General features: G+C 71.4%; 51 protein-coding genes (2 of these 51 cut by a window edge). 30 read left to right on the forward strand and 21 right to left on the reverse strand.

Translation table 11 applies throughout. The features are described 5' to 3' along the window. Nucleotides 1-698: the 5' portion of a maleylpyruvate isomerase N-terminal domain-containing protein gene (locus tag ACFXOA_RS04805; protein WP_385022505.1), read on the reverse strand. It extends 592 nt beyond the left edge of the window; only the first 698 of its 1,290 coding nucleotides appear in the window; it begins with the start codon at nt 696-698; its stop codon lies beyond the left edge, outside the window. Beyond that, on the reverse strand, nt 695-1,261 hold the full coding sequence (locus ACFXOA_RS04810; RefSeq protein ID WP_385022508.1) for an RNA polymerase sigma factor: 567 nt from the start codon (nt 1,259-1,261) through the stop codon (nt 695-697). Before ACFXOA_RS04810 ends, ACFXOA_RS04805 begins: the two co-directional genes overlap by 4 nt. Nucleotides 1,262-1,550: 289 nt before the next feature. On the opposite strand from ACFXOA_RS04810, the gene ACFXOA_RS04815 reads away from it, so the two are divergent. From ACFXOA_RS04815 to ACFXOA_RS04825, 3 genes are all read left to right on the forward strand, one after another. Then, on the forward strand, nt 1,551-1,925 hold the full coding sequence (locus ACFXOA_RS04815; RefSeq protein ID WP_385022511.1) for an STAS domain-containing protein: 375 nt from the start codon (nt 1,551-1,553) through the stop codon (nt 1,923-1,925). Nucleotides 1,926-2,007: 82 nt separating this feature from the next. Further along, the gene (locus ACFXOA_RS04820; RefSeq protein WP_385022514.1) at nt 2,008-2,544 is read left to right on the forward strand and encodes an EF-hand domain-containing protein; all 537 of its coding nucleotides are present in this window, start codon (nt 2,008-2,010) and stop codon (nt 2,542-2,544) included. 624 nt (nt 2,545-3,168) lie between these two features. Next, nucleotides 3,169-3,630, forward strand: coding sequence for an ATP-binding protein (locus ACFXOA_RS04825; protein ID WP_385022517.1), 462 nt, complete (start codon nt 3,169-3,171; stop codon nt 3,628-3,630). A 13-nt stretch (nt 3,631-3,643) separates the two neighbouring features. Here ACFXOA_RS04825 and ACFXOA_RS04830 read toward each other — a convergent pair whose 3' ends face one another. Further along, nucleotides 3,644-4,633, reverse strand: coding sequence for a GlxA family transcriptional regulator (locus tag ACFXOA_RS04830; protein WP_385022520.1), 990 nt, complete (start codon nt 4,631-4,633; stop codon nt 3,644-3,646). A gap of 59 nt (nt 4,634-4,692) precedes the next feature. Between ACFXOA_RS04830 and ACFXOA_RS04835 the strand changes: the two genes are divergently transcribed. Both ACFXOA_RS04835 and ACFXOA_RS04840 read left to right on the forward strand, forming a co-directional pair. Next, nucleotides 4,693-5,175, forward strand: coding sequence for a DUF2809 domain-containing protein (locus tag ACFXOA_RS04835; RefSeq protein WP_385022523.1), 483 nt, complete (start codon nt 4,693-4,695; stop codon nt 5,173-5,175). A 49-nt stretch (nt 5,176-5,224) separates the two neighbouring features. Continuing rightward, complete coding sequence (locus ACFXOA_RS04840) at nt 5,225-6,535, forward strand: MFS transporter (protein WP_385022526.1); 1,311 nt, start codon at nt 5,225-5,227, stop codon at nt 6,533-6,535. A gap of 54 nt (nt 6,536-6,589) precedes the next feature. Here ACFXOA_RS04840 and ACFXOA_RS04845 read toward each other — a convergent pair whose 3' ends face one another. The 5 genes from ACFXOA_RS04845 to ACFXOA_RS04865 all read right to left on the reverse strand — a co-directional run bounded on the left by ACFXOA_RS04845 (nt 6,590) and on the right by ACFXOA_RS04865 (nt 11,003). Further along, nucleotides 6,590-7,774, reverse strand: coding sequence for a flavin-containing monooxygenase (locus ACFXOA_RS04845; RefSeq protein ID WP_385022529.1), 1,185 nt, complete (start codon nt 7,772-7,774; stop codon nt 6,590-6,592). Between the two features lie 121 nt (nt 7,775-7,895). Further along, nucleotides 7,896-8,498 (reverse strand): hypothetical protein, encoded by a 603-nt coding sequence (locus ACFXOA_RS04850; RefSeq protein ID WP_385022532.1) that lies wholly within the window; start codon nt 8,496-8,498, stop codon nt 7,896-7,898. 9 nt (nt 8,499-8,507) lie between these two features. Then, complete coding sequence (gene htpX, locus ACFXOA_RS04855) at nt 8,508-9,419, reverse strand: zinc metalloprotease HtpX (protein ID WP_385022535.1); 912 nt, start codon at nt 9,417-9,419, stop codon at nt 8,508-8,510. 130 nt (nt 9,420-9,549) lie between these two features. After that, nucleotides 9,550-10,215 carry a pyridoxal 5'-phosphate synthase gene (locus tag ACFXOA_RS04860; protein WP_385022537.1) on the reverse strand — a complete coding sequence of 222 codons (666 nt, stop codon included), beginning with the start codon at nt 10,213-10,215 and terminating at the stop codon, nt 9,550-9,552. A 140-nt stretch (nt 10,216-10,355) separates the two neighbouring features. Continuing rightward, nucleotides 10,356-11,003, reverse strand: coding sequence for a TetR family transcriptional regulator (locus ACFXOA_RS04865; protein ID WP_385022540.1), 648 nt, complete (start codon nt 11,001-11,003; stop codon nt 10,356-10,358). A 388-nt stretch (nt 11,004-11,391) separates the two neighbouring features. On the opposite strand from ACFXOA_RS04865, the gene ACFXOA_RS04870 reads away from it, so the two are divergent. Continuing rightward, nucleotides 11,392-12,186 (forward strand): VOC family protein, encoded by a 795-nt coding sequence (locus ACFXOA_RS04870; RefSeq protein WP_385022543.1) that lies wholly within the window; start codon nt 11,392-11,394, stop codon nt 12,184-12,186. Between the two features lie 194 nt (nt 12,187-12,380). Then, complete coding sequence (locus tag ACFXOA_RS04875; RefSeq protein ID WP_385022546.1) at nt 12,381-14,738, forward strand: PQQ-binding-like beta-propeller repeat protein; 2,358 nt, start codon at nt 12,381-12,383, stop codon at nt 14,736-14,738. Nucleotides 14,739-14,756: 18 nt separating this feature from the next. On the opposite strand, the gene ACFXOA_RS04880 is transcribed toward ACFXOA_RS04875, so the two are convergent. After that, a complete protein-coding gene (locus ACFXOA_RS04880) occupies nt 14,757-15,425 on the reverse strand; it encodes a hypothetical protein (protein ID WP_385022549.1) in 669 nt (222 codons plus the stop codon). A 214-nt stretch (nt 15,426-15,639) separates the two neighbouring features. Between ACFXOA_RS04880 and ACFXOA_RS04885 the strand changes: the two genes are divergently transcribed. Continuing rightward, the gene (locus ACFXOA_RS04885; RefSeq protein ID WP_385022552.1) at nt 15,640-16,182 is read left to right on the forward strand and encodes a hypothetical protein; all 543 of its coding nucleotides are present in this window, start codon (nt 15,640-15,642) and stop codon (nt 16,180-16,182) included. Nucleotides 16,183-16,258: 76 nt separating this feature from the next. On the opposite strand, the gene ACFXOA_RS04890 is transcribed toward ACFXOA_RS04885, so the two are convergent. The 4 genes from ACFXOA_RS04890 to ACFXOA_RS04905 all read right to left on the reverse strand — a co-directional run bounded on the left by ACFXOA_RS04890 (nt 16,259) and on the right by ACFXOA_RS04905 (nt 20,552). Continuing rightward, nucleotides 16,259-16,435, reverse strand: a complete 177-nt coding sequence (locus ACFXOA_RS04890; RefSeq protein ID WP_385022555.1) for a hypothetical protein — start codon at nt 16,433-16,435, stop codon at nt 16,259-16,261. A gap of 192 nt (nt 16,436-16,627) precedes the next feature. Continuing rightward, nucleotides 16,628-16,801, reverse strand: coding sequence for a hypothetical protein (locus ACFXOA_RS04895; RefSeq protein WP_385022558.1), 174 nt, complete (start codon nt 16,799-16,801; stop codon nt 16,628-16,630). Nucleotides 16,802-16,995: 194 nt separating this feature from the next. Beyond that, nucleotides 16,996-19,968, reverse strand: a complete 2,973-nt coding sequence (locus ACFXOA_RS04900; RefSeq protein ID WP_385022561.1) for a BTAD domain-containing putative transcriptional regulator — start codon at nt 19,966-19,968, stop codon at nt 16,996-16,998. A gap of 380 nt (nt 19,969-20,348) precedes the next feature. Next, nucleotides 20,349-20,552 (reverse strand): cold-shock protein, encoded by a 204-nt coding sequence (locus tag ACFXOA_RS04905; RefSeq protein ID WP_003967102.1) that lies wholly within the window; start codon nt 20,550-20,552, stop codon nt 20,349-20,351. A 287-nt stretch (nt 20,553-20,839) separates the two neighbouring features. On the opposite strand from ACFXOA_RS04905, the gene ACFXOA_RS04910 reads away from it, so the two are divergent. The 4 genes from ACFXOA_RS04910 (at nt 20,840) to ACFXOA_RS04925 (ending at nt 25,781) form a co-directional block, all read left to right on the forward strand. Beyond that, on the forward strand, nt 20,840-21,718 hold the full coding sequence (locus tag ACFXOA_RS04910; protein WP_362540987.1) for a menaquinone biosynthesis protein: 879 nt from the start codon (nt 20,840-20,842) through the stop codon (nt 21,716-21,718). A gap of 465 nt (nt 21,719-22,183) precedes the next feature. Then, nucleotides 22,184-23,854, forward strand: coding sequence for a serine/threonine-protein kinase (locus ACFXOA_RS04915; protein WP_385022565.1), 1,671 nt, complete (start codon nt 22,184-22,186; stop codon nt 23,852-23,854). A 72-nt stretch (nt 23,855-23,926) separates the two neighbouring features. Next, nucleotides 23,927-25,126 carry a cyclic dehypoxanthinyl futalosine synthase gene (gene mqnC, locus ACFXOA_RS04920; RefSeq protein WP_385022568.1) on the forward strand — a complete coding sequence of 400 codons (1,200 nt, stop codon included), beginning with the start codon at nt 23,927-23,929 and terminating at the stop codon, nt 25,124-25,126. Nucleotides 25,127-25,133: 7 nt separating this feature from the next. Then, nucleotides 25,134-25,781 (forward strand): hypothetical protein, encoded by a 648-nt coding sequence (locus ACFXOA_RS04925; RefSeq protein ID WP_385022571.1) that lies wholly within the window; start codon nt 25,134-25,136, stop codon nt 25,779-25,781. 18 nt (nt 25,782-25,799) lie between these two features. Here ACFXOA_RS04925 and ACFXOA_RS04930 read toward each other — a convergent pair whose 3' ends face one another. Genes ACFXOA_RS04930 through ACFXOA_RS04940 form a run of 3 tightly spaced genes read right to left on the reverse strand, consistent with a single transcriptional unit; the run spans nt 25,800 to nt 28,117 of the window. Beyond that, complete coding sequence (locus tag ACFXOA_RS04930; RefSeq protein ID WP_385022574.1) at nt 25,800-26,723, reverse strand: DUF3152 domain-containing protein; 924 nt, start codon at nt 26,721-26,723, stop codon at nt 25,800-25,802. A gap of 41 nt (nt 26,724-26,764) precedes the next feature. After that, nucleotides 26,765-27,574, reverse strand: a complete 810-nt coding sequence (locus ACFXOA_RS04935; protein ID WP_385022577.1) for a hypothetical protein — start codon at nt 27,572-27,574, stop codon at nt 26,765-26,767. Between the two features lie 12 nt (nt 27,575-27,586). Then, nucleotides 27,587-28,117, reverse strand: coding sequence for a SigE family RNA polymerase sigma factor (locus tag ACFXOA_RS04940; protein WP_385022580.1), 531 nt, complete (start codon nt 28,115-28,117; stop codon nt 27,587-27,589). 122 nt (nt 28,118-28,239) lie between these two features. Here ACFXOA_RS04940 and ACFXOA_RS04945 point away from each other — a divergent pair, with 122 nt between their 5' ends. Then, nucleotides 28,240-28,932: a demethylmenaquinone methyltransferase gene (locus ACFXOA_RS04945; RefSeq protein ID WP_362540965.1), complete on the forward strand. Its 693-nt coding sequence runs from the start codon at nt 28,240-28,242 to the stop codon at nt 28,930-28,932. Nucleotides 28,933-28,953: 21 nt separating this feature from the next. Here ACFXOA_RS04945 and ACFXOA_RS04950 read toward each other — a convergent pair whose 3' ends face one another. Beyond that, nucleotides 28,954-29,481 carry a GNAT family N-acetyltransferase gene (locus ACFXOA_RS04950; RefSeq protein WP_385022584.1) on the reverse strand — a complete coding sequence of 176 codons (528 nt, stop codon included), beginning with the start codon at nt 29,479-29,481 and terminating at the stop codon, nt 28,954-28,956. Nucleotides 29,482-29,577: 96 nt separating this feature from the next. Here ACFXOA_RS04950 and ACFXOA_RS04955 point away from each other — a divergent pair, with 96 nt between their 5' ends. Both ACFXOA_RS04955 and mptB read left to right on the forward strand, forming a co-directional pair. Then, nucleotides 29,578-30,861 carry a geranylgeranyl reductase family protein gene (locus ACFXOA_RS04955; RefSeq protein WP_385022587.1) on the forward strand — a complete coding sequence of 428 codons (1,284 nt, stop codon included), beginning with the start codon at nt 29,578-29,580 and terminating at the stop codon, nt 30,859-30,861. Between the two features lie 77 nt (nt 30,862-30,938). Beyond that, complete coding sequence (mptB, locus tag ACFXOA_RS04960; protein WP_385022590.1) at nt 30,939-32,417, forward strand: polyprenol phosphomannose-dependent alpha 1,6 mannosyltransferase MptB; 1,479 nt, start codon at nt 30,939-30,941, stop codon at nt 32,415-32,417. 151 nt (nt 32,418-32,568) lie between these two features. Here the strand turns inward: mptB and ACFXOA_RS04965 are convergent, their stop codons facing one another. Further along, a complete protein-coding gene (locus tag ACFXOA_RS04965) occupies nt 32,569-33,384 on the reverse strand; it encodes a C40 family peptidase (RefSeq protein ID WP_385022593.1) in 816 nt (271 codons plus the stop codon). A gap of 903 nt (nt 33,385-34,287) precedes the next feature. On the opposite strand from ACFXOA_RS04965, the gene ACFXOA_RS04970 reads away from it, so the two are divergent. From ACFXOA_RS04970 to recQ, 15 genes are all read left to right on the forward strand, one after another. Beyond that, on the forward strand, nt 34,288-34,647 hold the full coding sequence (locus ACFXOA_RS04970; protein WP_385022596.1) for an NADH-quinone oxidoreductase subunit A: 360 nt from the start codon (nt 34,288-34,290) through the stop codon (nt 34,645-34,647). Between the two features lie 18 nt (nt 34,648-34,665). Next, nucleotides 34,666-35,220 carry an NADH-quinone oxidoreductase subunit B family protein gene (locus ACFXOA_RS04975; RefSeq protein WP_014154689.1) on the forward strand — a complete coding sequence of 185 codons (555 nt, stop codon included), beginning with the start codon at nt 34,666-34,668 and terminating at the stop codon, nt 35,218-35,220. Further along, entirely contained in the window at nt 35,217-35,933 is a 717-nt protein-coding gene (locus ACFXOA_RS04980; RefSeq protein WP_385022600.1) for an NADH-quinone oxidoreductase subunit C, read from the forward strand. The genes ACFXOA_RS04975 and ACFXOA_RS04980 overlap by 4 nt, the downstream gene beginning before the upstream one ends. Further along, on the forward strand, nt 35,933-37,291 hold the full coding sequence (locus tag ACFXOA_RS04985) for an NADH-quinone oxidoreductase subunit D (RefSeq protein ID WP_385022603.1): 1,359 nt from the start codon (nt 35,933-35,935) through the stop codon (nt 37,289-37,291). The genes ACFXOA_RS04980 and ACFXOA_RS04985 overlap by 1 nt, the downstream gene beginning before the upstream one ends. 29 nt (nt 37,292-37,320) lie before the next feature. Next, a complete protein-coding gene (gene nuoE, locus ACFXOA_RS04990; RefSeq protein WP_385022606.1) occupies nt 37,321-38,136 on the forward strand; it encodes an NADH-quinone oxidoreductase subunit NuoE in 816 nt (271 codons plus the stop codon). Then, nucleotides 38,136-39,509, forward strand: a complete 1,374-nt coding sequence (gene nuoF / locus ACFXOA_RS04995) for an NADH-quinone oxidoreductase subunit NuoF (RefSeq protein ID WP_385022609.1) — start codon at nt 38,136-38,138, stop codon at nt 39,507-39,509. Before nuoE ends, nuoF begins: the two co-directional genes overlap by 1 nt. Then, complete coding sequence (locus ACFXOA_RS05000) at nt 39,506-42,013, forward strand: NADH-quinone oxidoreductase subunit G (protein WP_385022611.1); 2,508 nt, start codon at nt 39,506-39,508, stop codon at nt 42,011-42,013. The genes nuoF and ACFXOA_RS05000 overlap by 4 nt, the downstream gene beginning before the upstream one ends. Then, nucleotides 42,010-43,428, forward strand: a complete 1,419-nt coding sequence (gene nuoH / locus ACFXOA_RS05005) for an NADH-quinone oxidoreductase subunit NuoH (RefSeq protein ID WP_385022614.1) — start codon at nt 42,010-42,012, stop codon at nt 43,426-43,428. The genes ACFXOA_RS05000 and nuoH overlap by 4 nt, the downstream gene beginning before the upstream one ends. Then, nucleotides 43,421-44,017, forward strand: coding sequence for an NADH-quinone oxidoreductase subunit NuoI (gene nuoI / locus ACFXOA_RS05010; protein ID WP_385022617.1), 597 nt, complete (start codon nt 43,421-43,423; stop codon nt 44,015-44,017). The genes nuoH and nuoI overlap by 8 nt, the downstream gene beginning before the upstream one ends. Next, the gene (locus ACFXOA_RS05015; protein ID WP_385022620.1) at nt 44,014-44,865 is read left to right on the forward strand and encodes an NADH-quinone oxidoreductase subunit J; all 852 of its coding nucleotides are present in this window, start codon (nt 44,014-44,016) and stop codon (nt 44,863-44,865) included. Before nuoI ends, ACFXOA_RS05015 begins: the two co-directional genes overlap by 4 nt. Beyond that, nucleotides 44,862-45,161 carry an NADH-quinone oxidoreductase subunit NuoK gene (gene nuoK / locus ACFXOA_RS05020; protein ID WP_099173920.1) on the forward strand — a complete coding sequence of 100 codons (300 nt, stop codon included), beginning with the start codon at nt 44,862-44,864 and terminating at the stop codon, nt 45,159-45,161. Before ACFXOA_RS05015 ends, nuoK begins: the two co-directional genes overlap by 4 nt. A gap of 12 nt (nt 45,162-45,173) precedes the next feature. Then, nucleotides 45,174-47,069, forward strand: coding sequence for an NADH-quinone oxidoreductase subunit L (gene nuoL, locus ACFXOA_RS05025; RefSeq protein WP_385022624.1), 1,896 nt, complete (start codon nt 45,174-45,176; stop codon nt 47,067-47,069). A 4-nt stretch (nt 47,070-47,073) separates the two neighbouring features. Beyond that, complete coding sequence (locus tag ACFXOA_RS05030) at nt 47,074-48,645, forward strand: NADH-quinone oxidoreductase subunit M (RefSeq protein WP_385022627.1); 1,572 nt, start codon at nt 47,074-47,076, stop codon at nt 48,643-48,645. Next, nucleotides 48,642-50,306 carry an NADH-quinone oxidoreductase subunit NuoN gene (gene nuoN / locus ACFXOA_RS05035; protein WP_385022630.1) on the forward strand — a complete coding sequence of 555 codons (1,665 nt, stop codon included), beginning with the start codon at nt 48,642-48,644 and terminating at the stop codon, nt 50,304-50,306. Before ACFXOA_RS05030 ends, nuoN begins: the two co-directional genes overlap by 4 nt. A 118-nt stretch (nt 50,307-50,424) precedes the next feature. Continuing rightward, nucleotides 50,425-52,389 (forward strand): DNA helicase RecQ, encoded by a 1,965-nt coding sequence (gene recQ, locus ACFXOA_RS05040; RefSeq protein ID WP_385022633.1) that lies wholly within the window; start codon nt 50,425-50,427, stop codon nt 52,387-52,389. A 9-nt stretch (nt 52,390-52,398) separates the two neighbouring features. Here the strand turns inward: recQ and ACFXOA_RS05045 are convergent, their stop codons facing one another. The 3 genes from ACFXOA_RS05045 to ACFXOA_RS05055 form a co-directional block, all read right to left on the reverse strand. Further along, the gene (locus tag ACFXOA_RS05045; protein ID WP_385022636.1) at nt 52,399-53,007 is read right to left on the reverse strand and encodes a Uma2 family endonuclease; all 609 of its coding nucleotides are present in this window, start codon (nt 53,005-53,007) and stop codon (nt 52,399-52,401) included. A gap of 163 nt (nt 53,008-53,170) precedes the next feature. After that, on the reverse strand, nt 53,171-54,400 hold the full coding sequence (fahA, locus tag ACFXOA_RS05050) for a fumarylacetoacetase (protein WP_385022639.1): 1,230 nt from the start codon (nt 54,398-54,400) through the stop codon (nt 53,171-53,173). Nucleotides 54,401-54,535: 135 nt separating this feature from the next. Next, nucleotides 54,536-56,330, reverse strand: partial view of a CocE/NonD family hydrolase gene (locus ACFXOA_RS05055; RefSeq protein ID WP_385022642.1) — the 3' portion only. It continues 200 nt past the right edge of the window; 1,795 of the gene's 1,995 nt are visible here — the last part of the coding sequence; its start codon lies off the right edge, out of view — the gene reads right to left on this strand; it ends in the stop codon at nt 54,536-54,538.

Consider the following 56,330-nt stretch of genomic DNA (forward strand, 5'->3'; position numbering starts at 1 on the left):
GACCAGTACGACTCGGTGCGCTCGGTGGGGGCCAGCGGCCTGTCACCCTGCCCCAGCGGGTCGTCCAGGCCGAGTGCCCGGGACACCAGGCCGTCGACGGCCATCAGATGCCCGATCACCCCGGCGACCGTCGTCTTCCGGTTCACCTGCTCATCGCCCTCGAACCACTTCAGGCGGACCGGCGCGTGCCACTCCGAGTCGCCGATGTCCCGCAGCAGCGCGTCGAGGCGCGCGGTCTCGGCGTCGTAGGGGGCGGCCCAGCCGGGGACGGGGATGCGCGCCGGACGACGGCCCAGGCAGTTCTCCAGCACGCGCGACCGGAGCAGCGGGTCCAGGTCCAGGGTGCCGTCCGAGTGCAGCAGCCCCACGGCGTCGCGGAGGCGCAGCGCCTCGTCGGCGCAGGGTGCGCACGCGGTGAGGTGGTCCTCGACGGCCGCCGTCTCCTCGGGCGAGCAGGCGGCCAGGGCCCAGGCGCCGAGGAGCGACTGGAGCACATCGTGGGGGAGAGGCGGGCCGGACACAGGCTCCTGGGGCTTCGGCGGCATGAGGGGTTCCGGGGAGCCGGACGGCCCGGTGATCTCGGGAGGTCCGGCCGGGGGCAGGCTCTCGCGGTCGTCCGGGGCCGCGCGCGGCCCCGGTATACGCCGCCCCACCGGCCGCTCCTCCTCGCGGCCGTCGCCGCCGTGGTCCCCGCTCACGGTGTGGGCCCGTATCCGGGAGCCGTGCGGTCCGCCGGCGACCGGGTGGCCGCGGTGGAGAGCAGCTGGAGTCCCAGTCGCAGCCGGCGCCGGGCCTCGTCCCCCGTGACGCCGAGGTCGGCCGCGGTCTGCCGGTAGTCCCGGCGCTGTGCGTACGCCAGCTCCAGGGCGGCGCGCAGCGGCGCGGGCATGGAGGCGACGATGTAGTCGGCCCGGGCGGCCGAGGTGGCCCTGCGGACCCGGTGCTCGAGTTCCTCGGGGTCCTGTCCGCCGTCCGCGCCCGTCGCCCGCAGCCGCTGCACGGCGTGGCGGTGGGTGAGCCGGGCCATCCAGGACCGCATCGAGCCGAGCTTCGGGTCGTAGGCGTCGGGGTTCTCCCAGACGTAGCCGAAGACCTCGCGGGTGACCTGGTCCGCGGCCTCCTCGTCGTCGAGCATGCGGTGGGCCTGGCTGTGCACGAGGGCGGCGAAGCGGTCGTAGAGCTCGCCGAGGGCCGCCGCCTCGCCGCGGGCCAGCCGCTGCTGCATGCGGCGGTCCCAGCGCGGTGGTGCGTCCTTCACCATCCAGCCCCCAGCCCTGTGCCTCTCGTCACGTCGAATGTAGTCGGCGCGATCGTCGGGGTACGTATGTTTCCGGCAAGTACGTCCCTCAAGTGGCGCCGAATGATAGGGAACACATCCCCCCTTGCCTTTTCCTGATCGGGTAAACGATCCTGAACTGATCATTTCTGCAAGGAAGCTGTGCCAGGTCGGTGAGCGGAAGGGCGTTTCGCGGGCGGGTACGCGGGCAGCCGCGAGGAGGAACGGAAACTTCCGGATCCTTCGGAAGCCCCGGAACGAGAGGCCGAGTCGCGTGACGCTGAAGGTGGACGAGACGGAGCAGGACGAGTGGACCGTGCTGCGGATCCACGGCGAACTCGATCTCGTGAGCTCGCCCGTCGTGCGCCAGTCCGTCCACGAGGCGGTGGCCGCGGGCCGGCACGACGTGGTCCTCGACCTCTCGGGCGTCCTCTTCTGCGACTCCAGCGGCGTCGGCGTGCTGATCGCCTCCCGGCGCCTGATGAAGTCCTGCGGAGGCCGGCTCAGGCTGATCCTCCCCGCGCGCGGAGCCGTCGACGGCTCGCACGTCAACAAGGTGCTCGGCGCGCTCGGGGTGCGCCGTCTCTTCGACGTCTACCCCGACGCCGACGCGGCCACCGACGAGGAATCCCGGCCGCTCACGGCGTGACACGCCGGTCCGGGGCGAGGTTGTCACCGTCCTGAAGGACGTTGGTGACACGTGGCGCCGCCCGGCGACGTACGCTCCCCGCATGGACAGCGCAGAGTACGAGCGCAAGATCGCGCACCGCTTCGCCGCCTTCGACCAGGACGGCAACGGCTACATCGATCGCGCCGATTTCAACGCCGCCGCGGCACGCCTGCTCGCCGAGTTCGGTACGACGGCCCGCTGCGACCGGGGACAGTCCCTCTACTCGGGCGCCGAGGCCTTCTGGCAGGGCATGGCGGGCATCGCGGACGTGGACGGCGACCAGCGGGTCAACCGTTCGGAGTTCGTCGGAGGCGCGGTGAAGCGGCTGCGGGACAGCCCCGAGCGCTTCGCCGAGATCGCCCGCCCCTTCCTGCGGTCGGCTCTCGCGGTCGCCGCCGGGACGGACCTCGAAGGCGCCTCGCCCGTCTCGGCTCCCGTCGCCGAGGTCGAGCGCGCCCTGCGGGTGCTGGGTGCCGCGGAGGACGTCGCGGGCATCGCGGCCCGGAGCCTCGACACCGACCAGGACGGCCGGATCGGCGAGGCGGAGGCGGTCGCCGCCTTCTCCGCCTACTTCACCGTGATCGCCCCCGACGCGTAACAGTCGTGATCCGATCCGTCGTCCGGCCGGGGCATCGGGCGCGCCCGGGCCGCCCGGCGGCGGCGGACGCCGGATCGGGCGCGTCAACACGCCCAACAGATTGAGCAGTTCGTGCCCTTCCGGAGCCCGTCCGGCGCAGCCGCCCGGCCGGGCTCCGGAAGGCCCCCGGCGCAGTCGTGGCTGACCGGAGGCGTACGGAGCGTGGTCCGCGGGTGACGCAGAGCGCCCGCGGGGGCGCCGGAACCGGCCGGTGGTCCGTCACCGGGCGGAGTCGGGGGCCCGCGCTCGGGTACGCTCCCTGAGATGCGAGTGGTACTGGAACCGAAGGATCCGGGCGCGCCCTACGCGGCCGCCCCGGGCGGTGCGCGGTGCCCTGCTCGCACCCCACGGAGCTGCGGCCGGACCGCCGGGGGCCCGCCCCGGGCGGCGCACGCACGCTTCTGTTCGACTCATCGCAGCACGCGTCGCACAGTATGGACCACGCGTACTCCTTCGCGCTGGAATATGCCCGAAGCGCTTGTTGCGGTGACTGTACGTCAACCATGCTGTCTCGCAGGGGAGTCACGTTCCGTGACCCTGAGGAGGCGCGAGGCGATGTGTCCGCCGGTTCGGATGGTGTGAGCGGTGCAGGTGCTTCAGGTTCAGCTTGAGGTCGGGCCGGATCCCGCGGAGGTGGGACGGGCCCGCAGATGGGCGCGGTCGCGCCTGATCGGATCCGGGATGGAGGACGACGAGCCGATCGCGGAGACGCTCATCCTGCTGATCTCGGAGCTCGTCACCAACGCGGTGGTCCACACGGGCTGTCCGGCCGTTCTGCGGATGCTCTTCGGATCCGCGAACCCGACGGGTTCGGCCGGCACGGTCCGCGTCGAGGTCGCGGACGCCAGCTGCCGCCCGCCCCAGCCCCGCCACGCCGCGGGCGAGGACACCGGGGGCCGTGGCCTGGAGCTGGTGGACGGCCTGGCCGACCGCTGGGGCTGGCAGCCCGAGGGTGCGGGGAAGCGGATCTGGTGCGAGGTCGACCGTCAGGGCCCGGTGATGGTCCCGGTGATCCAGGAGCAGCCGGGCGACCGCGCCTGCCTCTGAGCGGGCCGGCGGTTCAGCGCCCGGGGACCGCCGCACGGAACGTCCGCCGGTAGGCCGTGGGAGAGACCCCCAGCGCGGCCTGCAGGTGCTCCCGCAGGGAGGTGGCCGTCCCGAATCCGGCGTCCCGTGCCACCCGGTCCATCGGCAGGTCCGTCGACTCGAGCAGCTGCCGCGCCCGTTCCACCCTCTGCTGGGTGATCCACTGCCCCGGGCTCATCCCGACCTCCTCCCGGAACCGGCGCGTGAAGGTGCGTACGCTCATCGACTCCTCGCGGGCCATGTCGCGCAGCAGTATGGGCTGCTCCAGCCGCCCCAGCGCCCAGGCGCGCGCGCCCGTCGTCGTCGCGACCCCCGCCTCGGGAAGCGGACGCCGGACGAACTGCGCCTGTCCGCCCTCCCGGTGCGGGGACACGACGGTGCGACGGGCGACGTCGTTGGCGACGGCGCTGCCGTGGTCCCGGCGCACGATGTGGAGGCAGAGGTCGATGCCCGCGGCCACGCCCGCGGAGGTGAGTACGTCCCCGTCGTCGACGAACAGGACGTCGGGGTCGACGCGTACGCGCGGGAACAGCCGCTGGAAGTGGTCCGCCGAGGACCAGTGGGTGGTCGCCGGGCGCCCGTCGAGAAAACCGGCCGCGGCGAGGACGTAGCTCCCGGTGCAGATGGACACCAGGCGGGTGCCGGGTCTGATGTGCCCCAGCGCGGCCGCCAGTTCCTCGGTGAGCCGGCCCTCCTCGTGGACGGGACCCAGCTCGTACGAGGCCGGGACCACCACGGTGTCCGCCGTGGCGAGGGCCTCGGGCCCCCGCTCCACCATGATGCTGAAGTCGGCGTCCGTGAGGACCGGGCCGGGCGGACGGACGGAGCACGTCACGACGTCGTACAGCTTCTCCCCCCTGTTCATCGGCTCGCCGCTCAGGGAGCGGCCGAATATCCGCTGGGGGATGCCCAGTTCGAAGGGCAGGACTCCGTCGAGTGCGAGAACGACGACACGATGGCGCATCTGGATCCCTGCTCCCCGGGTTGGGTGCGATCGGCGGCGGACTGATAAACGTACCGGCCATGAGGAAGAAGCCGCCGATAGACGCCGTCGTTCCCCCCGCCGAAGCCGTCCGCCCGGCCGTCGGAGCTGTCCGCCCGGCCGCCGGAGCCGTCCGGATCGCCGCCGGGGCGGCGGCGATCGCGACCGTGGCCGCGGGGCTAGGTGTCCGTGCGGTGGCGGACGGGGACCTGGCCAAGTACGCGGGCGATGCCCTCTACACCGTCCTGGTGCACGCCCTCGTCGTCGTCCTCGCGCCCCGGCTGCGGCCCGGGACGGCCGCGGGGACCGCGCTGGCGGTGAGCTGGGCCGTGGAGCTGGCCCAGCTCACCGGCGTACCCGGGGAGCTCGCCCGTGCGAGCACGGCGGCGCGGCTGGTGCTCGGCTCCACGTTCAACGCGCCCGACCTGCTCTGGTACGCGGTGGGAGCGGCGGCTGCCTGGGCGCTGCACGCCGCCGCACGCCGGTTCCGGGGAAGGGTGTGGCCCGATCCCTGCGAAGGGTGACCTCCCGGCCACTCGTGCCGGGAGGGCCTGTGACCGGATGCTGGGCGACATGACCCGGACAATCGCCACGGTGGCGGAGGACGTCGCCCCCGGCCGCCCTCGCCGTCCCCTCGTGCACCGCGCCTGGATCGTCGCAGCCGTCACCTTCGTGACGATCATCGGCGGCGCCGCCTTCAACTCCCTTCCCGGCCTCCTCATCGACCCCCTCCACACGGAGTTCGGCTGGTCGCGCGGGGAGATCGGCCTGGCCGTCTCCATCGACATGGCGCTCTACGGGCTGACCGCGCCGTTCGCGGCCGCGCTCATGGACCGGTTCGGAATCCGGCGGGTGGTGGTCGTCGCGCTCAGCGCGGTCGCCGCCGGGGCGCTGGCGAGCGTCTGGATGACGGCGTCCTGGCAGCTGATGCTCTACTGGGGCCTGCTCGTCGGGCTCGGCACCGGATCGATGGCGATGGCCTTCTCGGCCACCGTCACCAACCGCTGGTTCACCGCCCGGCGCGGTCTGGTCACCGGGGTCCTCACCGCGGCCGGCGCCTCCGGTCAGCTCGTCTTCCTCCCGCTGTGCGCCTGGATCGTGGATCGCCACGGCTGGCGCCCCGCGTCCGTGACGGTCGCGCTCGCCGCCCTCGCCGTCGTCCCGCTGGTCTGGTTCCTGATGCGCGACCACCCGGCCGACGTGGGCCTCGCCCCGTACGGCGGGACGTACACCGAGAAGCCGGCGCCCGCGAGGGGCGCCGCGGCCCGCACCGTCCGCGTCCTGTTCGAGGCGGCCCGCACGGGCCCCTTCTGGCTGCTGGCCGGCTCGTTCGCGATCTGCGGGGCCTCCACCAACGGACTGATCCGCACCCATTTCGTGCCCTCGGCCCACGACCACGGGATGGCGATCACCGCGGCCGCCTCCCTGCTGGCCGTGATCGGCGTCTTCGACATCATCGGCACCGTGTTCAGCGGCTGGCTCACCGACCGGTACGACGCCCGCAGGCTGCTGGCCGTCTACTACGGGCTGCGCGGGGTGTCGCTGCTCTTCCTGCCGATGCTGATGGCGCCGGCCGTGCACCCGCCGATGGTCCTGTTCATCGTCTTCTACGGCCTCGACTGGGTCGCCACGGTGCCCCCGACGCTGGCCCTGTGCCGGGAGCGGTACGGCGAGGACAGTGCGATCGTCTTCGGCTGGGTCCTCGCCTCGCACCAGGTGGGGGCGGCCCTGGTGGCCTTCCTCGGCGGAGTCGCCCGTGACGTCTTCGGTTCGTACGACGTGGTCTGGTACGCCTCGGGCGCCCTGTGCGCCATGGCCGCGCTCATGGTGCTGGCCGTGCGGCGGATCCGGACGGGGCAGGCGGTGCCGGCAGGGGCGGGCTGAGCCCGCGCCGGGACCGTGCGCGCGGAGCCGTTCCGGGCACCGGCGCCGGAGCTCTCAGCCCCCGGCCACCTTCCCCGCGATCCGCCGAGCGTCCAGGGCGATCTCGCGGAGCATGCCGCTGATCGGGTTGGTGAACCCCGTGAAGTACAGGCCCGGGGCGCCGTCCGGGGTGCGGGCGCCGTGCGCCACCGGGCGCCCCCGCCCGTCCAGCACCCCGAGATGACCGACCAGGCCCTCCAGGGCGCGCTCGTAGCCCGTCGCCGCGATCACCGCGTCCGGGGTGATCCGGGTGCCGTCGGTGAGCACCACGGCGTCCCTGTCGAAGGACGCGACCGCGGCCACCGGAACCACCCGCCCGCGCCTGACCGCGTCGATCAGTCCGACGTCCTGGACCGGGATCGCACCCTCCCTGACCCGGGAGTACAGCCCGGTCTCCGGGCGGGGCAGGCCGTGTTCCGCCAGGTCGGGGACGGAGATCCGGCACATCAGGCGCGCCGCCCGGTCGACGAGCCGGACGGGCAGCCTGCGGACCAGGACCGCGGTCGCCTGGGCGGGCCAGCCGGCGGTTGAGCGGCGCACGATGTGCGGGACGGTGCGGACCGCGATCCGCACCCGGGACGCTCCGCCCTCGGCGAGGTCGACGGCGATCTCCGCCCCGGTGTTGCCGACGCCGACGACCAGTACGTCCTTACCCGCGTAGGGGGCCGGGTTCCGGTACCGGGAGGCATGCGTCAGCTCGCCCGTGAAGTCCTCGCGGCCGGGCAGGGCGGGCAGCCGCGGGGTGTGGTTGAAGCCGGTGGCCACCACGACCGCGCGCCCCGTGAGCACCCGGCCGCCGGTCGCGCTCAGCTGCCAGCCGGTACCGTCCGCGGTCCGGTCGACACGGGACACCTCGACACCCGTCACCACTTCCAGCTCGTGGTGCTCGGCGTACTTCTCCAGGTAGCGGACCATGTCGTCCCGGGACACCCAGCGCCCGAACCGGCGGGGCATCGCCAGCCCCGGCAGCGCCGACCAGCGCCGGATGGTGTGCAGGTGCAGCCGGTCGTAGTGGCCACGCCACGAGGACCCCACCTGTCCGGACCGTTCCAGGACCACCGCCCGCACGCCCCGCTCCCGCAGGGCCGCGGCGGCGGCGAGACCGCCTGGGCCGCCGCCGATCACGTAGACCGGGCGGCCGTCGGTGCGGTCGACGGCGGAACGGGCGGACTCATCGGTGCGGGCGGTGCGTTCGGGCATGCTTCGGAGCGTAATAGGACATGAACATGATGGGTTCCGGTACGGACGGGAATCGGTTGCGAAATGATCACGGGCCGGCGGTTCGCCCGCCGGGGCCGCGCCCGGAGCGGTCGCGGCTGCGTCAGGGCCCCGTACGCAGGCCCGGGGCCGCCCAGACCGGGAACCAGCGGGACAGGTCCTCCTCCACCCGGAGGTCGTCGCCGAGCACCGCCCGCACCTGGAGCTCCAGTTGGCTGTCGCGCCTCTCCCCGCCGCCCGGAGCCGGGGCGAACGGGTAGAAGGTGCCCCGCTTGTAGAGGTAGACCAGGGCCAGCGGCCGTCCCTCCGCGTCCCGGAACCCGATCAGCGAGCAGAGCAGGTGCGGCCCGAAACCGCCGTCCCGCAGCAGGGTGTTCACCGCGTGCAGGTCGTTCACCAGGGCGGCCGCACCCTCCGTGCCGGGCTCCTGGCGGGAGAGCAGCCAGGTGTAGCCGTAGTCGTCCCGGCTGAACTCGACGGGGACACCGCCCCGTCCGGTGTCGGCGTCGAGCAACTCCCGTACGTCCTCACGGATACGCGCGAAGGCGGAGCCCTCGACCCCCGCGAAGCAGACCGATCCGAGCCCGGTCGGCGAGAAGCCGGTCGCGGCCTCCAGGGTGAGGGAGGCGGACGGTACGGCGAAGAGCTGGTCCAGATCGGGCCGGACCGGTCTGCCGCGCCCCAGGATGCTGTCGAGCAGGCCCACGGTGACTCCTCACGGGCGGGACAGACCGGCCGAGATGCGGGCCAGTTGGTCCAGACGCTGTTCGAGGGTGGGGTGGGAGGAGAGCAGCCGGCCGAGGCTCTCCCTGGAGGAGAAGGCGGGCACGAAGTAGAAGGCGTTGTACGGCTCCGCCTTCCGCAGGTCCTCCGTGGGGATCCGGGCCATCTGCCCGCTGACCTTGGTCAGGGCGGAGGCGAGTGCCGAGGGCCGGCCGGTGAGCAGCGCCGCGGTGCGGTCGGCGGAGAGCTCGCGGTAGCGGGAGAGCAGCCGGGTCAGCAGGAAACTCACGGCGTACACTACCGCGCTGACCAGCGGGATCAGCATGATGATCACGCCCGCCGGGTCGTTGCCCCGGCTGCCGCGGGCGAAGCCGCCCCACAGGGCGACCCTGGTCACCACGCCCGCCAGGACCCCGAGGAACGACGCGATGGTCATCACGGCCACGTCCCGGTGTGCGACGTGGGACATCTCGTGCGCCAGGACCCCTTCGAGCTCCTCGGGTTCCAGTCTTCGCAGCAGTCCGGTCGTGGCGCAGACCAGGGCGGTCCTCTCGCTGCGCCCGGTGGCGAAGGCGTTCGGGACGTCGCTCCTGGCGATCGCGACCCGGGGCTTGGGCATGTCGGCCAGCGCGCAGATCCGGTCGACCGCGCCGTGCAGCTCAGGTGCCTCCTCCGGGGTGACCTCGCGCGCGCCCATGCCGTACGCGGCGATGCGGTCGCTGAACCAGAACTGGGCGACGAACATGCCGCCGGTGGCGATCAGGATGACGGGCCAGGCGCCGCGCAGTGCGGCCAACAGCACGCCCACCAGGACGACGTAGAGCAGCCCGATGAAGAACATGGTGCTCACCATGCGGGCGGTCAGGCCGCGGTCCGGGGCGTAGCGGGAACGGACTCGTGCCATGGGTGCCTCCAGCGGCTCACCTGACTCCCATAGTGCTCCTCCTCGGTAGATTCCGGATAAAGCGCTACGAGGTGGGGTGCGCGCTCCGCGGATGCCGGACGATCGGTGCGCGGTCCGCGGCGCGGTGCCGTCAGGGCCAGAGCAGCTCCCGGACCCAGCCGTCGCCGTCCCGGCGGTAGCGCAGCCGCACGTGGCGCCGCCGGGCGTCGCCCTGGAAGAACTCCACCTCCAGGGGGTCGACCGCGTAGCGGGTCCAGGTCGCGGCCTCGGCGTCCGGTTCGTCCCGCGCGCGCTCCCAGGCGGCCTCCGAGGCCCGCGCGAGGTCCTCGACCGAGGGCAGTGCCTCGCTCTGGGACCCGGTCAGGGCGGCTGCCAGCGCCCCCGTGGACCTTGCCCGCAGATCGGCACGGCTCTCCGCCCGGGCCGCGGGTGTGACGCTGCCGCGCACCCGGACCTGGCGGCCCTGCACGGGCCAGTAGAAGCCGAGCGCCGCGTACGGCCGGGCGGCGAGCTGGCGGCCCTTGGCGCTGGTGGCGTGCGTGGCGAAGTGCCAGCCCCGCTCGTCGGCGTCGTGCAGCATCAGGGTGCGCACGTCGGGACGGCCGTCGGCGTCCGCGGTCGCCAGGGTCATGGTGTGGGGCTCGGTCTGCCCGGCCGCCACCGCCTCGGCGAACCAGGCGTGGAAGAGCGGCAGGGGTGCCGGGGGAGCCGCCGACGGGTCGAAGGACGGAAGTGGGGCCTCCCACACGCGTTGCGCGTGGAGCAGTTCACGGAATTCCTGCTGTGCGTCGCTCATGGGTCCATTCCACCGCGTGGCGCGCCGGTGCGGAAACGCCGACGGCGGACCACCGGGGTGGTCCGCCGTGACGCGACAGGACGGGGAGCCGCGAGGGGGCGCGGTACCCGTGTATGCGGGGGTGGCAGCGCTGCCGGCGCCTACCTGGCCGGCTTCTTCCCGGTGATGCCGAGGTGGACCAGCAGGGCCAGGTTGGGGCGGAGTTCGGCCTGCTTGACCCCCCAGGTGGTGAAGCCCTTCTGGTGGGACGCGACCCCCGCCAGCATGACGACGAGGGAGCCGGCCACCGCGGCGGGGCTGACGTCCTTGTCGACCTTGCCCTTGGACTGGAGTTCCTTGACGGCGTCCGTCAGGGAGCCGGTGACCGAGTTGAGGACCTTCATGCGGATCTTGTAGAAGCGCTTGTCGCCCTCCGCGGCACCGAGGTCCACCACGCGGAGGATCGCGTCATGGCGCCGCCAGAAGTCGAGGAAACCTTCGACGAGTTCCTCGGAGGCCTGCCGGCCGGCCTTGCCGACCCAGGTGCGTCCGCCGACCAGTTCGGTCAGTCCGGCACCTTCCTTGGCCATTTCCTCGGCGAGTTCGAGAACGGCGCCCTCGACGTCGGGGAAATACTGGTAGAAAGTCGCGGGTGAAGTCCCCGCCTTCCGGGCGACGTCGATGACTTTGACGTCCCGGTACGGCGAGGAGCTGAGCATCTCGCTGAGGCAGTCGAGCAGCTTCTGCCGCGTCGCCTGACCTCGCCGACCAGCCACGCGGCCGTCGACGGTGCGTACTTGTCCTGTCATGCCCGTCAGCTTACCGAGGGGTGAACCGAGCGCGATTCGGCCGAGTGCAAATGGGGAACGGGCCAGTGCGGACAGGGTGTAGGGCGCAATTCCCGATGAAGTCGGGGTCATATTCCCGGCGGGCGTGAGGGTTTATGGAATTGCGCTTCCCATGGGGCCGGGTGCGAGCCGGTGGGATGGTGCTATCAACAGGCTGTGGATAACTTCGGTGGACAACGTGTGTCCACCGGTGGTGCCCGATCTTCACGATTCGGTCAAAGGTTCTAATTCGGCTCTCTCGGGGCGCGCCCGGGGTGGCGTGACGTTACGTTGAGTGTGACGGGTGTCACCCCGTCCGTTCCGGGTTGCTCCCGGCGACGCTCCCGCCGACACGGAAGGACCCCGGATCATGGCCGTATTCGCGCAGTCCGAGCCGTGCTGGGTGGATGTGCAGCTCTCCGACCTGGAGGCCGGCAAGCGCTTCTACGGCGGGCTCTTCGGCTGGACGTTCCACGCGGGTGACGGCATGCCCTTCGCCGACGCGTACAGCGACGGCGAGCTGGTCGCCGCACTCGCCGCCAAGCGGGACGGCCGTATGCCCACGACCTGGGGCGTCTACTTCTCCACGGAGGACATCCGGGCCACCGTTGCCCTGGTCCGCAGGGCCGGGGGGCAGGTGATCACCGACCCGGTCAGGGCCGGAGCCGCCGGGGTGACCGCCCAGGCCGCGGATCCCGGCGGTGCGGTGTTCGGCCTCTGGCAGACGGGGGAGCGCGCCGGTTTCGAGAAGCGGAACGCCCCCGGCTCCTTCTGCTGGACCGAGGTCCACACCCGTGCCCCGGAGCGGGTGGACGCCTTCTACGAGGAGGTCCTCCACTTCCGGGGGACCGACATCCGGATCCCGGACGCGACCGGAGCGCGGGAACCGTTCCGGATGTGGTCACCGGCAGGCACGGAACCGGGCGAGGACACCGCCGTCGGCGGCCGCGCGGTGATCGCCGGGACCCGCCCGGAGATGCTGCCCAGCCACTTCCTCACCTACTTCGCCGTCGCCGACTGCGACCGCGCCGCCGAGACCGCCGTCCGTCTGGGCGGCCGGGTCACGGACCCGCCCGAGACCACCCCGTACGGGCGGATCGCGGGTCTGCAGGACGATCAGGGTGCCGCCTTCGCCGTGCTCCAGCCGGCCGAACCGACGCCCTGACGGCTTCACCCGGTGTCCTGAAACGGCTGGAGTGCCACAAGACACCCCGATCCGCCCCCGGGTTCGCAACCAGGCGTCGAGCCAGGAAGAATCAGGGTGCGCACCGCCAAGTGGTGCCCACTGGTGAGACGCTGCACAGGGCGGGATTTCGCGGGCTTCTGTTCCTGAGGCCCGTACGGGGAGGTGGCAGGCAAGTGGAGCAGCTGACGCAGCATGACCCGAGGCGGATCGGCCCGTTCGAGGTGCTGGGACGGCTCGGGGCCGGCGGCATGGGGCTGGTCTATCTGGCGAGGTCGGCGTCGGGCCGGCGAGTGGCGATCAAGACGGTCCGCACGGAACTGGCCGAGGACCAGCTGTTCCGGGTCCGTTTCACGCGTGAGGTCGAGGCCGCCCGCGCGGTCAGCGGCTTCTACACCGCCGCCGTGGTCGACGCCGACCCCAGGGCGGCCGTGCCCTGGCTGGCCACCGCCTACGTCCCCGCCCCCTCGCTCGAGGAGATAGTGAACGAGTGCGGGCCGCTGCCGACGCAGGCCGTGCGCTGGCTGGCCGCGGGGATCGCCGAGGCCCTGCAGTCGATCCACGGGGCGGGCCTGGTCCACCGCGACCTGAAGCCGTCCAACGTCCTCGTCGTCGAGGACGGCCCACGCGTCATCGACTTCGGCATCGCCTCAGGCGTCTCCAACACCCGGCTCACCATGACGAACGTGGCCGTGGGCACACCGGCGTACATGTCCCCGGAGCAGGCACGCGACTCGCGCAGCGTGACCGGCGCCAGCGACATCTTCTCGCTCGGCTCGACGCTCGTCTTCGCCGCCACCGGCCACGCGCCGTACCACGGGGCGAATCCGGTCGAGACCGTCTTCATGCTGCTGCGGGAGAGCCCCGACACCGCGGGGCTGCCCGACGACCTGCGTCCCCTCATCGAGTCCTGCATGCAGATGGACCCGACGCGGCGGCCCAGCCCGGCGGACCTGCAGTCCCAGCTCGCCCCGCACCTGTTCGGGTCCGGGAACGACGACAGCGGCACCGCCTCGGCCTGGCTGCCCGGCGTCGCCACCGCCCTGATCGAGCGGTTCCGCGGCCGCGGCCGTGCCGTCACCGCCGCGCCCGCGCCCGCCGTCGTGCCCCCGCGCCCGCAGCAGCCCCCGCCCGGAGCCGCGGCGGACACGGCCTGGCAGGGCGGGGACCCGCAGACCGCTCCTGCCCCGGTGCCCGTGCCCGACGGGGGACCGGTGCGGCTTCCCGGGGCGAAGGTGCCGATCGGGCCCGGGCCGCGTCCCGCGGAGGTACGCGGGCCCGCCGCCGCGCACGCCGATCCGGCGACCGGCTGGGTACGCGCACCGGGCGGCGCCGTGACGCCCGGCGCCCCGGTTCCCGCCCCCGCGCAGGCCCCCGACAGCGCGCCCGCCGCACCGGAGCGCTGGCGGCCCTGGCGCTTCCGCATGTCCAACGACGTGTGGGGCACCCCCGTGGTGGTGGGCGACCTGCTCTACGTGACCTCCTTCGAGGTCCACGCACTCGACGTCGGCAACGGGCGCCGTCAGTTCAAGACCCGTGACGTGGCCTGGTCGATGGCCGTCGACGGCGGCCGCATCCACGCCTCCGACGGACCCTCGCTCTACGCGCTGGACGCGACGAGCGGCGCCGAGCGGTGGCGGCTGGCCACCGACGCCTGGGTGTACGCGCTCAAGGCGGACCGGGGCACCGTCCTGACCGCGACCCGCGGCGGCGGCGTCCAGGCATGGGAGGCGTCCACGGGCGAGAAGCTGTGGGAGACCTCCGGCGCGCAGACCGACTTCGAGACGGCCGAGGCCGGCCCCACCCTGCACGACGGCACGGTCTACCTCTGGCAGGACGCCCGGCTGCGCGCCGTGGACGCCCGCACCGGCGCGGAGCGGTGGTCGTACCCCGTCGGTGACGCCGCTTCGTGCGGCGGGGTACCGGTGCGTGTGACGCCCGCGCCCGACGGCTTCGTGTACGTCGCCGCGGGTACGAGGGTGCTGGCCGTGGACACGGCGTCGGGGCGGGTCCGCTGGCACTTCGAGGCACCGGCCGTCTTCCTCTCGCCGCCCGCCTTCGCGCCGGGTCCCGCGGTGACGGGCGGCGGCGTCTACCTCGCCGACTACCTGGGCACCGTGTACGCGCTCGACGCCTCGACCGGCAAGGACCGCTGGCGGATCGCGACGGAGGCAAGGCAGTCCGTCGAACCCGCCCTGGTAACGGCGGGCAACGTGCACGTCGGCAGCGGCAGCGCGCTCTACACCCTGGATGCCGTGACCGGGACGCCCAAGTGGCGGTTCGCGGCGGGCGGGGAGGTGGTCGGCGCACCGGTGGTCGCGGACGGACGGGTTCACTTCGGCTCGGCGGACCACGTGCTCTACACCCTGGACGCGGCCGGCGGTCAGCTCCGCTGGAAGCTGGCCACGGGCGGCGAGATCACGGGCTCCCCGGTGGCGCAGGGCGGGGTCGTGTACGCGTGCAGCAAGGACCGCTGCGTGTACGCCCTCGACGCGCTGAAGGGCACGGGGACGGGCAACAGGGCCCGCGCCTGACCGGGGCGCCCGGATGCCTCACGGGTGCGGCGGCCGGTACCGGCCGTCGCCCTCGGGGGGAGGCCCCTCCCCCTGGACCGGGTACTCGGCGGTGTCCTCGTCGCCGGACGTCGCCCGGTGCCGGCCCGGGCCGGTGTACGGATCCGCCTCGGGCTCCGGACCCTGGGACGTGTACACGGCGGGGCCCGGCTCCTGCGTCGGGGGCCAGGTGTCCGGGCGGTCGCCCGGCGGGACGGGATACGGCTCCGGGGCGTTCCGGCCGGGCCGCGCGCCCCGTCGCCGTCCGGACATCAGCAGCGAGCCCAGCAGGATGAGGACGCCGCCCGCCAGCGCCTGCGCCACACCCCAGCCGAGTCCGGACCCGTCGCCGTCGAGGGTCAGTCCGCTCTCCGCCTGGCCGATCCGCACCATCCAGAACACGGTGAAGCCGAGGACGACCAGACCGGCGAGGGCGACCGCCGAACGCGAGCGGAGCACCACCCCCACCAGGGTCAGCAGCGCGGCGAAGAGGAACGGAAGCAGGATCGAGGACATCACCGACGAGGAGACCGTGGTGATGCCGCCGAACAGGTCCTCGATGCGGTAGTCCCGCCCCAGGCGGGTGTCGTACCAACGGCGGAACGGGCTCTGCACGGCCGCCGCCGCTCCCACGAGGGCGACGACGGCGCCGAGGACATTGCGGATCATCGACAGCCTCCCGGGCCAGGGCGCACGCGGCTGTGCGCACGGCTCCCGCGCTCGACGCTACGCCGGGGAGATCCACCCTGCCATCGGAGACCATGACCGGACCGTGACAGGGCCATGACCGGCCCGTGGAAAGTGCCGGTAACGCTGTGCGTTACGGTGTCGCGCGGCCGCGCGGCGGTCCTGCAAGCCGACTACAGCAAGGGGGGCTGCATCGATGATGCGGCGACAGATGAGGTTCGCGGCCGTGCTGGTCGTGGTGGTGCTCGCCCTCACGGGGTTCTCCACCTCCAGTCACGGCGGCAGGAGCGGGAAGAGCGGGAAGAGCCGCAGCAGTTCGGGTGGCGGCGGGTGCTCGAACTCGAAGAAGAGCAACAACGGTTACCACGACTACGACCACGACGACGACTACGACAGCTCGTCGGGCTCCTCCGGCGGCTCCACCTACGAGTCCGCCACCCCTTCACCCACCGCGTCCGACGCACCCGCCGTCCGGGTCGTCCGCTGCGCCCAGCCAAGGAAGGGCAAGCGCAAGGCGGTGACCTACTCGACGGTCGAGGTCCGCTCGACGGCCGCCGTCGAGCACACCTACGAGGTCGACGTGACCTTCGTGGACGCCAAGGGCCTGACGGTGGACACGGGCGATGTGTCGGTCGACCTCGACAGCGGCGAGACCCGGATGGTGACGGTGAAGATGGACAGCCCCGGCCTGGTCTCACGGGTCAAGCGCTGCACGGCCTCGACGGAGGAGCGCTACTGACCTCGGCGCGGCGCGGGTCCTCACCCCGTACGAGGCGACCGCACCGGCCGTGGTCCGGGACCTGTGCCGGGTCGGCTCAGGTCGCGTGGATGTTCTGAGCGGTGACGGGGGTCCCGCCGGTCGCGTGGATGTTCTGCGTGGTCACCGGGGTTCCGCCGGTCGCGTGCGTGTCGGCCGCCGCGGGGACGGCCGAGCCCAGGCCGAGCGCTACCGCGAAGGCGGCGGCCACGAGCGTCTTCCGGGTGATGTTCACTACGACTCCTGTGGTGGGGTGGGTGCGTGGCCGGTCACGCGGGGCGTGGCATCGGCGGGAGAGGGACCATGGCGACGCGGCGACGTACGGGAAGCGAGCCGGGGCACGATCCCCGGAGCCGCCGCGGATGCGGAGCGGCCGCGACGGCTCCCCCTCCGCGCCGCCGCGGCCGCTCCCTGCGGGTGAATGAACCTAGTTGGCGGGTTCGCCGGTCGCGTGGGCGTCCTGCGTGGTGAGGTCCGCGCCGGTGGCGTGGGCGTCGGCCGGCTTGAGCGGCGAGCCGGTGGCGTGGGCGTCCAGCGTGGTGATCTCCTCGTCGGTCGCGTGCGCGTCCGCCGGCTTGAGGATGTCGCTCTTGTCGGCCATGAAGCTCAACTCCTGGAAATCTGGTGGCTGCGGATGAAGGGTCCACCCGGCGGTTCCCCCGTGGATCGCCGGGTGGGCCCTCCCAGGGCCGATCACCCTAACGGTGCGGCCACTCGCCGATCCGTGTGCCCCCCGACGCGACGGATCGATGAGTAGAGAGTGCCGCCAGGCGATAAACGAATGATGAACGGCGGTCAGGAGACCTCGGCGACCGGGGCGGGGGTCAGGAGTTCACGCACGGCGGCTGCCTCGGGTGAGTCCAGGTCGTCGTAGATCGAGAGTGCCTCGTTCCAGCAGACCTGGGCGCGGTCCGTCTGGCCTACGCCCGCGAGGCCGCGGCCCAGCGCGGTGAGTACGTTCGCGCGCCGCCACTCGCCGCCGATGCCACGGAGGATCACGAGCGCCTGCTCGGCGAGCGAGGCGGCGTGGGCGGGCTGACGGATGGCGAGGTGCAGCTCGGCCAGCCTGAACAGTGTCATCCCGTGCCAGAGTTGCTGCCGGCTGTCGCGGAAGATCGACATGGCCTCGGTGAGCACCTCCTGCGCGGAATCGGTCCGCCCCGTGCCGGTGAGTGCCAGTCCCAGGGCGTACTTCCCGTTGGCGAGGCGCAGGGCCAGACCTGAGACGTCCGCCTCGTAGATGCCGACGCCCTGCTGGGCGAGGTCCACGGCGCTCGCCGTCCTTCCCGTGGCCAGGTGGACACGGGAGAGGTTGCAGAGGGCCGAGGCCTCGCCGGGCTTGTTGCCGTCCGCGCGGAACGCGGCCAGCGCCTCGCTCAGGTGGTCCTCGGCGTCGCCGTGCCGGTTCTCGTACAGAGCGATGATCCCGCGCTGGTTCGGGACCTGCCCGAGTGAGACGGGGTCGTCGGCGATCTGTCCGAGCTCCAGCGCGCGCCGGGCCTCGGTCTCGGCCTCCGCGAACCGGCCGGAGACGCTGAGGGCATGCGTCAGCATCGTGCGGGCCCGGCCTTCGGCCTGCGCGTCGCCCGATGTCCTCGCCGCTTCGCTCACCGCCTTCGCCGCGGTCGCGAACTGGTGGGAGTTCGCCCCGGATTCACCGAGATCCACCACGGCCATGAGGAGGTCGGCGGCGCGCCGCGCACGGCCCGATCCGGCCGACTGGGCGGCACAGGCCAGCAGCCCGCTGGACTCGGAGAAGAGCCAGTCCAGTGCCGTCTCCCGGACCTGGAAGGTGAGTCCGGGGTACTCGGTGCGCGCGAAGTGGTCGAGTACCCGCTCCCCCGGCCGCTCCAGCGCGTAAACCCCCGCAGCCGTCGCCAGGTAGAAGTCCAGCAGCCGGGACAGGGCCGGCTCCCGTCCCGACGTGGGCTCCTCGTCGCGCTCCGCGCAGGCACGCGCGTAGAGCCGCACCAGGTCGTGGTAGCGGTAGCGGCCCGGGGCCGCCGACTCCAGAAGGCTGGTGTCGACCAGGGACTCCAGAAGGTCCTCCGCCGTGTGGGGGTCCACGTCCAGCAGGGCCGCCGCCGCGCCGAGGGAGATGTCCGGACCGTCCGCGAGGCCCAGCAGGCGGAAGGCGCGGGCCTGGGCAGGTTCCAGCTGGCCGTAGCCGAGTTCGAAGGTAGCCTTCACCGCCAGGTCGCCGGCCTGGAGCTCGTCGAGGCGGCGGCGCTCGTCGGCGAGCTTCGCCGCCAGTACGGAGACCGTCCAGGTGCGGCGTGAGGCCAGCCTGGAGGCCGCGATCCGGATGGCCAGCGGCAGGAACCCGCACGCCGCCACCACGTCGAGAGCCGCCTCGCGTTCGGCGCGGACACGCTCTTCGCCGACGATGCGGGTGAACAACTGAAGGGCTTCCTCCGGGGACATCACATCCAGGTCCACCAGGTGCGCGCCCGCCAGGTCGACCATCCGGACACGGCTGGTGACCAGCGCCGCGCAGCCCGCGGTGCCGGGGAGCAGAGGCCGGATCTGAGCCGCGTCGTGGGCGTTGTCGAGCAGGACCAGGACGCGGCGGCCGTCGAGGGTGGACCGGTAGAGCGCGGCCCGCTCGTCCAGGGAATCCGGGATCGCGGAGTCGGCGGTGCCCAGGGCGCGCAGGAACGCCCCGAGGACCGTCTCGGGCTCCGCCGCCCGGTTGCCCGCGCCCTGGAGGTCGACGTAGAGCTGGCCGTCCGGGAAGTGCGGGCGGGCCAGGTGGGCGACGTGCACGGCGAGGGTGGTCTTGCCGACGCCGCCGATGCCGGCCAGCGCGGAGACGGCCATGACGGACCCCTCGGCGGTGGCGAGCCGGTCGCTGAGCTCCCGTACGAACGCGGCGCGGCCCGTGAAGTCCTCGACGGTGGCGGGGAGCTGGGCCGGTCGCACCGGGGCGGACGCGGGGGCGGGCTCACCGGCCGGGCGCGCGAGCTCCTCGTCGGCCCGCAGGATCCGCTGCTGGAGCTGGGCGAGCTCGGGGCGTGGATCGACGCCGAGTTCCTCCGCGAGCAGTCGGCGGGTGTCGGCGTACACCGCGAGCGCCTCGGCCTGGCGGCCGCTGCGGTAGAGGGCGACCATCAGCAGTTCCCGCAGCCGTTCGCGCAGCGGGTGCGCCGCGGTGAGAGCGGTCAGTTCGGAGACGGCCTCCGCGTGGCAGCCGGCTTCCAGGTCGAGGTCGAGCCGGGTCTCGAGGAGCTGGAGGCGCCATTCCTCCAGCCTGGTGCGCTGGTTCTCCGCGTACGGGCCGGGGAGGGAGGCGAGCGGTTCGCCGTCGAACAGTCCGAGCAGTTCGTTGATCAACGCCCGGGACCGCGCACGGTCGCCGCCTGCGCGGGCCTTCTCCGCCTCGGCGGACAGAACCTGAGCGAGTGTCAGGTCGAGGGCCGGACGCCCGATGCGGACGGCGTACCCTCCGGACTCGCTGACCAGCGTGTCCTGGCCGAGGGTCTTGCGGAGCCGGGACGCGTACGTCCGTACGGTGGCCAGGGCCTGGGACGGAGGGTCGTCACCCCAGAGGGCGTCGATGAGCTCGGCTGCGGTCGCGGTGCGGCCGTCGCGCAGGAGCAGCGCGGCCAGGAGCGCACGCTGCTGGGGTGAACCCGCGGGCAGGGCCTCGCCGCCGCGCCAGGCGCGTACGGGGCCGAGGACGGTGAAGCGCAGAGGTCCGTCGGCCGCGTGTTCCTCAGGAGCGCGTTGCTCCGGAACGCGCTCACCCGGTCCCTTGTCGCGGCCCATGCTGCCCCCTGTCCTGCTCGGCCCACCGTTCCCGGCGATCCGGCTGTGCGGAGGCACGCCGGTGTCGGGTTCAACAGTCTGCACTGTTGCGGGCCGGCTCGTCAGCATCGGGTGACGCTCTGCACAGGGCCTGAACAAGAATGGAATCGCGGGGACGGCCCGGAGACCTCCGGAAGCGACGAATCCGGTAGGCGGCCGTCGAACGCGAGCTCCGGAACGGGCCCGTCCGCGGAAACGGGCTTCCGGAGACGGGGCTTGCGGAGACGGGCTTCCGGAAGCCCGTTCCCCGGAAAGGGCAGGAGCCCCGCTCCTCCGCCGGAACGGGGGAACGGGGCTCCTTGGGTGAAGCTCACTCGGCCGCGATCGGCCGACCCGGGCAACTAGGCCGGGGTGACGTTCTCAGCCTGCGGACCCTTGGGACCCTGAGTGACGTCGAAGTTCACGACCTGGTTCTCCTCGAGGGAGCGGAACCCGGACGCGTTGATCGCGGAGTAGTGGACGAAGACATCCGGGCCGCCGCCGTCCTGGGCGATGAAGCCGAAGCCCTTTTCAGCGTTGAACCACTTGACGGTTCCGGTAGCCATAAAGCCCTCCTTGGGCCAAAGGGTTGCCCTGCTCCAGAACCTGCAAACAAGTCTGAAAACTACAAAAGCCTGCGGGTTACATGCTCCGCAGGCTCTGTACTGCAAGGGAAACCAAACTGCAACTTGCGGGCGAGCCTAGCACGCAGTACGCGGGGAGCGGTAGAGGGAAAGATCACTTCACCCGGATGTTTGACGGGCCTGTCGGAGAGGTGACGGACAAGGTCTCCGGAAGGCGGCTCGGGTGACCCGATGCGCCGTGCCGGGGAGGGCAGGTCTAGCCTCGCGATGTGGACAATTCAACCGTCTCTCCCGTAGAAGGCGACGACCGTCGCAGCAGGCCGCGCGTCGGCCACATCCAGTTCCTGAACTGCCTCCCCCTCTACTGGGGGCTGGCGAGGACAGGGACCCTGCTCGATCTCGAGCTCTCGAAGGACACCCCGGAGAGACTCAGCGAGCAGCTGGTGGCAGGCGATCTCGACATCGGTCCCGTGACGCTGGTCGAGTTCCTGCGCAACGCCGACGACCTGGTGGCCCTTCCCGACATCGCCGTCGGCTGCGACGGCGACGTGATGTCGTGCGTGATCGTCTCCCAGGTACCGCTGGAGCAGCTGGACGGGGCCCGGGTGGCCCTCGGCTCGACCTCGCGCACGTCCGTACGCCTGGCCCAGCTGCTGCTGTCCGAGCGGTACGGCGTCGCCCCCGACTACTACACCTGCCCGCCGGACCTCGGCCTGATGATGCAGGAGGCCGACGCGGCCGTGCTGATCGGCGACGCGGCGCTGCGGGCCAACCTGCACGACGCGCCCCGGCTGGGGCTGCAGGTCCACGACCTGGGCGCGATGTGGAAGGAGTGGACCGGGCTGCCTTTCGTCTTCGCGGTCTGGGCGGCGCGCAAGGACTATCTGGCCTCGCATCCCGAGTACGTGGAGAAGGTCCACGAGGCGTTCCTGGCCTCGCGAGACCTGTCGCTGGAGGAGGTCACCAAGGTGGCCGAGCAGGCGGCGCGCTGGGAGGCGTTCGACGCGGAGGTGCTGGAGCGCTACTTCACCACCCTGGACTTCCGCTTCGGCCCCGACCAGCTGGCGGGGGTCCGTGAGTTCGCCCGGCGGACCGGCCCCACCACCGGTTACCCGGCGGACGTCCACGTCGAACTGCTCGGCGGCTGACACGGGCTGCGCGGGAAAGGCGGGGGGAGCGGTTTCCGCGCCCTTCCCGCCGCTTTCCCGCACCCTCCCGCGCTTTCCCGGGGGCCTCTCCGCCGGCTCTCCCCTCTCTCCCGCTTACCGCGCCTTCCGCCGGCCGGACCATGGCCGGGGCTCCTTTCCGCGAGGCGGCGGGGGGACGGGGATTCCGTCACCCCGTAAAGGGGAAATGGGGCGGAGTTCCACGACCGGTGAGATCGATACGGTGCGTCCGCGGGAGGAATGGCGGACGACTTACGGGCGCCCTTCCCGTTTCTCTCCGGTGAACCCCCGGCGGCGGCGTCGGCGGTGTATTCACGCCTTTCCGTGGGGCGAAATCCCTGTTTCATACCCATAGGGGCGGTATCGGATGAAGCGGTCTCCGTGACCCCGCGGGGCGGGCGCCCTTAGGCTGCCCTGCGGGGTCACGGGTCCACAGGGGGAGACCGTATGCAGCCGCTGGAAGCCGGCGAACCGCACACCATCGGCGCCTACCGGCTGCTCGGCCGGCTCGGCGCAGGCGGGATGGGCCGGGTCTATCTGGGCCGCAGCGCGGGCGGACGTACCGTCGCGGTCAAGGTCGTCCACCCCCACTACGCCCTCGACGAGCAGTTCCGCGCCCGGTTCCGGCGCGAGGTGGAGGCGGCCCGGCAGGTCGGCGCCCGTTGGACGGCGCCGGTCCTGGACGCCGACCCCGACGCCGCGGTGCCGTGGGTCGCCACGGGGTACGTCGCCGGGCCCGCTCTCTCCGACGCGGTGACCCGCCACGGGCCGCTGCCCGAGTACGCGGTGCGGGCCCTGGGCGCGGGACTGGGCGAGGCGCTCGACGCGGTGCACGCCCACGGACTGATCCACCGGGACGTGAAGCCGTCCAACGTCCTGCTCGCCCTCGACGGGCCCCGGCTGATCGACTTCGGCATCGCCAGGGCGCTGGGCGCCACCGTCTCGCTCACCTCCACCGGCGTCTCCGTCGGCTCGCCCGGCTACATGGCACCGGAGCAGATCAGAGGGCAGGACATCTCCGGAGCGGCCGACGTGTTCTCGCTCGGGGCGGTCCTCGCCTACGCCGCGACCGGAACCGCGCCCTTCCCGGGAGACTCCTCCGCCGTACTCCTCTACAAGGTGGTCCACGAGGAGCCCGAACTCGGCGACCTGGAAGGCGAGCTGAGGGACCTCGTGGCCGGGTGCCTCGCCAAGGACTCCGCGGCCCGCCCCGCACCCGCCGAGATCGCCCGCCGGCTCGCACCCGGCGGCGCCTCAGCTCTGGTCGCCCCTGGCTGGCTCCCGGGACCGCTGGTCCGTGAGGTCAGCAGCGCCGCGGTCGCCCTGCTGGACCTGGAACCGCAGGACGGACCGGTGCGGTCGGGGCCGGTGCCGTTCAGCAACGCCTCGCTGGGGGCCGCGCCGCTCGGCTCCTTCGGCCCCCCTGTGCCACCCGCACCGGCCGACCCGCCCGGGGGGCGCCCCCAGGGGCCGCGGATCGCCGTCTCCACGGACTCCGGCCCCCGGACGGGACAGCGCCGAGGCCGACGAGTCAGCTGCACCGTCGCGCTGGCCGTCGCCGGGGCGCTCGCGGCGGTGACCATCGGTGTGGCGACCATGAGCGACCTCTTCACCGGCGGCGGCGGTGACGACGGCCGTCGCAGTGACGCCGCCCGGGAGCCCTCCGCCACCCGGAGCACCGGCCCGGCCGGCGAGGCTCCGGGAGGCACCCCCGCCCCCTCCGAACCGGCATCCTCCGCGCCGGTGAGCGAGCTGCCCACGGCGTTCGCCGGCACCTGGAAGGGCTCCGCGACCGAACGCAGCGGTGCCCCGCACGGAACCGTCACCGCCGTCTTCGTCGAAGGGCCCAGGGGCGCGGAGGTGGTCAGGCTGTCCTACCGTTTCGACGCCCTCGGCACGACCGTCGTCTGCAAGGCCGTCGGCACCCTCGTCTCCGGTACGGCCACCGAGCTGAAGGTCCGCGAGCGCGCCGACCCCGATGCCAGGACCGGTGCCCTGTGCACAGGGGGCGAAGCCGACCTCGTCTTCACCCTGCTGTCCGGTGACAGCCTGCGCTACGAGTCCCACGAGGAGGCCGCCGGGACGCCGACGGGCACGCTCACCCGGTCCGACGGCTGAGCCGGGAAAGGGCTGGCGTAGGCTGGATCGGTCCGTGGAACCGTAGTAGAACCGCCGAAAGGTGACAGCCCGGTGACCGAGAAGGCCGACCTTCAGCCCGTCCTCGACCGCGCCGCCGCAGGCGGGCGGATCACCCCTGAGGAGGCGCTCGACCTGTACAGGTCGGCACCGCTGCACGCGCTGGGCGCCGCGGCCGACGCGGTGCGCCGCCGCAGGTACGCCGGTACGGAGCACATCGCGACGTACATCATCGAGCGCAACATCAACTACACCAACGTCTGCGTGACGGCCTGCAAGTTCTGCGCCTTCTACGCGCCGCCCAAGGACACGGACAAGGGCTGGTCCCGCGACCTCGACGACATCCTGCGCCGCTGCGCGGAGACCGTCGAACTCGGCGGCACGCAGATCATGTTCCAGGGCGGTCACCACCCGGACTACGGCGTCGAGTACTACGAGGAGCACTTCTCCGCGATCAAGAAGGCGTTCCCGCAGCTGGTCATCCACTCCCTCGGCGCCTCCGAGATCGAGCACATGGCCCGCATCTCCGGAGTCTCCGCGAAGGAGGCGATCGAGCGTATCCACGCCGCCGGTCTCGACTCCTTCGCGGGCGCCGGTGCCGAGTTGCTGCCCGAGCGCCCGCGCACGGCCATCGCCCCGCTCAAGGAGTCCGGTGAGCGCTGGCTGGAGATCATGGAGATCGCCCACGGCCTCGGTGTCGAGTCCACCTCCACCATGCTGATGGGCACCGGCGAGACCAACGCCGAGCGCATCGAGCACCTGCGGATGATCCGCGACGTGCAGGACCGCACCGGCGGCTTCCGGGCCTTCATCCCGTACACGTACCAGCCGGAGAACAACAAGCTGAAGGGCCGCACCCAGGCCACGCTCTTCGAGTACCTGCGGATGATCGCCATCGCCCGGCTCTTCCTCGACAACGTCGCCCACATCCAGGGCTCCTGGCTGACCACGGGCAAGGAGGTCGGCCAGCTGTCCCTGCACTACGGCGCGGACGACCTGGGCTCGATCATGCTGGAGGAGAACGTCGTCTCCTCGGCGGGCGCCAAGCACCGCTCGAACCGGCTCGAGATCATCGACCTGATCCGCAAGGCGGGGCGTGTCCCCGCCCAGCGGGCCACCACGTACGAGCACCTGGTCGTCCACGACGACCCGGCGAACGACCCGGTCGACGAGCGCGTCGTCTCGCACATCTCCTCCACGGCGATCGCCGGCGGCACCGCGCACCCGGAGCTGAAGCTCCTCGACGCCAACTGACCTGGCAGTGCTGACCGTTCACGCCGCGCCGCTGGTACTCCCGGTCGGCGCGGCAGCCGTTCCCGGGGGCGCGGTCGCCGTGGACGGCGACCGGATCGCCGCCGTCGGCCCGTACGACACGGTCGTGGCCGCACACCCGGCGGCCCGGGTGCGCCGCTGGCCCGGGGTCCTCACACCGGGGCTGCGGCAGTGGGACGGGGCGGAGCTGCTGACCCGCCGCTACCATCCGGACCCACGCGAGGCGGACGAGCTCGGCGAACTACCGCTGACCGACCACGACTTCGAGGGGCTGACCGGCGGTCTGCCGGACGAGCGCCGCCGGGCGGGCAGCGTACGGCGCGGACTCCAGCGCATGCTGCGCCACGGCACCACCCATGTCGCGGGTGTCCTCGGCTTCCCGGACGTGCTCACCGCCGCCCGGCGCGCGGGCCTGACGGCTCTCCCGGCCGGCGACGTCCCGGCGGGTGAGCCCTCCCTCGACCCGTTCGTACGCGGCGCTGACCTGGCGGGATCGGTGAACGGCCCGCTCGTCGTCGGCGGCCGCGCCGACCTCGCGGTCTTCGACGTGCCGGACGAAGCGGCGCTCCGCGCCGCCGGCGCCGCGGCCTGCGTGGCCACGGTGCTCGGCGGGCGGCTGGTGTACCGGGGGCGGTGAGGCCCGCCCGGTCGCGCCTCAGGGCACGGAGGGACCACCCAGGTAGCGGTTCCCGCGGCCGTAGGGCCAGGCGTTGGACCGGCAGCCCTTCAGCCCCTTGATCTGCTGCATCATCACCGGGGCCGGTTCGCCCGCCCCGGGACACGTCTCGTGGCCGTGCCCCAGCCAGTGGCCCACCTCATGATTGATGATCAGGGCCCGGTAGTCGGAGACAGGGCCGTCGAACGTCGGCGAACCGAGCAGCCAGCGGCGGAGGTTGACCATCACGTTCTCGCCGCCGCGGCAGTTCACCTCGCCATGGGTGTCCAACCCGTAGCGGCCGCACAGCCTGTCGGTCGTCCCCGGCGTGCCGATCTTGATCACCAGCCCGGCGGACGCGTCGTCGACCTGGCGGAAGGAGCGGCTGCCCCCCTTGCTCCAGCCCCGCGGGTCCGCGAGTATCCGCGCGATCTCCTCGGCCGCGTCGTCGGGTTCCACCCCGGAGCCCTTCTCGACCTCCACACGGTAGGGGCTGCCGCCGCGCGACGAGGCGTTCGCGCGTGCCACGGTGAAGGTGCCGGAACCCGAGGCCGGGACGGAGTCCGGGTCCACACGTTCCTCCTGTTGCGGTCCGTCCTCCTCCGTCGTGGCCGCCGACGACCCCGAAGCCTCGGGGCTCACCGATGCGGTCGGCGAGCCCGCGGCCTCCGGCGGGCCGGACGACGGAGGCGGTGCGGCGGGAGCCGAGGAGGTCCCGGCCGGCCCCCGGCTCGCGGCGACGGCCGCGCCGTCGTCCTGCCACGGCGGGGACAGATGGAGGAGGACCGCGGCGGCCGCCGCGGCCACCGACCCGGCGAGGAACGCGCGGCGTCGCCGCACCCGTCTTCGCCGTGCCGGCCCGGACCGCGTGTCCCCACGGCGTCCGCCGGCGGTCCGTATCCGATGGGTGTCTTCGCTCTGCATGGATGTCCGTCGTCTCGAAATGGCCGCCCGGGGAGAGCCGGTCACCCGCCCCGCACGCTGACCTGCTTGCCGAGCACCGGGTGCTCGTCCGCGTACCGCACCACCTCCAGCAGCCCGCTCTCCCGTACGCCTTCCAGGAGCCGCTGGGTGGTCAAGGGTGCGGAAACCCCCCTCTCCTCGTCCGGAGAGACGTTGATCAGCACCTGGCTGTTCCCGAAACCGAAGGAGATCGCGGCGGACGTCGTGTCCATGGAGCCCGTGGCCGCGCGCCGGAGCCTCGCTTCGACGTCTCGGGTCAGCTGCGCCTTCTCACATGTCAGCCCCTTGGCGGGCGCGTCCCGGCAGTCCTCGGCCCGCCTCCCGCCGTCGGGGCGGACCTCGAAGGTCACCAGGAATCGGCTGCCGTCCTTCTCCCCCTGGTAGAGAGCGACGGAGGAGTCGACGGGGCGGATCGTCCCGACGCTGTCCGGCAGGGCGTCGTCCAGAGCCACCGCCGCACGTTGCTGGAAGTCCTCCAGTCGTCGCCTCTCCTCGGCCGGCAGTCCGGCGAAACCGCCGTCCTCGGTCTGCCCGGGCGTGGACACCACGTGGACCGGCGTACGGTACGGCTCCGCCGCGACCCCCGTACCGGTCGCGGCGGTACTCGCCCCGGGGTCACCGCCGGACAGGGCGGACGCGCCGAGCGCCGCGACCGTCAACGTCCCGAAGACACCGGCGGTGAGCGCCAGCCGCACCGCCGCACGTCGCCGCCTGCCCCGGGAAACCGCCCCGGGCACCAGATCCGGAAGGGGGGCGAGCTCCTCCGCCGTACGCTCCATCGCTTCCCTGACCAGCAGGGCGTCGTCACTCATCACGCAAGCTCCTCAGTTCCGGGCGGTGTAGACATGAGCCGGCCCCAACTGCTCCCGCAGCCGGGCCAGCGACCGCGAGCACTGGCTCTTGACGGTGGACTCGCTGCACCGGAGCAACTCGGCCACCGACTCCACGCTCAGGTCCTCCCAGTAGCGGAGGACCACCATCGCCCGTGCCCGGGGCGGCAGTTCGGCGAGCGCGGCCAGCAGCGTCACGGTCAGTTCGGGGCCGACGGACGCCCTCGGTACGTCGACCGGGGTGTGCGCCAGGAGGTCACGCAGGCGCCGCCTGCGCTCCGCCAGATACGTGCGGGTCAGCACCGTGCGCGCGTACGCCTCGGGATGGTCCGCCGCGCTCACCCGGCGCCAGTGCTGGAAGATCTTGGCGAGAGCGGTCTGGGTCAGATCGCGAGCCCCCTCCTGCTCACCGCAGAGCAGATAGGCGGTGCGGTACAGGCGGGTCTGGTTCGCCCGGGCGAACTCCTCGAAGCCGTCGTCATGGGCCCCGGGGCCGGTCAGTCCCCGGCCGTGCAGGATGGACATCCGCCCTCCTTCTCCCGGTCTCAGGTGCGTCACACCCTTCTATGAGCGCCGCCGGCCCCGAAAGGTTGAAGCCGTTCCACGCCGCCGCACGGCAGTGGGAGGGGGGCTGCTTGAATGGAAGGGTGACCCGAGCATCCCTGGATAAGCAGCCGCACGAAGTCGCCTCGATGTTCGACGACGTGGCGGCGAACTACGACCTGACCAACGACGTGCTGTCGCTCGGACAGGCGCGGCTCTGGCGCAAGGAGGTCGCGCGGGCGGTCGACGCGCGGCCCGCCCAGAAGATCCTCGACCTGGCGGCCGGTACGGCGACCTCCTCGCAGCCCTTCGCCCGGGCCGGCGCCTACGTCGTGCCCTGCGACTTCTCGATCGGGATGCTCCGGGTCGGCAAGGAGCGCCACCCGTGGATGCCGTTCACCGCGGGCGACGGCACGAAGCTCCCGTTCAAGGACGAGACCTTCGACGCGGTCACGATCTCCTTCGGGCTCCGCAACATCCAGGACACCGACGCCGCGCTCGCCGAGCTGTACCGGGTCACCAAGCCCGGCGGCCGGGTCGTGATCTGCGAGTTCTCGCAGCCGACGTGGACCCCCTTCCGGACCGTCTACACCGAGTACCTGATGCGCGCGCTGCCGCCGGTCGCCCGGGCGGTCTCGTCCAACCCGGACGCCTACGTCTACCTCGCCGAGTCGATCCGCGCCTGGCCCGACCAGGCCGGCCTCGCGACGCTGCTGAAGAAGGCCGGCTGGTCGAAGGTGGCCTGGCGCAACCTCACCGGGGGAGTGGTTGCGCTCCACCGGGGCGTCCGCGACTGACGTCCCCGTGACGGCCGGGTCTCACAGCTCCAGCCGGAAGCAGACGGCCTCCTGGCCGCGCGGGGTGGGGTACGACTCGGCCCGCCGCATCCCGAGGCGTTCCGCCACCGCCATCGACCGGGTGTTGCGCGAGTGGACCATGGCGACCACCTCGCCCACCCCGGCCGCCCGCAGGCGCTCCAGAGTGGTGCGGGCGGCGGCCGTGGCGTACCCGCGGCCCCAGGCCGCACTCCCCAGCCGCCAGCCGATCTCGGTGGCGCCCACCGGGCCGTAGTGCGTGTGCGGCCACGGCTGCGCGCCGGTGAAGCCGAGGACGTTCTCCTCCTCGTCCGTCACGGTCCACAGGCAGTACCCCAGTTCCGCGTCGTGCCGCCGCTGCCGGGCGGTGAGCTCCTCGTACACGGAGAGTTCCGCGCTCCGTCCGCCGAAGAACTCCATCACCCGCGGGTCGTCGAAGACCCGGTACCAGACCAGGGCGTCCTCGTCCGTCGGAACGCGGAGGTGCACGGCGGGGGCCGAGGCGTGGGGTGTGACCGGTGATGTCGACATGAGGGAGCCCTTCGGAAGGTTGGTCTGCAGGCCCCATAGACTGCACACGACCTGTGCCGCGCGGCACGCGAATTCGAGTCTTCGGGAGATCCGACCGTGACCGAGCCCCTCTCCGAACACAGCGCGGACGTGATCGTCGTCGGAGCGGGCCCAGCCGGCTCGACGACCGCGTACCACCTCGCCAAGTCCGGACTCGATGTCCTCCTCCTGGAGAAGACCGCGTTCCCCCGCGAGAAGGTCTGCGGTGACGGGCTCACCCCGCGTGCCACCAAGCAGCTCGTCTCCATGGGCATCGACATCTCCGAAGAGGCCGGCTGGCTGCGCAACAAGGGGCTGCGCATCATCGGTGGCGGAGTCCGCCTCCAGCTCGACTGGCCGGAACTCGCCTCGTACCCGGACTACGGACTCGTCCGCAAGCGCGACGACTTCGACGAGCAGCTCGCCCGCCAGGCGCAGAAGGCCGGCGCCCGGCTGTACGAGCGCTGCAACGTGGGCGAGCCCGTCAAGGACGAGCGCACCGGCCGGATCACCGGCGTCCACGCCAAGCTCGGCGAGGAGAAGACCCCCGTCACCTTCCACGCCCCGCTCGTGGTCGCGGCCGACGGCAACTCCACCCGGCTCTCCCTCAACATGGGCCTGCACCGCCGCGAGGACCGCCCGATGGGCGTCGCGGTCCGCACGTACTTCACCTCGCCGCGCCACGACGACGACTACCTCGAGTCCTGGCTGGAGCTGTGGGACCGCCGCGGCGGCGAGGAGCGCCTGCTGCCCGGCTACGGCTGGATCTTCGGCATGGGCGACGGCACGTCCAACGTCGGTCTGGGCATCCTCAACTCCTCCAAGGCGTTCCGTGAGCTCGACTGGCGCGAGGTGCTGAAGGCGTGGTGCGCCTCGATGCCGGAGGACTGGGGCTACACCCCCGAGAACATGACGATGCCGATCCGGGGCGCCGCGCTCCCGATGGCCTTCAACCGCCAGCCGCACTACACCAAGGGCCTGCTGCTCGTCGGTGACGCGGGAGGGCTCGTCAACCCGTTCAACGGCGAAGGCATCGCGTACGCCATGGAGTCGGGCCAGATCGCCGCGGACGTCATCGTCCAGGCGCAGGCCCGGGCCACACCGGCCCAGCGGGAACTGGCGCTGCAGCACTACCCGAAGATCCTCAAGGACACCTACGGCGGCTACTACACGCTGGGCCGCGCCTTCGTGAAGATGATCGGCAACCCGCACGTCATGAAGATCGCCACCCAGCGCGGTCTGACGCACCCGCTGCTGATGAAGTTCACCCTGAAGATGCTCGCCAACCTCACCGACCCGACGGGCGGCGACGCCATGGACCGCATCATCAACGGCCTCTCGAAGGTCGCGCCGAAGGCCTGACCGTTCATCTGCCGGCCCGGTGGGCGTCTCCTCCGGGCCGGAGGGCCGCCCGCAGGCCTGCGATAGGTTTGCGGACCATGCGGGCAACCGGGGCGGGGAACGGCGGAAGGTACCGGCTGCTGGGCGCCGCTGGGGCGGCGGCGGTGGTCGCGGGCGGCTGGGGCGTCGGCACGCTGCCGGCCCACGACCCGTGGGGGCTTTGGGTCCCGCACGGCACCGCCGTCAGGGCCGTGGGCCACGCACTGGCCTACGGCGGGCTGACCGTGCTGGTCGCCGCCTGGTGGATGTACGGCAGGGCGGGAGCCGGCGTACGGGAGAGCCGGCGCACGCTGCTGTGGTGGACCGCGCCGTTCCTGCTGGCGCCGCCGCTGTACAGCGCCGACGTCTACAGCTACATCGCCCAGGGGGCGATGGTGCTCGAAGGCCATGACGTCTACGAGGCGGGCCCCTCGGTCCTCGACCCCGCCGGGCCCGGCGGCGACGCCGCCGCCAGTGTCGGCCACCACTGGACCGACACCCCGGCCCCGTACGGTCCCTTCTTCCTGCTGCTGGCGCGGGGCGTCGCCTGGGCGACGGGCGGCACCGTCGTGCCCGCCGTCCTCGCCATGCGGCTGCTCGCCCTGATCTCGCTGGCGCTGATCGCGTGGGCGCTGCCCCGTCTCGCACGGGCGCACGGCCGGAGTCCCGGCGCCGCGCTGTGGCTGGGTGCGCTGAACCCCCTGCTGCTGGTGCATGTGGCCGGCGGGCTCCACAACGACGGGCTGATGGCCGGTCTGATGCTGGCCGGCGTCCTGCTCGCGCTGCGGGGGAGATGGGTGGGCGGCTCGGCGCTCATCGGCCTCGCCATGATGGTGAAGTCACCGGCGGCGGTGGCCCTGTTGTTCCTCGCCGTCCTGGTGGGCCGGGCCGCCTCCGGAGGTCCCGTACGCCGTGTGGTGAAGGGGCTCGTGGCGCCGGGCGCGGTGGCCGGCGCGGTGGTGGTGCTGACGACTCTGGCCGCCGGGACCGGTTTCGGCTGGGTGGGTACGCAGAGCGTCGCCGGAAGGATCCACACCGCGCTCTCCGCGAGCAGCGACATCGGTCTAGGACTCGGCCGGCTCCTGCGGCTGATGGCGGGAACCGACCCGGAGCCGGTCAAGACCGCCGTGCAGAACCTGGGCCTCGCCGCCGCGGTCGTCCTGATCCTCCTGCTGGCGTGGCGGTCCGCCGCCGGGCGCCTGGAACCGGTGCACGGGCTGGGGCTCGGTCTGGTGGCTCTGGTGGCCCTGTCCCCGATGGTGCAGCCGTGGTACCTGCTCTGGGGCACGGCCGTGCTCGCCGCCACCGCAGCGGGCGGCCGGATGCGCGAGGTGCTCGCCGTGCTCTCCGCGGCGCTGGTCTACGAGACCCAGCCCTCGGGGTCGACCCCGGCGTTCGGGTTCGTGCTCGCCGCCCTCGTGTGCGTGGCGGGCGCCCTGTGGCTCCGCGGGGAGCGGGCCGGCGAGGTGCACGGGCGGCTGCCCGGTCAGCGGCTGCCGGTGGAGGAGCCCGCGGGAGCGGGCCTGCGCACGGGATGACGGCGGGCCGTCCCATGGGGGCGGGTCCACCCGAAGGCATGTACGCGGGCATGCCCGCGGCGGCGGGCGGCCCCGCGGCATGACGACGGGCCGTCACTCCGGCGGACGGAGGGACGGCCCGTGATCGCCCGGGGGGATCCGGGCTTGTGAATCAGAGAACGCGGACGGCGCCGGACGGCGGGTCGTAGTCCAGGGACTTCTGCACGACGCCGGTGCTGGAGTTCTGCGCGCCCACGAACTGGCCGCCGCCGACGTAGATCCCGACGTGGTACGCGCTGCCCGCACCGCCCCAGTACAGGATGTCGCCGGGCTGCAGGTTGTCGAGCGAGACCTGGGTGCCGGCCGTCGACTGGTCCTGGGAGACGCGCGGCAGGTCGATGCCGACCGAGCCGAAGGCGGCCTGGACCAGACCCGAGCAGTCCCACGAGTTCGGGCCGGTGCCGCCGGAGACGTACGCGTCGCCCACCTGGGACTGCGCGAACGCGATGACGGACGCCGCGGAGCCGGTGGCGCTGGAGGAGGACGAGGAGGAGGACGAGCCGGTGGAGGCGCTGAGCGTGGTGCGCTCGGCGCTGCGGGAGGCGCGCTCGGCTGCCTCCGCCTTCGCCTTCGCCTTGGCCGCCGCTTCGGCCTTCTTCTTGGCCTCCGCCTTGCGCACGGCCTCGGCGTGCGCCTTCTTGGCAGCCTTGACGGCCGTGGTGGCCGCGGCGTCCTCCTGGGCCTGCGTCTCCAGGTCGAGCGCGACCGCCTGGGTCGCCTGTGCCGACGCGGCGACGGAGGTGGAGAGGCCCGCGGTGATGGTGGGCATCTCGACCGTCTGGGTCACCGGCTCGGCCTGAGCCGGACCGGCGGCACCGGCGACCGCGATGGTGCTGAGGACGCCACCGGCAACTCCTGCCCGCAGCGCCGTCTTCGAGGCTCTCTGGCGGGGCTTCCGGTGGCTGGGTATGTGAGCGGTGTGGGACATGGGTACTAGCGCTATCAGGGCTGTAGGGGTCCCATCAAGAAACGTGTGTTGCGACACAGTTACGTTCGGAATCTCTGAATCCGCTTTTTTGGGGCCCTTATTGACGCCCTAACGGGCAAATCGGGCAGCCCGTTGCATCGCTGTGATCACGGCGTTCTTTCAATACGCCCGAATTGCCCGTCGCTTACCATCTGTTCACACGGTTGGCCAAGCCCGCTTCTCTTGAAGTGCGCGTGTGGTGATGCAGGTCACAGTATGAGCCTGCTGTGAGAGGCAACCGCGCGTACACGCGCCGCGTTCGGGGTGCGCGCGGGACTCCCCGTCGGTCCTCCCGTGGCCTGCGTGACCTATTGGTGAGTCATGTCCGTTTCGCGGAGGGCTCGCAGGAGGGCGGGGCCCACCGTCCGGGTCGGGCGCGGAAGGCGCTCCTCCGGCCGGCGCGAAGAACGGTCGCGGGGTCCGGTGGGGGTGGCCCGGAAGTTCGTGAATCCGTGCGCAATGTCCACATCGCTACCCGCGGGCCCCTCGTCCGGGTGGGAGCGCGAGAAGCGCGATCCCTTATCACGCCAAATGCGTCCACCGCCAATTTGCTTGTAGTGGCTGTCGATTGATAGGGCGAGGCGCCCTTGACCAGGGGTGACGCCGCGAGATGTCACGTCTCGTAACCGCACGGCCGCTTCGCGTACGAAGATCACCGCTCATCCGACTTCATGATCGTTCGTCAGGTGGTGGAGATCACAAAGACGTTGGTGTACCCCGTGTCGCAGATCACAGGACCGCAGGCATAGGATGCGGGGCAGTCGGGCTTGTGAACTGCCTCACATGTGCACGATCTTGCTGAGGTGGCGAGCCGGTCGCCCGATGCGGTCCAACGGTCAAGGACGACTGGAAGGAGCGAGGAGCGTGAATGCCTACGCGCCCATCCTCGTGCTCGGCGCCCTCGGGGCAGGGTTTGCGGTCTTCTCCGTGGTCATGGCCACGCTTGTCGGCCCGAAGCGGTACAACCGAGCAAAGCTCGAGGCGTACGAGTGCGGTATCGAACCCACTCCGACGCCGGCCGGAGGCGGCCGGTTCCCCATCAAGTACTACCTGACGGCGATGCTGTTCATCGTCTTCGACATCGAGATCGTCTTCCTCTATCCCTGGGCGGTCAGCTTCGACGCCCTGGGGATCTTCGGGCTCGTGGAGATGCTGCTCTTCGTGCTCACCGTCTTCGTCGCCTACGCGTATGTGTGGCGCCGGGGCGGCCTGGAATGGGACTGAGGGGCTGAGGGGCACACCATGGGACTCGAAGAGAAGCTGCCGAGCGGCTTTGTGCTGACCACTGTCGAGCAGGCCGCCGGCTGGGTGCGGAAATCGTCCGTCTTCCCCGCCACCTTCGGCCTCGCCTGCTGCGCCATCGAGATGATGACGACCGGCGCCGGGCGGTACGACCTGGCCCGTTTCGGGATGGAGGTCTTCCGCGGATCGCCGCGGCAGGCGGATCTGATGATCGTCGCAGGGCGGGTCAGCCAGAAGATGGCGCCCGTCCTGCGGCAGGTCTACGACCAGATGCCGAGCCCCAAGTGGGTCATCTCCATGGGGGTTTGCGCGTCATCGGGTGGAATGTTCAACAATTACGCCATTGTTCAGGGTGTTGATCATATTGTCCCGGTCGACATCTATCTGCCGGGATGCCCGCCGCGCCCCGAGATGCTGATCGACGCCATCCTCAAGCTCCACCAGAAGATCCAGGGCTCCAAGCTCGGGGTCAACGCGGAGGAGGCCGCCCGTGAGGCGGAGGAAGCGGCCCTCAAGGCACTGCCCCTGATCGAGATGAAGGGGCTGCTGCGATGAGCGACGAGATGAACACCAACAGCGGCCAGGTGCCCACCCCGCGCGACGACTCCGGTGAGGTCATCGGGGTCCGCAAGGGGATGTTCGGCGCCAACAACGGTGGCGACACCTCCGGATACGGCGGGCTCGTCCGCACGGTCACCCTGCCCGGACCCGCCTCCCGACCCTACGGCGGCTGGTTCGACGAGGTGGCCGACGAACTGGAGGGCGCCCTGGAGGAACAGGGACTCCTCCCGGACAACGCCGTCGAGAAGACGGTCGTCGACCGGGGTGAGATCACCTTCTTCGTCGCGCGCGAACACCTCGTCCAGGTCGCCCGCACCCTGCGCGACGACCCGGCGCTGCGCTTCGAGCTCTGCACGGGAGTCAGCGGGGTCCACTACCTGGGGGACAAGGGGCGCGAGCTGCACGCGGTCTACCACCTGCGTTCGCTCACCCACGGGCGGCTGATCCGCCTGGAGGTCTCGGCCCCCGACAGCGACCCGCACATCCCGTCGCTCGTCGAGGTCTACCCGACCAACGACTGGCACGAGCGCGAGACCTACGACTTCTTCGGCCTGATCTTCGACGGGCACCCCGCCCTCACCCGGATCATGATGCCGGACGACTGGCAGGGCTTCCCGCAGCGCAAGGACTACCCGCTCGGCGGCATCGCCGTCGAGTACAAGGGCGCCCAGATCCCGGCTCCGGACCAGCGGAGGTCGTACAGCTGATGACCACTCCCCACGCACACCCCACGTCGGGTCCCTCCGGGACTCCGCTCTCCGACGCCCGCACCACGACCGAGGGGACCGTATATACGGTCACCGGCGGCGACTGGGACGAGGTCGTCGAGTCCGCCGCGAAGTCGGACGACGAGCGCATCATCGTCAACATGGGTCCCCAGCACCCGTCCACGCACGGCGTGCTGCGGCTGATCCTGGAGATCGACGGCGAGACCGTCACCGAGGCCCGCTGCGGCATCGGCTACCTCCACACCGGCATCGAGAAGAACCTCGAATTCCGGAACTGGACCCAGGGCACCACCTTCGTCACGCGCATGGACTACCTGACCCCCTTCTTCAACGAGGCGGCGTACTGCCTCGGGGTCGAGAAGCTGCTCGGCATCGAGGACCAGATCCCCGACCGGGCCACGATCCTGCGTGTGCTGCTGATGGAGCTGAACCGGATCTCCTCGCACCTGGTGTGCATCGCCACCGGCGGCATGGAGCTCGGCGCCACCACGATCATGATCTACGGGTTCCGCGACCGTGAACTCGTCCTCGACCTCTTCGAGCTGATCACCGGCCTCCGTATGAACCACGCGTTCATCCGGCCCGGCGGACTGGCCCAGGACCTGCCCATGGGCGCGGTCGACCGGCTCCGCGAGTTCGTGAAGACCATGAAGAAGAACCTGCCGGAGTACGACAAGCTCGCCACCGGCAACCCCATCTTCAAGGCCCGTATGCAGGACGTCGGATACCTCGACCTCACCGGCTGCATGGCGCTCGGCGCCACCGGCCCGGTCCTCAGGTCCGCCGGACTCCCGCACGACCTGCGCAGGACCGACCCGTACTGCGGCTACGAGACGTACGACTTCGACGTGCCGACCGCGGACAGCTGCGACGCCTACGGACGCTTCCTCATCCGGCTGGAGGAGATGCGCCAGTCGCTGCGGATCGTCGAGCAGTGCCTGGAGCGGCTGGAGCCGGGCCCGGTCATGGTCGCCGACAAGAAGATCGCCTGGCCCGCGCAGCTCGCGCTGGGACCGGACGGACTCGGCAACTCGCTCGACCACATCAAGAAGATCATGGGCACCTCCATGGAGGCCCTGATCCACCACTTCAAGCTGGTGACCGAGGGCTTCCGGGTCCCGGCCGGGCAGGCGTACACCGCCCTGGAGTCCCCCAAGGGAGAGCTCGGCGTGCACGTCGTCTCCGACGGCGGGACGCGACCCTTCCGGGTGCACTTCCGCGACCCCTCCTTCACCAACCTCCAGGCCATGGCGGCGATGTGCGAGGGCGGCCAGGTCGCCGACGTCATCGTCGCCGTCGCGTCCATCGACCCCGTGATGGGAGGCGTCGACCGGTGACCGCGTCCAACCGAGAAGTCAGTCTGGGGATGCCGCAGCTCCCCGCCCCCGCCTACCCGGACGAGGTCCTCGCCCGGCTCGAGGCCGACGCGAAGGAGGTGATCGCCCGCTACCCGGGCAGCCGTTCCGCGCTGCTGCCGCTGCTGCACCTCGTGCAGGCGGAGGAGGGATACGTCTCGCGCACCGGCATGGCCTTCTGCGCGGACCAGCTCGGCCTCACCACCGCCGAGGTCACCGCGGTCGCCACCTTCTACTCCATGTACCGGCGCCGGCCGAGCGGTGACTACCAGGTCGGGGTCTGCACCAACACCCTCTGCGCGGTCATGGGCGGCGACGCCATCTTCGACCGTCTCAAGGAACACCTGGACGTCGGCAACGGCGAGACCACCGAGGACGGCAAGGTCACCCTCGAACACATCGAGTGCAACGCCGCCTGCGACTTCGCGCCCGTCGTGATGGTGAACTGGGAGTTCTTCGACAACCAGACCCCCGAGAGCGCCACCCGGCTCGTCGACGACCTCATCGCCGGCCGCACCGTCGAGCCCACCCGGGGCGCACCGCTGTGCGACTTCAAGGAGACCTCCCGGATCCTGGCCGGCTTCCCCGACGCCCGCCCCGGCGCCGTCGAGGCGAGCGGCGGGGCGGGCGCAGCCTCCCTGATCGGGCTGAAGCTCGCCAAGGGCGAGGCCGCGCCGCACGCCCGGGTGGTCGGACCGAGGGGCGAGGCCCCCGGAGACCGGCCGCAGAAGGGCGCCGAGCACCTCAGCTCCCATGACGCACCGCAGCAGACCGCCGCCTCCGACCCGGACAACCCGGCCGGACCCGCAGCCGAGGAGGGGGAGTGATGACCTTGGCGACCGAGATCGACCAGAACGGGACCAGCCCGGAGAAGCTCCTCTCACCGGTCCTCTCCTCCTTCTGGGACGAGCCCGAGTCCTGGACGCTGGACACCTACCGCCGCCACGACGGCTACGAAGGGCTGCGCAAGGCCCTGGCCATGGCGCCCGACGACCTCATCGCGTACGTCAAGGACTCCGGTCTGCGCGGGCGCGGGGGCGCGGGCTTCCCCACCGGGATGAAGTGGCAGTTCATCCCGCAGGGCGACGGCAAGCCGCACTACCTCGTCGTCAACGCCGACGAGTCCGAGCCCGGCACCTGCAAGGACATCCCGCTCCTCTTCGCCAACCCGCACAGCCTCATCGAGGGCATCGTGATCGCCTGCTACGCGATCCGCTCCTCGCACGCCTTCATCTACCTGCGCGGCGAGGTCGTCCCCGTACTGCGCAGGCTCCACGAAGCCGTGCGCGAGGCGTACGAGGCGGGCTACCTCGGGAAGGACGTCCTGGGCTCCGGGCTCGACCTGGAACTCACCGTCCACGCGGGCGCCGGCGCCTACATCTGCGGTGAGGAGACCGCGCTGCTCGACTCGCTCGAAGGACGGCGCGGCCAGCCCCGGCTGCGGCCCCCCTTCCCCGCGGTCGCCGGTCTGTACGCCTGCCCCACCGTGGTGAACAACGTCGAGTCCATCGCCTCGGTTCCCGCGATCCTGAACCGGGGCAAGGACTGGTTCAAGTCGATGGGCAGCGAGAAGTCCCCGGGCTTCACGCTGTACTCGCTCAGCGGCCATGTCACCAGCCCCGGCCAGTACGAGGCACCGCTCGGCATCACCCTGCGCCAGCTCCTCGACATGAGCGGCGGCATCCGCGAAGGACACCGCCTCAAGTTCTGGACGCCCGGGGGCTCCTCCACCCCGATGTTCACCGACGAGCACCTCGACGTCCCCCTGGACTACGAGGGTGTCGGCGCCGCCGGGTCGATGCTCGGCACCAAGGCGCTCCAGTGCTTCGACGAGACCACCTGCGTGGTCCGGGCGGTCACCCGCTGGACGGAGTTCTACGCCCACGAGTCCTGCGGCAAGTGCACCCCGTGCCGTGAGGGCACCTACTGGCTCGTCCAGCTGCTCCGCGACATCGAGGCGGGCAAGGGGCAGATGGCCGACCTGGACAAGCTGAACGACATCGCCGACAACATCAACGGCAAGTCGTTCTGCGCACTCGGAGACGGCGCCGCCTCACCGATCTTCTCCTCGCTGAAGTACTTCCGCGAGGAGTACGAACAGCACATCACCGGCAAGGGATGCCCCTTCGACCCCGCCAGGTCGACTCTCTGGGCCGACGACAAGGACGACAAGAACACTCACCGGGGGGTGAACGCATGACAGTCACCACGAGTGCGCCCTCCGGGGGCGGCGAGGCGGCCGTTCCGCCCGAGGACCTCGTCACGCTCACGATCGACGGCATCGAGATCAGCGTGCCCAAGGGCACCCTGGTCATCCGGGCCGCCGAACTCCTGGGCATCGAGATCCCGCGCTTCTGCGACCATCCGCTCCTCGACCCGGCCGGCGCCTGCCGGCAGTGCATCGTCGAGGTGGAGGGCCAGCGCAAGCCGATGGCCTCCTGCACCATCACCTGTACCGACGGCATGGTCGTGAAGTCGCAGCTCACCTCGCCGGTCGCGGAGAAGGCGCAGAAGGGGGTGATGGAGCTCCTGCTCATCAACCACCCGCTGGACTGCCCGGTCTGCGACAAGGGCGGCGAGTGCCCCCTGCAGAACCAGGCGATGTCGCACGGCGGCGCCGACTCCCGCTTCGACGGGAAGAAGCGCACCTTCGAGAAGCCCGTCCCCATCTCCACCCAGGTGCTGCTGGACCGCGAGCGCTGCGTGCTCTGCGCCCGCTGCACCCGGTTCTCCAACCAGGTGGCCGGCGACCCGATGATCGAGCTGATCGAGCGCGGCGCGCTCCAGCAGGTCGGCACCGGCGAGGGCGACCCCTTCGAGTCGTACTTCTCCGGGAACACCATCCAGATCTGCCCCGTCGGGGCGCTGACGTCGGCGGCGTACCGGTTCCGCTCCCGGCCCTTCGACCTGGTGTCGACGCCCTCGGTGTGCGAGCACTGCGCGGGCGGCTGCGCCACCAGGACCGACCACCGGCGCGGCAAGGTCATGCGGCGGCTCGCCGCCAACGACCCCGAGGTCAACGAGGAGTGGGTCTGCGACAAGGGCCGCTTCGGCTTCCGCTACGCCCAGCAGCGTGACCGGCTCACCACGCCGCTGGTACGCAACGCGGACGGCGTGCTGGAGGCGGCGAGCTGGCCCGAGGCGCTGGAGGCCGCGGCCGCCGGGCTCTCCGCCGCGCGCGGCAGGACCGGTGTCCTCACCGGCGGGCGGCTGACCGTCGAGGACGCCTACGCGTACAGCAAGTTCGCGCGGGTCGCCCTCGCCACCAACGACATCGACTTCCGGGCCCGGGTCCACAGCGCCGAGGAGGCCGACTTCCTCGCCGCGCGGGTGGCCGGGCGCGGACGCGACCTGGACTCCAGCGGGGTCACCTACACCGCGCTGGAGAAGGCCTCGGCCGTCCTGCTCGCCGGGTTCGAGTCGGAGGAGGAGGCGCCCGGCGTCTTCCTGAGGCTGCGCAAGGCCCACCGCAAGCACGGCCAGCGGACGTTCGCGCTCGCCTCGCACGCGACCCGCGGCCTGGAGAAGGCCGGTGGCACGCTGCTCCCCGCCGCGCCCGGCACGGAGACCGAGTGGCTGGACGCCCTCGCGGGCGGGGTCGGCCTGGAGGGTGACGGCGCCGTCGCGGCCGAGGCGCTGCGCGGCGAACACACCGTGATCGTGGTGGGCGAGCGGCTCGCCGCGGTGCCCGGCGGTCTCACCGCCGCCGTACGCACCGCCGCCGCGACCGGCGCCTCGCTCGTGTGGATCCCCCGCAGGGCGGGCGAACGCGGCGCGATCGAGGCGGGCGCGATCCCGTCGCTGCTGCCAGGCGGCCGCCCGGCGACCGACCCGCGGGCCCGCGAGGAGGTGGCGTCCCTGTGGGGCGTCGCCGAACTCCCCTCCCGCTTCGGCCGCGACACCGGCCAGATCGTGGAGGCCGCGGCCACCGGCGAACTGGGCGCGCTGCTCGTGGCCGGTGTCGACCCCGAGGACCTGCCCGACCCGGCGGCCGCGCTGCGGGCGCTGGACGAGGTCGGGTTCCTGGTCTCGCTGGAGCTGCGGCCCGGCGCGGTGACCGAGCGCGCCGACGTGGTGCTCCCGGTGGCGGCCGTCGCTGAGAAGGCCGGGACCTTCCTCAACTGGGAGGGCAGGGCGCGGATGTTCGAGGCCGCGCTCAAGCCCGAGCAGATGCCGAGGACGCTCTGCCCGACCGACGCGCGGGTGCTGCACATGCTGGCGGACGCCCTCGACGTCCACCTGGGGCTGCCGGACCTGCGCTCGGCCCGCCGCGAACTCGACCGCCTGGGCGGCTGGGAGGGCGGCCACGCCGAGGACCCGCGGGCCACGTCCCGTCCGGTGCCCCGGCCCGGCGACGGCGAGGCGGTCCTCGCGGGCCACCGGATGCTGCTCGACCGGGGCAGGCTCCAGGAGGGCGACGAGGCGCTGGCCGGCACCCGGCACGCCGCGGTCGCCCGCCTCTCCCCGGTGACCGCCGCCGAGTCCGGGGTGAAGGACGGCGACCTGCTCGCCGTCACCGGTCCCGCCGGCACCACCGAACTCCCGCTGGTCGTCACCGAGATGCCCGACCGGGTCGTGTGGGTGCCGCTCGACTCCGTCGGCCGTGGCGTCCACGCCGACACCGGGGCCCAGCCCGGCGGACTCGTCCGGATCGGTCCGGCCGCCCCCGGCTCGCACGTCGTGACTACGGAGGTAGGAGAGTGACCGGCCTCGCCCAACTCGCCGCCGCACCGAGGGAGACCGTCCTCGCAGCCGAGGACCTCTCGATGTTCGGCACGGACCCCTGGTGGCTCGTCGTCGTCAAGGCGGTGTTCTGCTTCGCGTTCCTGATGGTGACCGTGCTCTTCTCCATCGTGTGGGAGCGCAAGGTCGTCGCCTGGATGCAGTTGCGCATCGGGCCCAACCGGCACGGCCCCTGGGGGATGCTCCAGTCGCTCGCCGACGGCGTGAAGCTGATGCTCAAGGAAGACGTCGTCGTCAAGCGGGCCGACAAGGTCGTCTACATCCTGGCGCCGATCGTGGCCGCCGCGCCGGCCTTCATGGCCATCGCGGTGATCCCGTTCGGCCCGGCCGGCAACGAGGTCTCGATCTTCGGCCACCGGACGACGATGCAGCTGACCGACCTGCCGATCGCGATGCTGTACATCCTCGCGGTGGCGTCCGTCGGCATCTACGGCATCGTGCTGGCCGGCTGGTCCTCCGGGTCGACGTACCCCCTGCTCGGCGGCCTGCGCTCCTGCGCCCAGATGATCAGCTACGAGATCGCGATGGGTGCCGCCTTCGCCTCGGTGTTCCTCTTCTCCGGCTCGATGTCGACCTCGGAGATCGTGGCGGCCCAGGAGGACCGCTGGTTCGTGCTGCTGCTGCCGGTCTCCTTCATCATCTACATCGTCACGATGGTCGGTGAGACCAACCGCGCCCCGTTCGACATGCCGGAGTCCGAGGGCGACCTCGTCGGCGGCTTCAACACCGAGTACTCCTCGATCAAGTTCGCGATGTTCATGCTCGCGGAGTACGTCAACATGGTCACCGTCTCGGCGGTCTCCGTGACCCTGTTCCTGGGCGGCTGGCGGGCCCCGTACCCGATCAGCACCTTCTGGGAGGGCGCGAACCACGGCTGGTGGCCGATGCTCTGGTTCGTCGTCAAGGTGCAGCTGCTCCTCTTCTTCTTCATTTGGCTGCGCGGCACCCTGCCCCGTGTCCGCTACGACCAGCTGATGAAGCTCGGCTGGAAGGTCCTGATCCCGGTCTCGGTGGTCTGGCTGATGATGGTCGCCACCGTCCGGGCCATGAACAACGAGGGCTACGACTACTCCAGGATCCTGCTGTACGTCGCCGGGGCCGTGATCGCGGTCCTGCTGGTCTCGTTCGTCGCCGACGTCTTCCGGGACAGGAAGACCAAGGCGGCCGAGGAGGCCGCCGGACCCGAGCCCGCCTTCGACCCCATGGCCGGTGGATACCCGGTGCCGCCGCTGCCCGGCCAGACGCTGCCGCCGGTGCCGCGCCGTACCCCGCGCCGCGAGCGGGAGCTCGTTGTCAGTGGCGGACCGGACACTCGGAGTGACGACCTCGTGAGTGACGGAAGTTCGAGTGACGGAAGGGAGGCCGACGGTGTCTGAGTCATCGGAACCCTCTGGGGAGAAGTTCCAGAACCCCGTGGCCGGCTTCGGCGTGACCTTCAAGGCCATGTTCAGGAAGCGGCTCACCGAGCAGTACCCGGAGACGCAGAAGGTCACCGCGCCGCGCTTCCACGGCCGGCACCAGCTCAACCGCCACCCGGACGGGCTGGAGAAGTGCGTCGGCTGCGAACTCTGCGCGTGGGCCTGCCCGGCGGACGCCATCTACGTGGAGGGCGCGGACAACACCGACGAGGAGCGCTACTCCCCCGGGGAGCGCTACGGCCGCGTCTACCAGATCAACTACGCGCGCTGCATCCTGTGCGGACTCTGCATCGAGGCGTGCCCCACCCGGGCACTCACGATGACCAACGAGTTCGAGCTGGCCAACACCACCCGCGAGAGCCTCATCTACACCAAGGACGAGCTGCTCGCGGGGCTGGAGGAAGGCATGGTCGACAGCCCGCACGCGATCTTCCCCGGCATGGACGAGCAGGACTACTACCGGGGCCTGGTCACCGAGGCCGCCCCCGGCACCGAGCGCCAGACCGCCGTCTCCAAGGGAGAAGCGGACAAGGAGGTGGACGCGTGAGCACCACCCTGGCCGCGGCCACCGCCACCTCGACCGGCGAGGCCGTGCAGTTCTGGATCCTCGGCACCGTCGCCGTCATCGGGGCCCTCTCCACGGTCCTGATGAAGAAGGCCGTGCACAGCGCGCTGTCGCTCGCCGGCACCATGATCGTGCTGGCGGTCTTCTACCTCGCCAACGGCGCCTACTTCCTCGGCATCGTCCAGGTCGTCGTCTACACCGGCGCGATCATGATGCTGTTCCTCTTCGTGGTCATGCTCGTCGGCGTCACCGCGGCGGACTCCCTGAAGGAGACGCTCAAGGGCCAGCGCTGGCTGGCCGCCGCCTGCGGACTCGGCTTCGGCATCCTGCTGATCGCCGGGATCGGGCAGGCGTCGATCAGCTCCTTCAACGGCCTCGGCGCCGCCAACGCCCAGCACGGCGGCAACGTCGAAGGGCTCGCCAACCTCATCTTCACCAAGTACGTCTTCGCCTTCGAGATCACCGGCGCCCTGCTGATCACGGCGACCGTCGGGGCGATGCTGCTCACCCACCGCGAGCGCACCGAGCGGGCCCGCACGCAGCGCGAGCTCTCCACCGAGCGGGTGCGCAGCAGCCACGTCCCGCCGCTCCCCGCACCCGGTGTGTATGCCCGGCACAACGCCGTGGACATCGCGGGACTGCTGCCCGACGGCAGCCCGTCCGAGCTCACCGTCATGGGGACGCTGCGCCGGCGCGGCCAGATCCGCGACGTGTCCAGCGAGTCGCTCGCCGACCTCAAGGCGCTCGAACAGCGCTCGGCGGAGCGGCTCGGCCGGGACCGCGGAACAGAACGTGACCACGCGGAAGAAGAGGAGGAGGTCGCCAAGTGAATCCGGTCAACTACCTCTACCTCGCGGCCCTTTTGTTCACGATCGGCGCCTCCGGCGTCCTGATCAGGCGGAACGCGATCGTGGTGTTCATGTGCATCGAGCTGATGCTCAACGCCTGCAACCTCACGCTCGTCGCCTTCTCCCGGATGCACGGCAACCTCGACGGCCAGATCATCGCGTTCTTCACGATGGTCGTCGCCGCCGCCGAGGTCGTCATCGGGCTCGCGATCATCGTGTCGCTGTTCCGCTCCCGCCACTCGGCCTCGGTCGACGACGCCAGCCTGATGAAGCTGTAAGGGGTCGGAATCGTGGAAAACCTGATTGCGCTGCTGGTCGCGGCGCCCCTGCTCGGAGCGGCGGTCCTGCTCTGCGGTGGCCGCCGGCTGGACCGGAGCGGACACTGGATCGGCACACTGCTCGCCGCCGCCTCGTTCGCCGTCGGCGTGGTGCTCTTCACCGACATGCTGGGCAAGGGCGCCGAGGACCGCGCCCTGCACCAGACGCTGTTCAGCTGGATCCCCGTCGAGGGGTTCCAGGCCGATGTGGCCTTCCAGCTGGACCAGTTGTCGATGACGTTCGTCCTGCTGATCACGGGTGTGGGCACGCTGATCCACATCTACTCCATCGGTTACATGGAGCACGACGAGCGCCGCCGCCGCTTCTTCGGCTATCTGAACCTCTTCCTCGCGGCGATGCTGATCCTCGTCATCGCCGACAACTACCTGCTGCTGTACGTCGGGTGGGAGGGCGTGGGCCTGGCCTCGTACCTGCTCATCGGCTTCTGGCAGCACAAGCCCAGCGCGGCCACCGCCGCGAAGAAGGCCTTCCTGGTCAACCGGGTCGGCGACATGGGCCTGTCCATCGCCATCATGCTGATGTTCACCACCTTCGGCACGTTCGCCTTCGGGCCGGTGCTGGAGGCGACGGGGGACACGAGCGAGGGCAAGCTCACCGCGATCGGCCTGATGCTGCTGCTCGCCGCCTGCGGCAAGTCGGCCCAGGTGCCCCTGCAGTCCTGGCTCGGTGACGCGATGGAGGGCCCGACCCCGGTCTCCGCCCTCATCCACGCCGCCACCATGGTCACCGCCGGTGTCTACCTCATCGTCCGGTCCGGCGCGATCTTCAACGCCGCCCCCGACGCCCAGCTGGTCGTCGCGATCGTGGGTGCGGTCACGCTGATCTTCGGTGCGATCGTCGGTTGCGCCAAGGACGACATCAAGAAGGCCCTCGCCGGTTCGACGATGTCGCAGATCGGCTACATGGTCCTGGCCGCCGGGCTCGGCCCCATCGGATACGTCTTCGCGATCATGCACCTGGTGACGCACGGCTTCTTCAAGGCCGGGCTCTTCCTCGGGGCCGGTTCGGTCATGCACGGCATGAACGACGAGGTCGACATGCGGAGGTACGGCGGGCTGCGGAAGTACATGCCCGTCACCTTCGTGACCTTCGGCCTCGGGTACCTCGCGATCATCGGCTTTCCCGGTCTGTCCGGCTTCTTCTCCAAGGACAAGATCATCGAGGCGGCCTTCGCCAAGGGCGGCACCGAGGGCTGGATCCTCGGTTCGGTCGCCCTGCTGGGCGCCGCGATCACCGCGTTCTACATGACGCGCGTGATGCTGATGACCTTCTTCGGCGAGAAGCGCTGGCAGCCCGACGCGCAGGGCCACGAGCCGCACCCGCACGAGTCACCGAAGTCCATGACGATCCCGATGATCGTGCTGGCCTTCGGATCGGTCTTCGCGGGAGGGTTCTTCTCCGTCGGCGACCGCTTCCTGCACTGGCTGGAGCCCGTCACCGGACACGACCACGGACACGCCCCGGTCAGCGCCACCACCGTCACCGCCGCCACCATGGTGGTGCTGGTGATCGGCGTCGCCATCGCCTGGGCGATGTACGGGCGCAGGCCCGTCCCGGCCGTCGCCCCGCGCGGTTCACTGCTCACCAGGGCGGCCCGCCGCGACCTCCTCCAGGACGACTTCAACCACGTGGTCCTGGTCCGCGGCGGCGAGCACCTCACCCGCTCCCTGGTCTACGTCGACCACTCCCTGGTCGACGGTGTCGTCAACGGCACGGCCGCCTCGATGGGCGGGCTCTCCGGCCGGCTGCGCAGGCTGCAGAACGGCTACGCCCGCTCCTACGCGGTCTCGATGTTCGGCGGTGCGGCGGTCCTCATCGCCGCGACCCTGCTGATGAGGGCGGTCTGATCACATGTCCTTTCCCCTCCTGACAGCGACCGCGGTCCTCCCGGCGGTCGGCGCGATCGCCACGGCCGCCGTCCCGGCGGCCCGGCGCACCGCGGCCAAGTGGCTCGCGCTGGTGGTGTCACTGGCCACGCTCGTCCTGGCCGGAATCGTCTTCGCCCGCTTCGAACCGGGCGGCGACCGCTACCAGCTCACCGAATCGCACGCCTGGATCAAGGACTTCGGCGTCCGCTACGAACTGGGCGTCGACGGCATCGGGGTGGCGCTCCTCGCGCTGACCGCGCTGCTGATCCCCTTCGTGATCCTGGCCGGCTGGCACGACGCCGACCCCCTGGAGACCAACTCCAGCCGCTGGCGCCCCACCCAGGGCTTCTTCGCCCTGATCCTCATGGTCGAGGCCATGGTGATCATGTCGTTCGTCGCCACCGACGTGTTCCTCTTCTACATCCTCTTCGAAGCCATGCTCATCCCGATGTACTTCCTCATCGGCGGCTTCGGGGACCGGGCGCACTCCGGCAGCGACGAGAACGCCGCGGCGCAGCGCAGCTACGCCGCGGTGAAGTTCCTGCTCTACAACCTGGTCGGCGGCCTGATCATGCTGGCCGCCGTCATCGGGCTGTACGTCGTCGCGGGGAGCTTCTCCCTCTCCGAGATCGCCGAGGCCCGGGCCAACGGCTCGCTGGACATGGCGACCTCCACCGAGCGGTGGCTCTTCCTCGGGTTCTTCTTCGCCTTCGCGGTGAAGGCCCCGCTCTGGCCGCTGCACACCTGGCTGCCCAACGCCATGGGCGAGGCGACCACCCCGGTCGCCGTGCTCATCACCGCGGTCGTCGACAAGGTCGGCACCTTCGCGATGCTCCGCTTCTGCCTCCAGCTCTTCCCGGAGGCCAGCAAGTGGGCCACGCCGGTGATCATCGTCCTGGCGCTGGTCTCCATCGTCTACGGCGCGCTGCTCGCGGTGGGCCAGCGGGACATCAAGCGGCTCATCGCCTACGCGTCGATCTCGCACTTCGGCTTCATCATCCTCGGGATCTTCGCGATGACGAGCCAGGGCCAGTCGGGCGCCACGCTCTACATGGTCAACCACGGGATCTCGACGGCCGCCCTGATGCTGGTCGCGGGATTCCTGATCACCCGGCGCGGCTCCCGGCTCATCGCCGACTACGGCGGGGTACAGAAGGTGGCGCCCGTCCTGGCGGGCACCTTCCTCATCGGCGGTCTCGCCACCCTGTCGCTGCCCGGTCTCGCCCCGTTCGTCAGCGAGTTCCTGGTCCTGGTCGGCGCGTTCAGCGCGTATCCGGTGGCGGGCATCATCGCGACCACCGGCATCGTGCTGGCCGCGCTCTACGTCCTCGTCCTCTACCAGCGGACGATGACGGGCCCGGTCAAGGAGGGCGTCGGGAGCATGCCCGACCTCCGCGTCCGTGAGCTGGCGGTGGCCATCCCGCTGATCGCCGTGCTGATCTTCCTGGGCGTCTTCCCGAAGCCGCTCACCGACGTCGTCAACCCGGCGGTGCAGCACACCATGCAGGACGTACAGAAGAAGGACCCCCAGCCCGAGGTGGAGGCCGCCAAGTGAGCGCAACAGCTGTCCACAGCCTGTGGACGACGGCGGGCGGGGTGGTGACGGCCGCCCCGGGCGACAGGTTCACCGCCCCGACCATCGAGTACGCCCAGCTGGCCCCGGTCCTCATCGTGGTCGGCGCCGCCGTCCTCGGAATCCTGGTGGAGGCCTTCGTCCCGCGACGGGCCCGCTACACCACCCAGGTGTTCCTGACCGTCGTCGCGATCGCGGCCGCCTTCGCCGCCGTGATCGGGCTCGCCGCGGACGGGTACGCCACGAAGAACGCGCACATCGCCGCGATGGGCGCGGTGGCCGTCGACGGACCCGCCCTGTTCCTGCAGGGCACCATCCTGCTGGTCTCGATGGTCTCCGTCTTCACCTTCGCGGAACGCCGGCTCGACCCGGCCGCGCACGGCAACAGGGTGGACTCCTTCGCCGCCCAGGCCGGGTCCGTCCCCGGCAGCGACAGCGAGAAGGCCGCGGTCAAGGCCGGGTTCACCACGACAGAGGTCTTCCCGCTGGCCCTCTTCTCCGTGGCGGGCATGCTGGTCTTCCCCGCCGCCAACGACCTGCTGACGCTGTTCGTGGCGCTGGAGGTCTTCTCCCTGCCGCTCTACCTCCTGTGCGCCGTCGCCCGCCGCAAGCGGCTGATGTCGCAGGAGGCCGCGGTGAAGTACTTCCTGCTCGGCGCGTTCTCCTCGGCCTTCCTGCTCTTCGGGATCGCCCTGCTCTACGGCTACGCGGGCACCGTCTCGTACGCCGGCATCGCGAACGTCGTCGACGGCACGGTCCAGCAGATCGACCCCGCCCTCGCCGACACCATGGGCAACGACGCACTGCTGCTCATCGGTGGCGCGATGATCCTCATGGGCCTGCTCTTCAAGGTCGGCGCCGTCCCCTTCCACATGTGGACCCCGGACGTCTACCAGGGCGCCCCGACCCCGGTCACCGGCTTCATGGCAGCCGCCACCAAGGTCGCCGCCTTCGGCGCCCTGCTGCGCCTGCTGTACGTGGTGCTGCCGGGGCTCACCTGGGACCTGCGGCCCGTCATGTGGGGTGTCGCGATCGTCACGATGCTGGGCGGGGCGGTCGTCGCGATCACCCAGACCGACATCAAGCGGCTCCTGGCCTACTCCTCGATCGCGCACGCCGGCTTCATCCTGGCCGGTGTGATCGCGGCCAGCCCCGAGGGCATCTCGTCCGTCCTCTTCTACCTGGCCGTCTACTCCTTCGTGACCGTCGGCGCCTTCGCCGTGGTCACGCTGGTGCGCGACGCGGGCGGGGAGGCGACGCACCTGTCGAAGTGGGCGGGGCTGGGCCGTCGCTCGCCGCTGACCGCGGCGGTCTTCGCGGTGTTCCTGCTCTCCTTCGCCGGCATCCCGCTCACCTCCGGCTTCTCCGGGAAGTTCGCCGTGTTCAAGGCGGCCGCGGACGGCGGCGCGAGCGGGCTGGTGATCGTCGGTGTGATCTCGTCGGCGATCGCCGCGTTCTTCTACATCCGGGTCATCGTCCTGATGTTCTTCAGCGAGCCGAAGGCGGACGGCCCCACGGTCGCCGTCCCCTCCCCGCTGACGATGACCACCATCGCCGTGGGGGTCGCCGCGACCCTGGTGCTGGGCCTCGCGCCGCAGTACTTCCTCGACCTGGCGAGCCAGGCGGGGGTCTTCGTGCGGTAGCCCGCACACCCAGTGGTGCGCACGCCGGACGGGCCTGGAAAGTCAAGCCCGTCCGGCGTTGTCGTACCCGGCGCCTATGGTTGCGGTGACGGGTGAAGTCGGACGGACGGGCGCGACCATGAGTGTGACCACCGAGAGCGCTGCGCAGCAGACGCTCCACCGGGTGTTCGGGTACGAGGCGTTCCGCGGCGAGCAGGGCGCGGTCATCGAGCACGTCGTCGGCGGCGGCGACGCGGTCGTCCTCATGCCCACCGGCGGCGGAAAGTCCCTCTGCTACCAGATCCCCGCCCTGGTCAGGCCGGGTACGGGCGTCGTGGTCTCCCCGCTGATCGCCCTCATGCAGGACCAGGTGGACGCGCTGCGCGCGCTCGGTGTCCGCGCCGGCTTCATGAACTCCACGCAGGACTTCGACGAGCGCCGCTCGATGGAGGCCCAGTTCCTCGCGGGCGAGCTCGACATCCTCTATCTGGCGCCCGAGCGGCTGCGCCTGGACTCGACACTCTCCCTGCTGGCCAGGGGCGAGATCTCCGTCTTCGCCATCGATGAGGCGCACTGCGTGGCCCAGTGGGGCCATGACTTCCGCCCCGACTACCTGGCCCTGTCGGTGCTGGGGGAGCGCTGGCCCGGCGTCCCCCGCATCGCGCTGACGGCGACGGCCACCGACGCCACGCACCGGGAGATCACCCAGCGCCTCGCCATGCCCGAGGCCAGGCACTTCGTGGCCAGCTTCGACCGGCCGAACATCCAGTACCGCATCGTGCCGAAGGCCGACCCGAAGAAGCAGCTGCTCACCTTCCTCCAGGAGGAACACGCGGGGGACGCCGGCATCGTCTACTGCCTCTCGCGCAACTCCACGGAGAAGACCGCCGAGTACCTCAGCCGCCACGGCATCGAGGCCGTCCCGTACCACGCGGGTCTCGACGCCTCGACGCGCGCCGCGCACCAGGCCCGCTTCCTGCGCGAGGAGGGCCTGGTCGTCGTCGCGACCATCGCGTTCGGCATGGGCATCGACAAGCCCGACGTACGCTTCGTCGCCCACCTCGACCTGCCGAAGTCCGTCGAGGGGTACTACCAGGAGACCGGCCGCGCCGGCCGCGACGGGGCGCCGTCCACCGCCTGGATGGCGTACGGACTCCAGGACGTCGTGCAGCAGCGCAAGCTGATCCAGGGCGGTGAGGGCGACGAGGCCTTCCGGCGCCGTGCGGCCTCGCACCTCGACTCGATGCTGGCGCTCTGCGAGACGGTCCGCTGCCGCCGCGCCCAGCTGCTGACGTACTTCGGACAGGAGCCCGGCGAGCAGGCCTGCGGCAATTGCGACACCTGCCTCACCCCGCCCGAGACCTGGGACGGCACGGTCGTCTCCCAGAAGCTGCTGTCGACGGTGGTCCGGCTGAAGCGCGAGCGGAACCAGAAGTTCGGGGCCGGTCAGATCATCGACATCCTGCTGGGCCGGAAGACCGCGAAGACCATCCAGTTCGACCACGACCAGCTCTCGGTCTTCGGCATCGGCGAGGAGCTGGCCGAGGCGGAGTGGCGGGGTGTGGTGCGTCAGCTGCTGGCCCAGGGGCTGCTGGCGGTCGAGGGCGAGTACGGCACGCTCGTGCTGACCGAGGAGAGCGGCTCCGTGCTCGGGCGGGAGCGCGAGGTGCTGCTGCGCAAGGAGCCGAAGCGGCCGACGTCCCGGTCCGGGTTCTCCGCCAAGGGCGGCAAGGGCAAGGCGGCCGTGGCCGACCTGCCGGAATCCGCGGTCCCGGTCTTCGAGGCGCTGCGGGCGTGGCGCGGGGCGACCGCGAAGGAGCAGGGCGTCCCGGCGTATGTGATCTTCCATGACGCGACCCTGCGGGAGATCGCCACCCTGCATCCGGCCACCCTGGGAGAGCTGGGCGGGGTCAGCGGCCTCGGCGAGAAGAAGCTCGCGACCTACGGCGAGGGGGTGCTGGAGGTGCTGGCCGGGCTGGGCGCGGCCGCCGGCCCGGGCGCCGGACAGGAGACCGCTGTCGTGCGGGAGGCGGCGCCCGCCTCCGAGAGCGCGGGCGGCGACACTGAGTTCGGCTGGGACGAGGAACCGCCCGAGTTCGAGTGAGTCAGGAGCTCACGGGGTCTCGGCGCCCCGGCGCCGTGCCGTGACGGCGGTGAGGTCCAGATCGATGTCGAACGGCACGGACACCTTCATGCGGTCGTGGAAGATGCCGGTGGAGGTGTACGCCCCGGTGGCGGGTTCCAGTTCGAAGACGTAGACCACGGCGCGGCCGTCGTGGTTCTCCACCCGCCAGAAGTGCGGGATCTTCGCGCGGGCGTACTTCACCGGCTTGGTCTCCCGGTCCCTCGACCGGGACTCCGGGGAGACGACCTCGATGGCCAGCCGCACCGACTCGGCGGGGAAGCGGGTCTGCTCCGGGTCCTGGATGACCTCGCCGTTCACGATGATCACATCCGGCTCGGGCCGGTTGTAACGGTCGATGTCGATGGTGAACTCGCGCACCACCTCCAGCTCGGTAGGCGCGAGTGACTGCAACTGCCAGTTGAAGAAGTCGACCGCCCGTGAATGGAACAGCGTCTGCGGACCCACGAAAACCAGGCTCCCGTCGATCAGCTCCGTGTGCGGAGGCAGATTCGGGAGTGTGTCCAGGTCATCGGCGGTCCAGCCGCCCACGGGCGGAACCGCCCACCTCGGCTCGGGGGCCTCGGGTTCGATGCTCATCAGTGCTCCCATGGGACGAAGCCTCGCGGGCCTGTTCAGCGTATCGGCAGAAATCGGGAGGAGACCCCCGAACGTGTGAACGTCTCCCGTGTCGCTGACCATGTGCCCCGCGTGCCCCCGGCACCGGTGCGGCCGCGCATGCCGCCGCACCGGCCCCGAGGCGTCAGGACGCGGCCGTGATCCGGCCCGTGACCTCGCCCAGCCCGACCCGGGTGCCGTGCGGCCCCGGTGCCCAGGCGGTGAGGGTGACGGTGTCGCCGTCCTCCAGGAAGGTCCGCTTGCCGTCGGGGAGTTCCAGCGGGTCGCGGCCGTTCCAGGTGAGCTCCAGCAGGGAGCCGCGCTGGGCGGGCTCCGGGCCGCTGACCGTGCCCGACCCGTACAGGTCGCCGGTGCGCAGCGAGGCGCCGTTCACCGTCATCTGCGCCAGCTGCTGCGCGGCCGTCCAGTACATCGAGGAGAACGGCGGCTCGGCGACCGTCTCGCCGTTGATCACGACGGAGATCCGGATGTCGAAGCCGCCCGGCTCCTCCGCCTCGGAGTCGTCCAGGTAGGGGAGGAGCGGGAAGTCCCGGGCGGGCGGTGCCGTGCGCGCCTGGTCCAGGGCCTCCAGCGGGGTCACCCACGCCGAGACGGAGGTCGCGAAGGACTTGCCGAGGAAGGGGCCCAGCGGCACGTACTCCCAGGCCTGGATGTCCCGTGCCGACCAGTCGTTGAGCAGGCAGAGCCCGAAGACGTGCTCACGGAAGTCGCCCAGCGCCACCGGGGAGCCCTGCTCCGACGGGACGCCCACGACGAAGCCGACCTCGGCCTCGATGTCCAGCTTCACCGACGGCCCGAAGACGGGGGCCGGGTCGGTGGGCGCCTTGCGCTGACCGGAGGGGCGCACCACATCCGTGCCGGACACCACGACGGTGCCGGCCCGGCCGTGGTAACCGATCGGCAGGTGCTTCCAGTTGGGGGTGAGGGCGTCCCCGTCGGGGCGGAAGATCTTCCCCACGTTGGTGGCGTGGTGCTCGCTGGCGTAGAAGTCGACGTAGTCGGCGACCTCGTACGGCAGGTGCAGGGTGACCGAGTCGAGGGGGTGCAGCAGCGGCTCTATGTCGGGGCGGTGCGCCGGGACCGTCACCCAGGCGGTCAGGGCCCGCCGCACATCGCTCCAGGCGGTACGGCCCGCCGCCAGGAGCGGCATCAGGCTGGGCTGGGCCAGCAGTTGCGCGTAGGGCGATCCCAGCGCGTGGGCGGCCGCGCCGGCGTCCAGTACATGGTCGCCGACGCGGACGCCGACCCTGCGGTCCGCAGGCTGCCCCGGGGTGGAGAACACGCCGTACGGAAGGTTGTGCGGACCGAAGGGGTCGCCCTCGGCCAGATCGAGCGGACTGCTCTGCTCGGGCATCTGTTGCTGCCTCGCTTTCCAGGTGGCTTGAGGACACGTTACGTCGGCGCCGATCTCCGGCGGCAGTGCCTCAAGTCGTCGTGATGCCCGGAAAGTTACGCGATGCCCCAGCTCGCTCCCGCTCTCCTCGTCCGGTCAGCCCGCCGTGCGGGGGATCCTCTTCTCCCAGGTGCGGTGGAAGACGATCTCCGACCCGTCCCGGCAGACGACCTCGTTGGAGGTGATGAAGTCGTCGGCGTCCGCACTGGTCTCCGACCGGGTCTCCACCCGTACGTCCCAGGACATCTCCGGCCGGTGCAGCCGGATCGTCCAGTCCGAACGCGCCCTGGCGGACAGCGGGTCGTCCTGCTGGATGGTGTACGTCTCCAGCGCGTCCTCGGTGAACTCCAGCCCGTCCGGGTAGACGCGCGTGCCGCCGTAGCGCGGGTCGACCTCCAGCCGCCACTCGCCCTTGGCGACGTCGCGGACCACCAGGCGCTCCGGACGCTGCTCGTCGAGGGTCTCGGGGAAGACGACGCCGAGCGGTTCCGCCTGCTCCGGTTCGCCGAAGGTGATGGAGGGGTCCTCGGTGTGCCGGCGCACGGGGAGTTCGACGAAGCTGCCGTCCGCCTGCAGGGTGAAGCCGGCGGAGCCCGCCTGAGGCCAGATCCACGGCCAGTACGAGGAGGAGACGGCGAGTCTGATCCGGTGGCCGGGCGGGAAGGTGTGCCCGATGCCGTTCAGCTCGAAGGTCACGTCCTCGGTCTCCCCGACGGGCCAGTCCTCGGAGCGGTCGCGGCCGTTGCGGGCCGCCAGGTTGAGTGCGCCACGGGTCACCAGGGTCGAGGATCCGTCCGGGGCGACGTCGCAGAGCCGGGCGATCGCCTGGCCGCGCGGTACGTCCATCCGGACACGCAGCCTGACCCGGGGGCGGCCGAGGATCTCGATGGGGGCGTCCTCCACCGGGAACTCGAAGCACACCGACTTGGCGTCCTCGTCCCGCTGGTCGGGAGGGAGGTCGGCGTCGTTGCCGAAGGGGAAGAACCGCCCCGCGTCCAGTCCGGTCTGCTGCGGTGAGTCGACCACCTGGGCGCCGCCCGCCAGGGCGTACGCCACCGTCCCGACGTTCTCGGACGGCCAGGTCGCGTCGCCGACCCAGCGGCCGGGCAGCGTCTCGTAGACGGTGGCCGGGCGGTGCGAGCCGCTGATCCAGGAGCGCAGCAGCGGCTCGTTCATCACCCCGGTGTCCTCGTCCTTGAGGTGCTGGTCCCACCAGCGGAGCGTCTCCTGGAGGAAGCCGATCGGAGGTCCGGGCGGCAGCCCCCGGTCCGGGTACTGATGGGACCACGGGCCGATCAGGCCGCGCACCTGCCCGGGGTCGAGGTGCTCGACCAGCCGCAGCACGGTGTCGCGGTACGGATCGTGCCAGCCGCCCACCGCCAGCACCTTCGCCTTGATCGCGCCGTAGTCCTCGCAGACGCTGCCGTGCTTCCAGTAATCGTCCCGTGTCTGGTGGCCCAGCCAGGTGTGGATGAAGGGCTCCACCTTCTCCAGGCGCCGCAGCCACATCTCGCGCCAGTCGTCGCCGACGTCCGCCGGGTCCGGGGGACGGGAGACGAACGCCAGCATGGTGGAGGCCCACGCGTGCATGTCGACGCCGAGGACGGAGCCGCCCATGTAATGGACGTCGTTGTCGTAGCGGTCGTCGGCCGAACAGACCGTGACGATCGCCTTCAGGGGCTCCGGTGCGAGCGCCGCGATCTGGAGCGAGTTGAAGCCGCCCCAGGAGATGCCGAACATGCCGACCTTGCCCGAGCACCACTCCTGCTGCGCCAGCCAGTTCACCACCGCGACACCGTCGGCCAGTTCCGTGGCGTCGTACTCGTCGCCCGGCATGCCCTCGCTGTTGCCGTGTCCGCGTACGTCGACCCGGACGGAGGCGTAGCCGTGT

It is taken from the genome of Streptomyces sp. NPDC059166 (assembly GCF_042755185.1).
Taxonomy (GTDB): domain Bacteria; phylum Actinomycetota; class Actinomycetes; order Streptomycetales; family Streptomycetaceae; genus Streptomyces.

Excerpts from the sequence above, each read along its gene's own strand:
- ACFXOA_RS04810 (WP_385022508.1), bottom strand. The coding sequence starts at position 1,261 with ATGGTGAAGGACGCACCACCGCGCTGGGACCGCCGCATGCAGCAGCGG.
- ACFXOA_RS04820 (WP_385022514.1), top strand. The coding sequence starts at position 2,008 with ATGGACAGCGCAGAGTACGAGCGCAAGATCGCGCACCGCTTCGCCGCC.
- ACFXOA_RS04830 (WP_385022520.1), bottom strand. The coding sequence starts at position 4,633 with ATGCGCCATCGTGTCGTCGTTCTCGCACTCGACGGAGTCCTGCCCTTC.
- ACFXOA_RS04835 (WP_385022523.1), top strand. The coding sequence starts at position 4,693 with ATGAGGAAGAAGCCGCCGATAGACGCCGTCGTTCCCCCCGCCGAAGCC.
- ACFXOA_RS04840 (WP_385022526.1), top strand. The coding sequence starts at position 5,225 with ATGACCCGGACAATCGCCACGGTGGCGGAGGACGTCGCCCCCGGCCGC.
- ACFXOA_RS04845 (WP_385022529.1), bottom strand. The coding sequence starts at position 7,774 with ATGCCCGAACGCACCGCCCGCACCGATGAGTCCGCCCGTTCCGCCGTC.
- htpX (WP_385022535.1), bottom strand. The coding sequence starts at position 9,419 with ATGGCACGAGTCCGTTCCCGCTACGCCCCGGACCGCGGCCTGACCGCC.
- ACFXOA_RS04860 (WP_385022537.1), bottom strand. The coding sequence starts at position 10,215 with ATGAGCGACGCACAGCAGGAATTCCGTGAACTGCTCCACGCGCAACGC.
- ACFXOA_RS04865 (WP_385022540.1), bottom strand. The coding sequence starts at position 11,003 with ATGACAGGACAAGTACGCACCGTCGACGGCCGCGTGGCTGGTCGGCGA.
- ACFXOA_RS04870 (WP_385022543.1), top strand. The coding sequence starts at position 11,392 with ATGGCCGTATTCGCGCAGTCCGAGCCGTGCTGGGTGGATGTGCAGCTC.
- ACFXOA_RS04880 (WP_385022549.1), bottom strand. The coding sequence starts at position 15,425 with ATGATCCGCAATGTCCTCGGCGCCGTCGTCGCCCTCGTGGGAGCGGCG.
- ACFXOA_RS04885 (WP_385022552.1), top strand. The coding sequence starts at position 15,640 with ATGATGCGGCGACAGATGAGGTTCGCGGCCGTGCTGGTCGTGGTGGTG.
- ACFXOA_RS04895 (WP_385022558.1), bottom strand. The coding sequence starts at position 16,801 with ATGGCCGACAAGAGCGACATCCTCAAGCCGGCGGACGCGCACGCGACC.
- ACFXOA_RS04900 (WP_385022561.1), bottom strand. The coding sequence starts at position 19,968 with ATGGGCCGCGACAAGGGACCGGGTGAGCGCGTTCCGGAGCAACGCGCT.
- ACFXOA_RS04905 (WP_003967102.1), bottom strand. The coding sequence starts at position 20,552 with ATGGCTACCGGAACCGTCAAGTGGTTCAACGCTGAAAAGGGCTTCGGC.
- ACFXOA_RS04915 (WP_385022565.1), top strand. The coding sequence starts at position 22,184 with ATGCAGCCGCTGGAAGCCGGCGAACCGCACACCATCGGCGCCTACCGG.
- ACFXOA_RS04930 (WP_385022574.1), bottom strand. The coding sequence starts at position 26,723 with ATGCAGAGCGAAGACACCCATCGGATACGGACCGCCGGCGGACGCCGT.
- ACFXOA_RS04935 (WP_385022577.1), bottom strand. The coding sequence starts at position 27,574 with ATGAGTGACGACGCCCTGCTGGTCAGGGAAGCGATGGAGCGTACGGCG.
- ACFXOA_RS04940 (WP_385022580.1), bottom strand. The coding sequence starts at position 28,117 with ATGTCCATCCTGCACGGCCGGGGACTGACCGGCCCCGGGGCCCATGAC.
- ACFXOA_RS04950 (WP_385022584.1), bottom strand. The coding sequence starts at position 29,481 with ATGTCGACATCACCGGTCACACCCCACGCCTCGGCCCCCGCCGTGCAC.
- mptB (WP_385022590.1), top strand. The coding sequence starts at position 30,939 with ATGCGGGCAACCGGGGCGGGGAACGGCGGAAGGTACCGGCTGCTGGGC.
- ACFXOA_RS04965 (WP_385022593.1), bottom strand. The coding sequence starts at position 33,384 with ATGTCCCACACCGCTCACATACCCAGCCACCGGAAGCCCCGCCAGAGA.
- ACFXOA_RS04975 (WP_014154689.1), top strand. The coding sequence starts at position 34,666 with ATGGGACTCGAAGAGAAGCTGCCGAGCGGCTTTGTGCTGACCACTGTC.
- ACFXOA_RS04980 (WP_385022600.1), top strand. The coding sequence starts at position 35,217 with ATGAGCGACGAGATGAACACCAACAGCGGCCAGGTGCCCACCCCGCGC.
- ACFXOA_RS04985 (WP_385022603.1), top strand. The coding sequence starts at position 35,933 with ATGACCACTCCCCACGCACACCCCACGTCGGGTCCCTCCGGGACTCCG.
- nuoE (WP_385022606.1), top strand. The coding sequence starts at position 37,321 with ATGCCGCAGCTCCCCGCCCCCGCCTACCCGGACGAGGTCCTCGCCCGG.
- nuoF (WP_385022609.1), top strand. The coding sequence starts at position 38,136 with ATGACCTTGGCGACCGAGATCGACCAGAACGGGACCAGCCCGGAGAAG.
- ACFXOA_RS05000 (WP_385022611.1), top strand. The coding sequence starts at position 39,506 with ATGACAGTCACCACGAGTGCGCCCTCCGGGGGCGGCGAGGCGGCCGTT.
- ACFXOA_RS05030 (WP_385022627.1), top strand. The coding sequence starts at position 47,074 with ATGTCCTTTCCCCTCCTGACAGCGACCGCGGTCCTCCCGGCGGTCGGC.
- recQ (WP_385022633.1), top strand. The coding sequence starts at position 50,425 with ATGAGTGTGACCACCGAGAGCGCTGCGCAGCAGACGCTCCACCGGGTG.
- ACFXOA_RS05045 (WP_385022636.1), bottom strand. The coding sequence starts at position 53,007 with ATGAGCATCGAACCCGAGGCCCCCGAGCCGAGGTGGGCGGTTCCGCCC.
- fahA (WP_385022639.1), bottom strand. The coding sequence starts at position 54,400 with ATGCCCGAGCAGAGCAGTCCGCTCGATCTGGCCGAGGGCGACCCCTTC.